Annotated in this window: 55 protein-coding genes and 2 pseudogenes (1 of these 57 only partly in view); 38 read left to right on the forward strand and 19 right to left on the reverse strand. The window is 71.1% G+C overall.

Going from position 1 to position 55,962, the window contains the following annotated elements; translation table 11 throughout:
• Together CFP66_RS49655 and CFP66_RS42090 are read left to right on the forward strand one after the other, a co-directional pair.
• Positions 1-362 (forward strand): annotated as a pseudogene (locus CFP66_RS49655) (hypothetical protein); the annotation flags it as partial.
• Between the two features lie 60 nt (positions 363-422).
• Positions 423-1,169, forward strand: coding sequence for an SDR family NAD(P)-dependent oxidoreductase (locus CFP66_RS42090; RefSeq protein WP_094930976.1), 747 nt, complete (start codon positions 423-425; stop codon positions 1,167-1,169).
• Here the strand turns inward: CFP66_RS42090 and CFP66_RS42095 are convergent.
• Complete coding sequence (locus CFP66_RS42095) at positions 1,124-1,774, reverse strand: helix-turn-helix transcriptional regulator (protein ID WP_094930977.1); 651 nt, start codon at positions 1,772-1,774, stop codon at positions 1,124-1,126. The two genes, CFP66_RS42090 and CFP66_RS42095, sit on opposite strands and share 46 nt — an antisense overlap.
• A 365-nt stretch (positions 1,775-2,139) precedes the next feature.
• Between CFP66_RS42095 and CFP66_RS42100 the strand changes: the two genes are divergently transcribed.
• Complete coding sequence (locus CFP66_RS42100; protein WP_094930978.1) at positions 2,140-2,664, forward strand: VOC family protein; 525 nt, start codon at positions 2,140-2,142, stop codon at positions 2,662-2,664.
• A 99-nt stretch (positions 2,665-2,763) separates the two neighbouring features.
• Here the strand turns inward: CFP66_RS42100 and CFP66_RS42105 are convergent, their stop codons facing one another.
• Positions 2,764-3,438, reverse strand: a complete 675-nt coding sequence (locus CFP66_RS42105; protein WP_233160167.1) for a TetR/AcrR family transcriptional regulator — start codon at positions 3,436-3,438, stop codon at positions 2,764-2,766.
• A gap of 42 nt (positions 3,439-3,480) precedes the next feature.
• Here CFP66_RS42105 and CFP66_RS42110 point away from each other — a divergent pair, with 42 nt between their 5' ends.
• Positions 3,481-4,413 carry an alpha/beta fold hydrolase gene (locus CFP66_RS42110; protein WP_198962043.1) on the forward strand — a complete coding sequence of 311 codons (933 nt, stop codon included), beginning with the start codon at positions 3,481-3,483 and terminating at the stop codon, positions 4,411-4,413.
• Positions 4,410-5,672, forward strand: a complete 1,263-nt coding sequence (locus CFP66_RS42115; RefSeq protein ID WP_094930980.1) for an MFS transporter — start codon at positions 4,410-4,412, stop codon at positions 5,670-5,672. Before CFP66_RS42110 ends, CFP66_RS42115 begins: the two co-directional genes overlap by 4 nt.
• Here CFP66_RS42115 and CFP66_RS42120 read toward each other — a convergent pair.
• A complete protein-coding gene (locus tag CFP66_RS42120) occupies positions 5,655-6,443 on the reverse strand; it encodes an IclR family transcriptional regulator (RefSeq protein WP_094930981.1) in 789 nt (262 codons plus the stop codon). The genes CFP66_RS42115 and CFP66_RS42120 overlap by 18 nt on opposite strands.
• 109 nt (positions 6,444-6,552) lie before the next feature.
• Here CFP66_RS42120 and CFP66_RS42125 point away from each other — a divergent pair, with 109 nt between their 5' ends.
• Positions 6,553-7,476, forward strand: a complete 924-nt coding sequence (locus tag CFP66_RS42125; RefSeq protein WP_094930982.1) for an alpha/beta fold hydrolase — start codon at positions 6,553-6,555, stop codon at positions 7,474-7,476.
• Positions 7,477-7,572: 96 nt separating this feature from the next.
• On the opposite strand, the gene CFP66_RS42130 is transcribed toward CFP66_RS42125, so the two are convergent.
• The 5 genes from CFP66_RS42130 to CFP66_RS42150 all read right to left on the reverse strand — a co-directional run bounded on the left by CFP66_RS42130 (position 7,573) and on the right by CFP66_RS42150 (position 12,304).
• Positions 7,573-8,850, reverse strand: a complete 1,278-nt coding sequence (locus CFP66_RS42130) for an acyl-CoA dehydrogenase family protein (protein WP_198962044.1) — start codon at positions 8,848-8,850, stop codon at positions 7,573-7,575.
• A gap of 117 nt (positions 8,851-8,967) precedes the next feature.
• Positions 8,968-9,744 (reverse strand): iron-containing alcohol dehydrogenase, encoded by a 777-nt coding sequence (locus tag CFP66_RS42135; protein WP_233160168.1) that lies wholly within the window; start codon positions 9,742-9,744, stop codon positions 8,968-8,970.
• Entirely contained in the window at positions 9,741-10,598 is an 858-nt protein-coding gene (locus CFP66_RS42140) for a dioxygenase (protein ID WP_094930984.1), read from the reverse strand. The genes CFP66_RS42135 and CFP66_RS42140 overlap by 4 nt, the downstream gene beginning before the upstream one ends.
• A gap of 11 nt (positions 10,599-10,609) precedes the next feature.
• Positions 10,610-10,909 carry an antibiotic biosynthesis monooxygenase gene (locus CFP66_RS42145; protein ID WP_094930985.1) on the reverse strand — a complete coding sequence of 100 codons (300 nt, stop codon included), beginning with the start codon at positions 10,907-10,909 and terminating at the stop codon, positions 10,610-10,612.
• 126 nt (positions 10,910-11,035) lie between these two features.
• A complete protein-coding gene (locus CFP66_RS42150) occupies positions 11,036-12,304 on the reverse strand; it encodes a cytochrome P450 (RefSeq protein WP_233160169.1) in 1,269 nt (422 codons plus the stop codon).
• A 345-nt stretch (positions 12,305-12,649) separates the two neighbouring features.
• Here CFP66_RS42150 and CFP66_RS42155 point away from each other — a divergent pair, with 345 nt between their 5' ends.
• From CFP66_RS42155 to CFP66_RS49660, 4 genes are all read left to right on the forward strand, one after another.
• Positions 12,650-13,711, forward strand: coding sequence for an AraC family transcriptional regulator (locus tag CFP66_RS42155; RefSeq protein WP_094930987.1), 1,062 nt, complete (start codon positions 12,650-12,652; stop codon positions 13,709-13,711).
• A 164-nt stretch (positions 13,712-13,875) separates the two neighbouring features.
• Positions 13,876-14,883 (forward strand): AraC family transcriptional regulator, encoded by a 1,008-nt coding sequence (locus tag CFP66_RS42160; protein WP_158228432.1) that lies wholly within the window; start codon positions 13,876-13,878, stop codon positions 14,881-14,883.
• 134 nt (positions 14,884-15,017) lie between these two features.
• Positions 15,018-15,524, forward strand: a complete 507-nt coding sequence (locus tag CFP66_RS42165; protein WP_094930989.1) for a flavin reductase family protein — start codon at positions 15,018-15,020, stop codon at positions 15,522-15,524.
• Positions 15,525-15,548: 24 nt separating this feature from the next.
• On the forward strand, positions 15,549-15,821 hold the full coding sequence (locus CFP66_RS49660; RefSeq protein WP_143517582.1) for a hypothetical protein: 273 nt from the start codon (positions 15,549-15,551) through the stop codon (positions 15,819-15,821).
• A 37-nt stretch (positions 15,822-15,858) separates the two neighbouring features.
• Here the strand turns inward: CFP66_RS49660 and CFP66_RS48825 are convergent, their stop codons facing one another.
• Entirely contained in the window at positions 15,859-16,338 is a 480-nt protein-coding gene (locus tag CFP66_RS48825; protein WP_198962045.1) for a hypothetical protein, read from the reverse strand.
• 114 nt (positions 16,339-16,452) lie between these two features.
• On the opposite strand from CFP66_RS48825, the gene CFP66_RS42175 reads away from it, so the two are divergent.
• The 3 genes and pseudogenes from CFP66_RS42175 to CFP66_RS42185 all read left to right on the forward strand — a co-directional run bounded on the left by CFP66_RS42175 (position 16,453) and on the right by CFP66_RS42185 (position 18,749).
• Positions 16,453-17,928, forward strand: a complete 1,476-nt coding sequence (locus tag CFP66_RS42175) for a hypothetical protein (RefSeq protein WP_143517583.1) — start codon at positions 16,453-16,455, stop codon at positions 17,926-17,928.
• Between the two features lie 36 nt (positions 17,929-17,964).
• Positions 17,965-18,234: pseudogene (locus CFP66_RS50550) on the forward strand (GrpB family protein); the annotation flags it as partial.
• Complete coding sequence (locus CFP66_RS42185; RefSeq protein WP_233160182.1) at positions 18,153-18,749, forward strand: LysE family translocator; 597 nt, start codon at positions 18,153-18,155, stop codon at positions 18,747-18,749. The pseudogene CFP66_RS50550 and the gene CFP66_RS42185, both read left to right, overlap by 82 nt.
• Before the next feature lie 310 nt (positions 18,750-19,059).
• Here CFP66_RS42185 and CFP66_RS42190 read toward each other — a convergent pair whose 3' ends face one another.
• On the reverse strand, positions 19,060-20,202 hold the full coding sequence (locus tag CFP66_RS42190; RefSeq protein ID WP_094930992.1) for an FAD-dependent monooxygenase: 1,143 nt from the start codon (positions 20,200-20,202) through the stop codon (positions 19,060-19,062).
• A gap of 168 nt (positions 20,203-20,370) precedes the next feature.
• On the opposite strand from CFP66_RS42190, the gene CFP66_RS42195 reads away from it, so the two are divergent.
• From CFP66_RS42195 to CFP66_RS42215, 5 genes are all read left to right on the forward strand, one after another.
• Positions 20,371-20,715 carry a helix-turn-helix transcriptional regulator gene (locus CFP66_RS42195; RefSeq protein WP_094930993.1) on the forward strand — a complete coding sequence of 115 codons (345 nt, stop codon included), beginning with the start codon at positions 20,371-20,373 and terminating at the stop codon, positions 20,713-20,715.
• Between the two features lie 124 nt (positions 20,716-20,839).
• Positions 20,840-21,229, forward strand: coding sequence for a Scr1 family TA system antitoxin-like transcriptional regulator (locus CFP66_RS42200; protein ID WP_143517584.1), 390 nt, complete (start codon positions 20,840-20,842; stop codon positions 21,227-21,229).
• 336 nt (positions 21,230-21,565) lie between these two features.
• Entirely contained in the window at positions 21,566-22,138 is a 573-nt protein-coding gene (locus tag CFP66_RS42205; protein ID WP_094930995.1) for an NADPH-dependent FMN reductase, read from the forward strand.
• A gap of 12 nt (positions 22,139-22,150) precedes the next feature.
• Entirely contained in the window at positions 22,151-22,483 is a 333-nt protein-coding gene (locus CFP66_RS42210; RefSeq protein ID WP_094930996.1) for a helix-turn-helix domain-containing protein, read from the forward strand.
• Positions 22,484-22,738: 255 nt separating this feature from the next.
• Complete coding sequence (locus CFP66_RS42215) at positions 22,739-23,602, forward strand: aminoglycoside phosphotransferase family protein (protein WP_158228433.1); 864 nt, start codon at positions 22,739-22,741, stop codon at positions 23,600-23,602.
• Between the two features lie 18 nt (positions 23,603-23,620).
• Here CFP66_RS42215 and CFP66_RS42220 read toward each other — a convergent pair whose 3' ends face one another.
• Positions 23,621-24,478: an SDR family NAD(P)-dependent oxidoreductase gene (locus CFP66_RS42220; protein ID WP_198962046.1), complete on the reverse strand. Its 858-nt coding sequence runs from the start codon at positions 24,476-24,478 to the stop codon at positions 23,621-23,623.
• Between the two features lie 168 nt (positions 24,479-24,646).
• Between CFP66_RS42220 and CFP66_RS42225 the strand changes: the two genes are divergently transcribed.
• From CFP66_RS42225 to katG, 5 genes are all read left to right on the forward strand, one after another.
• The gene (locus tag CFP66_RS42225) at positions 24,647-25,090 is read left to right on the forward strand and encodes a MarR family winged helix-turn-helix transcriptional regulator (protein WP_094931047.1); all 444 of its coding nucleotides are present in this window, start codon (positions 24,647-24,649) and stop codon (positions 25,088-25,090) included.
• Between the two features lie 196 nt (positions 25,091-25,286).
• On the forward strand, positions 25,287-26,156 hold the full coding sequence (locus CFP66_RS42230) for an SDR family oxidoreductase (RefSeq protein ID WP_094930998.1): 870 nt from the start codon (positions 25,287-25,289) through the stop codon (positions 26,154-26,156).
• Positions 26,153-26,803 carry a hemerythrin domain-containing protein gene (locus tag CFP66_RS42235; protein ID WP_198962047.1) on the forward strand — a complete coding sequence of 217 codons (651 nt, stop codon included), beginning with the start codon at positions 26,153-26,155 and terminating at the stop codon, positions 26,801-26,803. Before CFP66_RS42230 ends, CFP66_RS42235 begins: the two co-directional genes overlap by 4 nt.
• Positions 26,804-26,910: 107 nt before the next feature.
• Positions 26,911-27,354, forward strand: coding sequence for a Fur family transcriptional regulator (locus CFP66_RS42240; RefSeq protein WP_094930999.1), 444 nt, complete (start codon positions 26,911-26,913; stop codon positions 27,352-27,354).
• A gap of 54 nt (positions 27,355-27,408) precedes the next feature.
• Positions 27,409-29,613 carry a catalase/peroxidase HPI gene (katG, locus tag CFP66_RS42245; protein ID WP_094931000.1) on the forward strand — a complete coding sequence of 735 codons (2,205 nt, stop codon included), beginning with the start codon at positions 27,409-27,411 and terminating at the stop codon, positions 29,611-29,613.
• 137 nt (positions 29,614-29,750) lie between these two features.
• Here the strand turns inward: katG and CFP66_RS42250 are convergent, their stop codons facing one another.
• Positions 29,751-30,782, reverse strand: a complete 1,032-nt coding sequence (locus tag CFP66_RS42250) for a LacI family DNA-binding transcriptional regulator (protein WP_094931001.1) — start codon at positions 30,780-30,782, stop codon at positions 29,751-29,753.
• Between the two features lie 158 nt (positions 30,783-30,940).
• Between CFP66_RS42250 and CFP66_RS42255 the strand changes: the two genes are divergently transcribed.
• Positions 30,941-32,041: a mandelate racemase/muconate lactonizing enzyme family protein gene (locus tag CFP66_RS42255; RefSeq protein WP_198962048.1), complete on the forward strand. Its 1,101-nt coding sequence runs from the start codon at positions 30,941-30,943 to the stop codon at positions 32,039-32,041.
• Positions 32,038-33,354, forward strand: a complete 1,317-nt coding sequence (locus CFP66_RS42260) for an MFS transporter (protein WP_094931003.1) — start codon at positions 32,038-32,040, stop codon at positions 33,352-33,354. The genes CFP66_RS42255 and CFP66_RS42260 overlap by 4 nt, the downstream gene beginning before the upstream one ends.
• A 13-nt stretch (positions 33,355-33,367) precedes the next feature.
• Here the strand turns inward: CFP66_RS42260 and CFP66_RS42265 are convergent, their stop codons facing one another.
• From CFP66_RS42265 to CFP66_RS42275, 3 genes are read right to left on the reverse strand one after another with little or no spacing between them, the layout of a single operon-like run.
• Positions 33,368-33,778, reverse strand: a complete 411-nt coding sequence (locus tag CFP66_RS42265) for an SRPBCC domain-containing protein (protein WP_094931004.1) — start codon at positions 33,776-33,778, stop codon at positions 33,368-33,370.
• Positions 33,775-34,092, reverse strand: a complete 318-nt coding sequence (locus tag CFP66_RS42270; RefSeq protein ID WP_094931005.1) for a helix-turn-helix transcriptional regulator — start codon at positions 34,090-34,092, stop codon at positions 33,775-33,777. The genes CFP66_RS42265 and CFP66_RS42270 overlap by 4 nt, the downstream gene beginning before the upstream one ends.
• A gap of 32 nt (positions 34,093-34,124) precedes the next feature.
• Entirely contained in the window at positions 34,125-35,486 is a 1,362-nt protein-coding gene (locus CFP66_RS42275; protein ID WP_094931006.1) for an MFS transporter, read from the reverse strand.
• Positions 35,487-35,645: 159 nt separating this feature from the next.
• Between CFP66_RS42275 and CFP66_RS42280 the strand changes: the two genes are divergently transcribed.
• The 4 genes from CFP66_RS42280 (at position 35,646) to CFP66_RS42295 (ending at position 41,047) form a co-directional block, all read left to right on the forward strand.
• Complete coding sequence (locus tag CFP66_RS42280) at positions 35,646-37,580, forward strand: GAF domain-containing protein (RefSeq protein WP_094931007.1); 1,935 nt, start codon at positions 35,646-35,648, stop codon at positions 37,578-37,580.
• Between the two features lie 131 nt (positions 37,581-37,711).
• Entirely contained in the window at positions 37,712-38,992 is a 1,281-nt protein-coding gene (locus CFP66_RS42285; protein ID WP_094931008.1) for a hydroxymethylglutaryl-CoA reductase, degradative, read from the forward strand.
• The gene (locus tag CFP66_RS42290) at positions 38,989-40,227 is read left to right on the forward strand and encodes a CaiB/BaiF CoA-transferase family protein (RefSeq protein WP_094931009.1); all 1,239 of its coding nucleotides are present in this window, start codon (positions 38,989-38,991) and stop codon (positions 40,225-40,227) included. The genes CFP66_RS42285 and CFP66_RS42290 overlap by 4 nt, the downstream gene beginning before the upstream one ends.
• Position 40,228: 1 nt before the next feature.
• The gene (locus CFP66_RS42295; protein ID WP_094931010.1) at positions 40,229-41,047 is read left to right on the forward strand and encodes a MaoC family dehydratase N-terminal domain-containing protein; all 819 of its coding nucleotides are present in this window, start codon (positions 40,229-40,231) and stop codon (positions 41,045-41,047) included.
• Here the strand turns inward: CFP66_RS42295 and CFP66_RS42300 are convergent.
• Complete coding sequence (locus CFP66_RS42300) at positions 41,044-41,859, reverse strand: IclR family transcriptional regulator C-terminal domain-containing protein (protein ID WP_094931011.1); 816 nt, start codon at positions 41,857-41,859, stop codon at positions 41,044-41,046. The two genes, CFP66_RS42295 and CFP66_RS42300, sit on opposite strands and share 4 nt — an antisense overlap.
• A 71-nt stretch (positions 41,860-41,930) precedes the next feature.
• Between CFP66_RS42300 and CFP66_RS42305 the strand changes: the two genes are divergently transcribed.
• Complete coding sequence (locus CFP66_RS42305; protein WP_094931012.1) at positions 41,931-43,241, forward strand: aromatic ring-hydroxylating dioxygenase subunit alpha; 1,311 nt, start codon at positions 41,931-41,933, stop codon at positions 43,239-43,241.
• A complete protein-coding gene (locus CFP66_RS42310) occupies positions 43,238-44,722 on the forward strand; it encodes a glutamine synthetase family protein (protein ID WP_094931049.1) in 1,485 nt (494 codons plus the stop codon). The genes CFP66_RS42305 and CFP66_RS42310 overlap by 4 nt, the downstream gene beginning before the upstream one ends.
• A gap of 344 nt (positions 44,723-45,066) precedes the next feature.
• Here the strand turns inward: CFP66_RS42310 and CFP66_RS42320 are convergent, their stop codons facing one another.
• On the reverse strand, positions 45,067-47,109 hold the full coding sequence (locus CFP66_RS42320) for an HNH endonuclease signature motif containing protein (RefSeq protein ID WP_094931014.1): 2,043 nt from the start codon (positions 47,107-47,109) through the stop codon (positions 45,067-45,069).
• A gap of 195 nt (positions 47,110-47,304) precedes the next feature.
• Here CFP66_RS42320 and CFP66_RS42325 point away from each other — a divergent pair, with 195 nt between their 5' ends.
• Positions 47,305-47,664: a hypothetical protein gene (locus CFP66_RS42325; RefSeq protein ID WP_198962049.1), complete on the forward strand. Its 360-nt coding sequence runs from the start codon at positions 47,305-47,307 to the stop codon at positions 47,662-47,664.
• Here CFP66_RS42325 and CFP66_RS42330 read toward each other — a convergent pair.
• Positions 47,661-48,239, reverse strand: coding sequence for an Lrp/AsnC family transcriptional regulator (locus CFP66_RS42330; RefSeq protein ID WP_094931015.1), 579 nt, complete (start codon positions 48,237-48,239; stop codon positions 47,661-47,663). The genes CFP66_RS42325 and CFP66_RS42330 overlap by 4 nt on opposite strands.
• 160 nt (positions 48,240-48,399) lie before the next feature.
• Between CFP66_RS42330 and CFP66_RS42335 the strand changes: the two genes are divergently transcribed.
• From CFP66_RS42335 to CFP66_RS49675, 5 genes are read left to right on the forward strand one after another with little or no spacing between them, the layout of a single operon-like run.
• Positions 48,400-50,013 (forward strand): ABC transporter substrate-binding protein, encoded by a 1,614-nt coding sequence (locus CFP66_RS42335; RefSeq protein ID WP_094931016.1) that lies wholly within the window; start codon positions 48,400-48,402, stop codon positions 50,011-50,013.
• Positions 49,985-51,034, forward strand: coding sequence for an ABC transporter permease (locus tag CFP66_RS42340; protein ID WP_094931017.1), 1,050 nt, complete (start codon positions 49,985-49,987; stop codon positions 51,032-51,034). The genes CFP66_RS42335 and CFP66_RS42340 overlap by 29 nt, the downstream gene beginning before the upstream one ends.
• Positions 51,031-51,906, forward strand: coding sequence for an ABC transporter permease (locus CFP66_RS42345; RefSeq protein ID WP_094931018.1), 876 nt, complete (start codon positions 51,031-51,033; stop codon positions 51,904-51,906). The genes CFP66_RS42340 and CFP66_RS42345 overlap by 4 nt, the downstream gene beginning before the upstream one ends.
• Positions 51,903-52,718: an ABC transporter ATP-binding protein gene (locus CFP66_RS49670; protein WP_094931019.1), complete on the forward strand. Its 816-nt coding sequence runs from the start codon at positions 51,903-51,905 to the stop codon at positions 52,716-52,718. Before CFP66_RS42345 ends, CFP66_RS49670 begins: the two co-directional genes overlap by 4 nt.
• Positions 52,718-53,533 carry an ABC transporter ATP-binding protein gene (locus CFP66_RS49675; protein ID WP_094931051.1) on the forward strand — a complete coding sequence of 272 codons (816 nt, stop codon included), beginning with the start codon at positions 52,718-52,720 and terminating at the stop codon, positions 53,531-53,533. The genes CFP66_RS49670 and CFP66_RS49675 overlap by 1 nt, the downstream gene beginning before the upstream one ends.
• 40 nt (positions 53,534-53,573) lie before the next feature.
• Here CFP66_RS49675 and CFP66_RS42360 read toward each other — a convergent pair whose 3' ends face one another.
• Positions 53,574-55,613, reverse strand: a complete 2,040-nt coding sequence (locus tag CFP66_RS42360; protein WP_143517586.1) for a serine hydrolase — start codon at positions 55,611-55,613, stop codon at positions 53,574-53,576.
• Between the two features lie 115 nt (positions 55,614-55,728).
• Between CFP66_RS42360 and CFP66_RS42365 the strand changes: the two genes are divergently transcribed.
• A protein-coding gene (locus CFP66_RS42365; RefSeq protein ID WP_233160170.1) for a hypothetical protein crosses the window boundary here: on the forward strand, positions 55,729-55,962 show its start. Its footprint extends 987 nt past the window's final position; 234 of the gene's 1,221 nt are visible here — the first part of the coding sequence; its start codon is at positions 55,729-55,731; its stop codon lies beyond the right edge, outside the window.

The following is a 55,962-nucleotide window of genomic DNA, read 5'->3' on the forward strand; positions in this document are numbered from 1 at the left end:
GTGCGCCGACTCATCCGCACGTCGTTGCCGTGACGGTGCGCGGCGCGCAGGGGCACGCTCGACCGGCCGAGCTGACGCTGCCCGACGGTTACGACGACTACCCCCGTTTGGCCGGGACGCCGATCCAGGCTCTGGCGCACGCGTATTCGGCGATTCGGGACGACCTCGTCCTCGGCACCGCTGTCGCTCCGGACTTCGTTCACGCCGTCACGCGCCATCGGCTCTTGGATGCGATCGAGCGGTCCGCTGTCACGGGGAGACGAGTGACCGTCGATCCCGCGAGCGTCCGCGCGGCGGTGCAGCCGTCTGTCGGTGACCGACGCCACCGCCGTTCTCGGCCGGTGGGCGGGAGCACGTGCTAGAAATGATCCGTACCGATCGATACGTAAGTCGGTCGGCCGGAGATCCGAGGGGTTCTTGGTATGGGCATGCTCGAGGGCAGGACGGCCGTGGTGACCGGTGCGAGCAGCGGGATCGGGCTGGCCGCCGCGCAGCGGTTGGCGGCCGAGGGGGCGCACGTGTTCCTGACCGGTCGGCGGAAGGCCGAGCTCGACACGGCTGTGGACGACATCGGGTCGGCGGCCACCGCCGTCGTGGGCGACATCGCGGAAGCCGCCGATCTGGATCGGCTGTACGACGCGGTCCGCGCGCGCGGGCGCGGGCTCGACGTCCTGTTCGCCAACGCGGGTGGGGCGTGGCTCGCGCCGCTGGAGAAGGCGACCGACGAGGACTACGAGCAGAACTTCGGTACCAACGTGCGGGGAACGTGGCTCTCGATCCAGAAGGCCGTGCCGCTGTTCAACGAAGGCGCGTCGGTCATCGTCAACTCCTCCATCCGGGCCGCTGACGGCTGGGAGAACTTCGGCCTGTACTCGGCCTCGAAGGCCGCGGTCCGGTCACTCGCTCGAACCTGGGCGAACGAGTTGAAGGGTCGCGGCATCCGGGTGAACTCGATCTCGCCCGGCGCCATCGACACCCCGGCGCCCGACCGGGTCGTCGGCAAGGAGCAGGCGGACGCCTTCCGGGTGCAGCTCGCCGAGGGGGTTCCGATCGGACGGCTCGGGCGCCCGGAAGAGGTGGCCGCCGGGGTGGCCTTCCTCGCTTCTGCCGACAGCAGCTTCGTCTACGGCGCGAACCTGGACGTCGACGGCGGTGAGCACCAGTTCTGACCCGCAGCTGACCTGCGATGCCGGCGGGGTGGTGGGTCGGCGGTCAGGTCGTCCCGGTGTCCTCGGCGGGCTTCGCGGTCGAACAGGCCCAGGATCTCGCAGGGCCCACCCTCGGCGCCGATGGCGTGCGGCAGCATGGTGGGGAACTCGGCGGCCTGGTTGGTCTCCACACGGATGCGGTCGGAGCCCAGGAGCAGGACCGCGGCGCCGGAGAGGACGACGAACCATTCGCGGCCCGGGTGGGCGCGCAGTCGGGCGGGGCTCTCCGGGGGTGGTTCGGTGATGCGTCGGCGCACGACGGTCATGCCGGGTTCGGCCTTGATCGACCAGCGCCGCACCTCGTGGGAGCCGTAGGTCGTCGGGTTGGACACGACGCTGTCGGTGCCGGTCTCCACCAGCTGGTCCAGTGAGGTGTCCAGCGCCCTGGCCAGGATGACGAGCTGGTCCAGGGCCAGTCTGCGCTGGCCGTTCTCGATCCGGCTCAGGGAGGACTGGCTGATCTTCGCCCGCGTCGCCAGCTCCTCCAACGACCAGCCCTGGGCGACCCGCAGGGCGCGGAGGCGGTTGCGCACGAGGCCGTCCACATCGTCACCTTGTTGCGACATGAGCAAGACTCTATGCCTTCGACGCAATTGCCACGGCATGTGGTATCGGCGTCCTTGCGGTCATCGCCTGCGGGATCCAGCACGACCAGGTGGGCTGGGCTCGACGCGCCGGCGATCAGGGGCGGTTACGTCGACAAGGGCCCTCGCTCGGCGGTCGGACCGCCGGGCTGGTGGCGCAGCAGCCGGCTATGGACCACGGCTGGGCGCCGCGTGGACCCGCAGCTTGCGCCGGCGCCCGGGTGCCGGGGCGGCGGCGCGGTCAGGGTCAGCGGTGTGCTCCACGTACCTCAATGTGCCTTTTGTGACGTTCTCAATACACCCCTATGGTGTGGCTACGTACTAATCGTAACCAATCGAGGAGTGGCATGTCAGTCGAGCGTCTCAACCACGCCGTGCTCTACGTCCGCGATGTCGAACGGAGCATCGCCTTCTACACCGACCTGCTGAACTTCCGCATCGACCACCGCCTCCACGCGGACGGCGGCAAGGTGCCCGAGTCTGCGTTCCTGCGGGCCGAGGGGTCGACCAACGACCACGACCTGGCCTTCATGCAGATCGAGGGCCCGGCTTCCCCGCAGGGGTCGGGCCGGCGTCCCGGGCTCGCGCACCTTGCGTGGGAGGTGGACACCCTGGCCGAGCTCCAGCGGATCCGCGGCAAGATGCTGCAGGCGGGTGAGCTGACCCACGAGATCGACCACGGCACCACCAAGTCGCTCTACGCCAGCGACCCGGACGGCCTGCAGTTCGAAGTGTGCTGGCTGGTGCCGGCCGACAGGGTCGACGAGGTGGGTCGGGAGGCCTTCGCGCCGCTCGACCTGGACGCGGTCATCGCACAGTTCGGCGCCGATCTCCCAGGTGGGACCGGCATCTCCGCTCCGGCTCACCACTGAACCGGCGACGCCGTCCTTCCCCGGCGGGTCGTCACGTCGGCCCGCCGGGGTGCCTCTCCAGGGGCTCCTCGGGTGCATCCGGTCGGCCGACGTCGCAGGTCAGCCCACCCGGTCGAGGGACGTGGCCACGGTGTCGGCCGCCAGCCTGACGATGGCGCGCAGTTCTGCCTCGGGCGCGCCGACGCGACTCATCACCGCCAGGCTCTGGTTGGTCGCGACGACGAACGAGGTGAGATCGTCGAGCTCCTCGTCCGACGCACCGGGCGGTGCGCCGAGCGCTGTGCGGATCCGGCCGCGCTGGCGATCGACCAGCTCGCGGACGCGGGTGGCACTTGCGGCGCTGAGCGTGTCGGACTCGATCGCCGACTGCGCGATGAGGCAACCGTTCGGCACCGTCGGGTCGCTGATCCGCTCGACCGTGACGTCGAGGAAGGCCGTGACCGCAGCGGCCGGGTTGCCGGTGTGCGTGTCGAGCGCGGTGTCGTAGCGGTCGCCGTACCTGGCGCCGTAGCGGTCCAGGGCGTCGCGGAACAACTCGTCCTTGCCCCGGAACGTGGCGTACAACGATCCGCGGCCGAGCCCGGTGGCGGTGCACAGGGCGTCGAGCGAGCTCTCCGCGAATCCCCGCTGCCAGAACAGCGTCATCGCGCGGTCGAGCGCGTCGTCCACGTCGAACTGCTTGCGTCCTGCCACCCGGTGCTCCTGTTCGCCCGTCTCGCGATCGTGGATCGGACGGTACAGGTTGGTCGGCCATCTTGGAATGATCGGTATCACATCATCTTGTACTGATCGATCCAAGATGGTTAGCGTCGGCTCGTGAACACCACGACGAATGTTGCGATCGAACGCCTTGGCCCTCCCCGGGAACCGGGCCTCCCGTCCGGCTTCGCGGACGTCTTCGAGAGCCTGCTGGTCAGCACTCCTCGCCTGCGCCACCATGCGGTCGTCGGCGGCCGTGGACCGGCGCTGCTGTTGATCAACGGGTGGCCCCAGACGTGGTACGCGTGGCGGCACGTCCTGCCCGTGCTGGCGGAGCACGCCACGGTCGTCGCCGTCGAACCGCGGGGGTCGGGACGCTCGGACAAGCCCGGCGACGGCTACGACACGGGATCCCTCGCCGCGGACCTGGCCGCGGTGATGGAGGAGCTCGGGCACGAGGAGTACGCGGTGCTCGGACACGACGTCGGGATGTGGATCGGATTCGCACTGGCCGCCGACCACCCCGAGCGGGTCACCCGGCTGGCCGTCACCGAGGCGGCCATCCCCGGCGTCTCGGCCGACCCTGCGTTCTTCGGGTCCGACGCAGCGAACGATCGGCTGTTCCATTTCGGCTTCAACCGGCTCGGCAGGCTCAACGAGGAGCTGGTCCGGGGCCGGGAGGCGCTGTACTTCGGTTACCAGTTCGCGACGAAGACAGCTCCTGGGCGGCAGTTGGATCCGCACGCGGTGGAGGTCTACGTCGCCGCGCTGACCGAGGATCCGGAGGCATTGCGGGCGTCCTTCGAGCCGTACCGGGCGACCGAGGAGACGGTCCGGCAGAACGCGCGGCGGCGCGGCACCCGGCTGTCGCTGCCGGTGCTGGCGGTGGGCGGGAGCGCCTCGGTCGGTGCGGCGGTCGGTGCGACCATGTCGGCCGTCGCCGATGACGTCACCGCGCGGGTGCTCGAGGGCTGCGGGCACTTCCCGGCGGAGGAGCAGCCGGAGGAGTTCCTCGCCGAGTTGCTCCCGTTCCTGCGGGGCCGGCGGTGAGTGCGATCCGGCTGCCAGGGCGAGCGGCGTTCGCGACGGTCGCGCTGGTGTACGCGGTGGTGATGCTGGGCGGCACCATCCCGATCCCGATGTGGGGGATCTGGGCGGAGGCGCTGCGCTTCGGCCCGTTCGTGATCACGCTGGCCTTCGGCCTGTATGCCGCGGGCACGATGGTGAGCCTGACGCTCCTGTCGTCGTGGTCGGACCACGCAGGCAGGCGGGTTGTCCTGTTCGCCGGGCTGGGCCTGTCGGCGGTGAGTGCGGGGCTGTTGCTGGCCGCGCCGAACGTGCTGGTGGTGCTGGCTGCGCGAGTCCTCGGTGGCCTGGGGGCAGGGCTGACGGCCACGACGGCGTCGGCGGCGCTGGCCGAGTTGGGGCCGGCCAGGCGTGCGGCCACGGTCGCCACCGTCAGCAACGTCGGAGGCCTCGGGACGGGCGTGGCGGTCGCCGCGGTTGCGTTGCAGATCGGCGGCGAGAGCATCGACACCGTCGCCGTGCTCTACGCCTGGTACCTCGGTGCCGTCGTGCTCTGCGCGCTGGCCGTGACGGGCGTGCCGGAAACCGTCGCCGGGAGACGCAGCGGTGGGCTGGCATTCCGGCGCCCGCTGCTGCCCGCCGCGCGCGACCGGCGGCTGGGTTTCGCGTGGGCCGCGATGGGTGTGTTCGTGGCCTTCACGGTGACGGGCCTGTTCTCCTCGCTCGTCCCGTCGTTCCTGCGGGACGAGTTGGGGGTGCGGGAGCCGATCGTGCCCGGCTTGATCGTGGCGTTGCTCTTCGGCGCGGCGCTGGTCGGGCAGACGTTGGCGCCGCCGGCGCTCGTGGACCGGGTGTGGCCGGGGGCGGCCGCGATGGCGGCCGGCACCGCGGTGTACGAGCTGGGGCTGCTGGCCGGCGCGCTGGGGCTGTTCGTGGCGGGCACGGTGATCGCCGGTGTCGGGTTCGGGCTCGCCTTCCGTCGCGGGTTGGACGTCGCGCAGCGCGTGGCGGACCCGCGCCGGCGCGCGGATCAGCTCGCGACGTACTTCCTGAGCGCCTACGCCGGCAACGTGCTGCCCACCCTGGGTCTCGGCGCCCTCAGCCAGGTGCTCGACGCCCGGTCGGCCTCGCTGGCCATCGCTGCCGTGATCGTGCTGGGGGCACTGCTCGCCGGAGCGGGAGCGGTCGGGCCCACCCGGGGCGAACGTTGCCGGCTTCGCCGGATATCCGGGGGTCCACGTCGGGTGCCGGCGGAGCGCCGGGCCTCATCGGTGCCCGGCTGATCGGGAGATCGCGAGGCTCGCTGTGCGGAGGGCGACCCTGGCCGCTACCTGGGATCGGCCATCGTCGGGCGCCAGCAGCGACAGCGCGCCCAACGCCCCGCCGTCGCGGTCCAGGATGGGGGCGGCGACCGATGTCATCCTGGCGGGCTCCGCGTGGACCGGGTCGGTCCCCGGGTGGAGCGGGTTCGGCCCGGTCGTGGTGTGGACGCCTTCCCGCAGGACGGCGGCGATCAGGCGACGGACCCGGCCTGCGTCGGTCGCGCTCGCCAGGGCTTCGTCGCGTATCTCCTGCGGTGCATGGGCCAGGAGGGCGATGCCGACGCCGGTCTCGGTGAGCGGCAGGCGTCCGCCGACCCGGTACTTGACCGCGACGGCGCCCCGCGCGGAGAGGCGCTCGACGAGTACGGCCTCGTGACCGTCGCGGACGGCCAGCAGGATGTGCTGCCGGGTGACCCGGTGCAGGTCCTGCATGTACGGCAGTGCCGCCGCGCGCAGCCCGTGGCCGCGGGGGGCGAGCGAGGCGATCTCGAGCAGCTGCAGGCCGACGACGAACTCGCCGTTCCCGCGGCGTTCGAGCGCACCGACGTCGGTCAGCTGAGCCGCGATCCGCGACGCTGTGCTCCTGGGCAGCCCCGCCCGGGAGGCGAGCACGTGGAGGGGAAGGCTCCCGCCGGACTCGGCGAAGGCTCCCAGGATCCGGAATGCACGCTCCAGGATCGGCTCGCCGCGCGCCGGTCGCCCCGAACGGCTCGGGGGCGCCGTTCCACTCATCGGGATCGCCGCTGCGGTCGGGTCCTCACGCCGGAGACCCTAGTGTGGTGATCGACAGCGACTACGACTTCGCATCCGCGGCTGCGCGACCCGTCCGGGGGCAGAAGTGATGAGTACCGACCCCGCCGGGCGCGACGTGTTCGTCGCGCACGCCTTCCCCGAGCAGCAGGCCGACATCGGCGAGATCACCATGAACTACGCGGAGGTGGGTGACCCCGCGCGGCCCGCGGTCCTCCTGATCCCCGAGCAGACCGGATCGTGGTGGAGCTACGAGGAGTCGATGGCGCTGCTGGCCGAGGACTTCCACGTCTACGCGGTCGATCTGCGGGGGCAGGGCCGCAGCACGTGGACCCCGAAGCGCTACAGCTTGGACAACTTCGGCAACGACCTGGTGCGTTTCCTGTCGCTGGTGGTGCGTCGGCCGGTCGTCGTCGCGGGGAACTCCTCCGGTGGTGTTCTGGCCGCGTGGCTGTCGGCTTACGCGATGCCCGGGCAGATCCGGGGTGTCTTGTGTGAGGATCCGCCGCTGTTCGCCTCCGAACTCGTCCCGGAGTGCGGTCCGTCGATCCGTCAGGCGGTGGGGCCCCTCTTCGCGCTCTTCCGCGACCACTTGGGTGACCAGTGGAGCGTCGGTGACTGGGCCGGTTACCGCAAGGCGGCCGGGGCGGCCGTGGCCGGCGTGGCGTTCCCCACCGACGGCGAGGTTCCGCAGAATCTGAAGGAGTACGACCCCGAGTGGGCGCGAGCCTTCGTCGAGGGGACCGTCGCTGCGAACTGTCCACACGGTCGCCTGCTGCGCCAGGTCAAGACGCCGGTGCTGCTCACCCACCACCGCAGGAGCGTCGATCCGGAGACGGGCAACCTGATGGGTGCCATCTCCGACCAGCAGGCCGCCCGGGCGAGGCAGCTGATGGAGGGCGCCGGGGTGCGGGTCGACTACGAGTCGATCCCCGATGCTGCGCACGTCATGCACCAGGCCGACCCGACCAAGTACACGGAGATCCTCAGGCGGTGGACGACGACCCTCCTGTGAGGAGTGACGGCTCCGCCGACGCATCAGGCCGCTACCCCGCGGGGGCGGCGGCCTGATGTGGCGCGGATGCCGTTCGACGGCAGACCGGTCGGTTGGTCAGATGTCGATGGTGAGCGGCTCGTCGGCGCCGAGCAGCAGCCGCCCGTAGGCCTCTTTGCCGAGTTCCGGCATCACCAGCGCGTGCCGACCCGCGATCTCCGAGTCGCGCCAGATCCTGCTGAGGACATTGCCGTCGGCGAACGACGACGCCCCGTTGGCCGTCATCAGCTTGTCGATCCCGTCCTTGACCAGCTCACCGATGATGCCCGTGTCCATGCGGACGCGCGCCCGGGTCAGCCTGTCCAACTGCACTCCGCCGGCAGCGGCCCCGTCCACGTCGGCACAGGCGCGCCGCATGAGCATCTCGGCCTGGTCGAACCGCGTTGCCGCCTCCGCGACGCCCAGCTGGTGGGTCGGTGAGTTCCGGGCATTCGTGTAGCAGGTGTAGGCGACGTTCTTCTTCGGCAGGTTCGCGAGCGTCCGCTCCAGGGCGTGTCGAGCGAGACCGATCTGCGCGCCGACCAGGACGATGGCCGCGACGGGGATGAACGCCATGTTGGCGTTCTGCTCGTCGCCCTTGTGCGAGGTGCGGAAATCGCCCTCGACCATGTCGGCGAACCGCTGGATCCGGTGCTCGGGAACGAAGTGGTCCTCGACCACGATCGTGTCGCTGCCCGAGCCCTTCATCCCCGCGACGAACCACGTCGGCTCGATCTTCCAGGCGCTCGAGGGAATCAGCGCGAGCGCACGGGGGTCGTCGCCCTCGACGCCGATGCCCAGCGACGCCCAGGTCGCGGCGAACGAACCCGACGAGTACGCCCAGCGACCGCTGACCAGGTAGCCGCCGTCGACCTTCTCCGATTTCAGCGGCGGTGAGAAGATCCCACACGCCTTCGCCTCCGGTGTGGAGAACACCTCGTCCTGCGCCTCGTCGGAGAACGTGGTCGAGAACCACGTGCACACGTTCAACAACGCGACCGCCCATGCCGTGGACCCGTCACCGCGGCCCACCTCGGCGACGCATTCCATCATCGTGCGCAGGTTCGTCTCCGACCCGCCGAGCCGGCGCGGAACCAGCAGCTTGAGCAGCCCCGCCTCCTCCAGCGCCGCCATGACCTCCGGGACCACGCGTCGCTCCTCGGAGGACTTCTCGGCGTGTTCCCGGATCAGCGGCACGAGCGCGGTGACACGGGCTACGACCTCGCGGTCGAGTTCGGTGCCGGCTCCAGTGGCTTGCGGCCGATCAAGAATCTCGGGCATTCCTGTCCTCCATTCGACACGCTGAATCTCAGTGGGAACGCTAACCGCGCTCCGGATGACGACCAGCCGCTTCACGACCGGAATGATCCGATTGGCGAAGCTGGTGGAGAAGTCGTGCTCATGCCCGGTCGGCCGGGGCCGCTGCGGCGCCGTGCCACGCCGTTTCGAGGATCGTCAGGACGGCCTCGCGCGTCACGGGCCGCGGATTGCGGTAGGGACGGGCAACGACAGCATCGGCTGCGGCGGCAAGGTCTTCGCGGTCCAGGCCGAGGGCCCGCAGGGACGGGACGGGGGGCCGAGCGTGACGTTCAGCCCGGCCAGCGCGGCGGCCGGGTCGTCCGTCCCGAGGGCCCGACCCAGTGCGGCAGCAGCGTGTGGTGCTGCCGGCAGGTTGAACGCGGCGACGTGGGGCAGCACCACTGCGTGGGTGGGGGCGTGCGGCAGGCCCAGGGTGAGATCCGGGTCGTAGATCACTGCGCGGGGCAGGACCGACAGGTCACGTCCGGTCAGCTTGTCGCCGTTCGCGGTGAGTCCCCAGACCGGCGTCATCTCCGAGCCGGAGTAGGTGGTCGGGATGCAGAGCAGGGGCAGCCCGGTCTCGAGCGCGATGGCCTTGCCCAGCCCGATCGCCGAGCCGCCACCGACCGCCACACACCCGTCGGCGTCACGGCTGCGCGCTTCGGACGTCCCGGCGGTCGCGACGCCGACCGGCACGTGCATGCGTGCGCCGTCGAACACCCCGACCGACGCCTGCCCGAGCACGTCGGCTACCTCGCGGCCGAGGCCGCGCTGTTCGGGGCTGCACAGCACGAGAACCCTGCTCAGCCCGAGCCCGGCGACCTCGTCGACGATGCGGGCGACGCACCCGGATCCGAAGACGACCCGCATCGGTAGCGACTCGTAGGCGAATGCCGACAGGCCGTCGAGCTCCCCGGTCGGGGCGGTCACGCCGACCGCCGCAGGCGTCACGACCGTTCCTGCAGGACGATGTCGAACTCGGCGTGCACGAACGGCGCCTCCACGCCGTACTCCGCGGCGATGTCGGGATCGGTGGTCTCCACGAACTCCACCATCAGGTTCTTCTTGACCGCGAACACCGCGTCGGAGTCGATGTAGGCGCTCCCCGCGACGAACGCGTGCGTCGTGACCTCCTCGTGCCCCTGTGCCGAGGCGATGAAGTGCACGTGCGCCGGCCGGTACGGGTGCCGATCGGTGGCGGCGAGCAACCTCCCGACCGGTCCGTCGGTCGGGATCGGGTAGTGGGAGGGGACCACGGTGCGGAACCAGAACCGGCCCTCCGGATCCGTCCGGAACAACCCGCGCCCGTTGCCGGCCGGTTGGCGCTCCGGCTGCTGGACGTCGTAGAAGCCGTCCTCGGTGCACTGCCAGACATCGACGCTCGCACCCGCGAGCGGCTCGCCGCTGGTGCTGCGGACGGTCCCGCTGACCACGCAGACCCGAGTGCCACCGATCAGGTCGACCGAGTCCCCGAGCTCTCGCCGCGGGGACTCGGTCATGTGGAAGGGCCCGAGCACCGTGCTCTCGGTGCCACCCTCCTGGCCGTTGATCGTCTCGACGAGCATCGAGACGCCGAGCACGTCCGAGAGCAGGATGAATTCCTGGCGGGTGTCGGAGCACGACCGGCCGACCTCGGTGAGGAACTCGATCGCGGTGTTCCACTCCCCGATGGTCGGTGCGGCTTCGCGGACGAAGTCGTGCAGGTGCTGCGTGAGCATCTGCATGACCTCACGCAGCCGAGGATCGGGTGTCGCGTCGAAGCTCCCGGCAACGGCCGCGGTGGCGGACCCGACGGTGAAGTCCATGTGGCTCTCCCTCACGCGGTGGTGCGGTCGGCGGCGAAGTGCCGTACCTCGGGGGTGCCGTCGAAGAAGTGGGCGACCTGCGCGGCGAACGCCTGGCCGGCCGCGCTCGTGGGGAAGACTTCGAGGTGATCCTCGAGCCGGTCCCACGTCACACGCAGCAGGTACCCGCCAGGCCGTTCGACGTCGCGGAACAGTGCCGTCTCGCGGCACCCCGCCGCTCCGGCGAGCACCGGCTCCGCCGCGGCGAACGCCTCCTCGAAGTCGGTCTCCCTCCCTGCGATGACCGTGATGTAGGCATGCTCGACGACCATGTCGCCCTTCCTCTCGAGTGCCGGCAACGCTAGGGAGCACGGGCGGCGACCACGAGCCGCTTCGCGTACCGGGCATCCGATAAGCGAAGGCTCGGGCACGCAGGACGCCTCGACGGCAACCGGTGTTCAGCTCGGCCGGTCACCCTCGAGCGGGTTCCGGGTCGGGTCCCACTCGACGTGGACGTGCTCCGGCCCGCGGAACGAGGTGTTCGGTGAGTAGGTGAACTCCTGGCCGGCGGTCAGGCGCATGTGCGGCAGCCGCCGGGACAGCTCCTCGAGGAAGATCTGCATCTCGATGCGGGCGAGGGCGGCACCGACGCAGAGGTGGCGCCCGATCCCGAAGGCGAAGTGCCGCTTGGCGTTGGCGCGGGTGATGTCGAACCTCTCCGGTTCGGGGAACACCGACTCGTCGTGGTTGGCCGAGCCCGTCACCGCGAGCACCTTCGAGCCGGCGGGGAGCGTCACTCCGCCGACGACGACATCAGTGATGACCTCGCGGCGCCAGGCGATGACCGAGGAGCTGAACCGCAGGATCTCCTCGACGGCGTTGGCCGCCAGCGAGGGATCCGCGCACAGCGCGTCCCACTGGTCCCGGTTCTCCATCAGCGCCAGAAGTCCGTTGGCCGTGGCGTTCGTGGTCGTCTCGTGTCCGGCGAACAGGAAGTTCATCATTGTCGTCACGAGGTAGTTCTCGTCGAACAGCTCCTCGTTGCCGGGGACGCGCCACGCGCGGATCAGCTCGCTGATGTAGTCGTCCGTGGGCTCCTCCAGCCGGCGGTGGACGTGGGCCTTGGCGTAGGTCCAGTACTGGCCCATGCCGGCTGCGAGCGCGGTCTGCTCGTCCTCGCTCGGGTAGCCCCACGTGAACAGCGCGAGCCGGCCGGAGAACTCCTTGGCCTGCTCGACGTCCTCGTCCGGCACCCCCATCAGCGCGAACGCGACGAGAGCGGGGATCTCCCAGGCGAAGTCGGCGACCAGATCGGCGTGGCCGCGCGTTACGAACCCGTCGATGTAGCGGCTCGCGAACTCCCGGATCCGCGGCCGGACGGTCTCGATCCGCGCGGGGCTGACGAGAGCATCACGGATGTACTTGCGACGGTCGGTGTGCAGGGGCGGGTCCTCGTTCACCAGGCTCGGACCCATCACCATCCGGGCCTTGACCAGTTCGTCGATCGCCGCCGGGCACAGCTCCTTGAGCGGAGTGATCGAGATCGCCGCCGAGAACGCCGCGTCCATGAACACGTGCCGGACGTCCTCGTAGCGGCTGACGATCCAGTAGCCCAACGACGGGCTGTAGAAGACCGGCTCCTCGAGCCGTGCATCGACCCACAGGCTGTACGGATCCTGGAGGTAGGACTCGGCGAACGGATCGAACCTCTCACCGAGGCCACTCACCGGGCAGCGTCCTTCGGTCGCACTCGTGGCGGCCCCATCGCTCAGCGACGACGACATGCGTTCTCCCTCATCTGACGGACGGAGCTGACGGACGGCGACCCGGTCGCGCGACACGTCGCCGTGACCTGGGTCGTGCTCAGGGGGACAGTAGGAAGCCCCGCGCGGGCACGAGAGCCACTTCGCGTCGGAGATGGCCGGATCGCGCACTGCACCATCCGGATCGCGAAGGCGTTTTCCCGTGCCGTGGTCGAGGCCACTCGGCGCCTTTGACACCCGTCGACGAGCGGCCGGAGCATTGCCTGCGGAGACGGGCATCAGACGTACGCGCAAGGGAGCGCCTCAGCCATGGCAGAGGGGACCGGATCGCTGCCGCCCGGTGAGCTGCTGCCCGGCCTCGCCGGTGGAGGTTCGACCTCGACCGACCAGGTGCTCGCTCACCGCGAGATCTGCCGCTCGGGCCCACTCGAGCTCATCCGGGAGAACCTCGGCAGCTTCTTCTACCCCTCCCGGATCGAGACGCTGAGCCACCGCGCTGACCTGAGCGAATCGCTGCTGAGCGCTGTCCGGCTCGAGCACGTCACCCTCGGGTACCTGCGTTTCGGCTCGGAGGCGATGGTGGATCCCGGCGCCTTGGGCGCCTACCACGTGAACGTGCCGCTCTCCGGTCACGTCGTGTCCGAGTGCGGCAAGCGACAGACCACGGCGAGGGTCGGTCACGGTGCGGTCTTCACCCCGCGCGAGCACACGGTGCTGCCGCGGTGGAGCGCGGACTCGTCCCAGGTGTGCATCAAGATCGAGAAAGCTGCGGTCGAGGCCGAGCTCGAGGCGCTGATCGGGCAGCCCCTCGCCGCCGACATCCGGTTCGACCTCGCACTCGACCTGACCACGGCGGCGGCCGCGAGCTGGCTGGGGGTGGTCCGGCTGCTGATCGAGGAGGTGGACCGGCCGGGAGGGCTACTGGAACGCTCGGAGAACCATCGCGAGTACCTGGAGAAGCTGCTGATCAGCGGACTGCTCCACGTCCAGAACCACGACCACCTCGACGCACTGCTCAGCCCTGGGCCGCCGGCCAGACCCCGTACCGTCAAGCGGGTGCTCGACCTCATCGAGGCTCATCCCGAGGTCAACCACACGCTCTCCGACCTCGCTCGCCACGCCGGGGTCGGCGCACGGCGCTTGCAGATCGCCTTCCAGGACGTCCTGCACTGCACGCCGATCGGATACCTGCGCAAGGTCAAGCTCGACCGCGCCCGACAGGACCTGCTGACCGGCGAGGACACGGTGATGACCGTGGCCCACCGCTGGGGTTTCCACCACTCCGGCCGCTTCTCGACCGTCTACCGGCAGACGTACGGCGAGTCCCCGTCGGAGACGGCGCGCCACCGCCGCGAGCACGCCACGACGTGACCGCGCCGGCGGGCGAGCCGTCGACGACCGGGGCGTCGTTGACACCCCGGTGGACGACGCCTAGCTTCGATGCACTCCGCTGTGGAGCGGCGTGCGTGGTGCGCGGTGGCCCTGGTGCCACCTCGACGTTCGCCGGAGGAGCGTGACGGATGGATCGGTCGTCGATGATCGAGCCTGATGGGATCGGCGGGGGCCGGACCCCTGTGCTCGGCACCTACGAGCTCTGCCGCGCCACCCGGTTCGACGCGTTCCGGGAGAGCCTCAACAGCGTCTTCTACCCGGCCAAGGTGGAAACGACCGGGCACGGCGGGGTCCTCTCCCGGTCGCTGCTCACCGCCACTGATCTCACCCACCTCACACTCGGGTTCGTGCGCTTCGGCACCGAGACCCGTCTCGATCCGGGCGCCCTGGGTGCCTACCACGTCAACGTCGCGATCACCGGTTTCGTCGAGTCGCACTGCGGCACGCAGAGCATCGTCGCCCGCCCCGGGACGGCGGCTGTCTTCACCCCGCAGGAGCACACCTACCTCCCCCGGTGGGGCGCCGATGCCGGCCAGCTCTGCATCAAGATCAACCGGCGGTCCCTGGAGAGCGAGCTGGAGGCGATGGTGGGCCGGCCGGTCTCGTCGTGGGTCCGCTTTCCGATCGGGTTCGACCTGACCACCCCCGCCGGCCGGAGCTGGTCGTCGACGGTCGAACTCCTGCTGACCGAGCTGGACAGCGAGAACAGCCTCGCTCGCAGGTCGGTCGGGTACCGCGAGCAGCTCGAGCGCCTGGTGATCAGCTCGCTGCTGCGGGCGCAGCCTCACGACTTCTACGACGCGATCTACGCGGAACACGCGCCGGCCCGTTCGAGGACGGTGAAGCGGGTCGTCGACGCGCTGGAGGCAGCACCCGAGAAACCGTGGCCGCTGTCGGACATGGCCGAACTCGCCGGCGTGAGCGGGCGACGACTTCAGCAGGGGTTCCGCGAGCAGATGGGCATGACCCCGACGGTCTACCTCCGGCTGGTCCGGCTCGATCGCGCCCACCGCGATCTCACCACCGGCGCGGGGTCGGTCACCGACATCGCGCTGCGATGGGGGTTCAACCACCTCGGTCGCTTCGCTGACGCCTACCGGGAACGTTTCGGATGCACCCCGTCGGAGTCGTTGCGGGCAGGGCGGGCCTGAGCCATCCGGATCCGCGCGCCGGCGCGGATCCCGCGACGAGGTTCGCGCAGCGGCTGGATCGCCACGCATTCCGGCTGGCCGCAGCGGGACGAGCGCCTAGCGTCGGGTGGACGCACCCCGACGAGGAGACCGAGATGAGCGCACCACCCACGCTGAGGCCGCCCCACGGTGACGCCGCCCTGCTGCGGCAGGTGTTCGGATGCTTCCCCAGCGGAGTGACCGCGGTGTGCGCGATGGTCGACGGTCAGCCGGTCGGCATGGCCGCGAGTTCCTTCACCTCCGTGTCGATCGATCCACCGCTCGTGTCGGTGTGCGTGCAGAACAACTCCCAGACGTGGCCGAAGCTGCGTTCGGTGTCCCGGATCGGGCTCAGCGTGCTCGCCGCCGATCAAGAAGCCGCATGCCGTGCGCTCTCGAACAAGCACGGTGACCGCTTCGAGGGAGTCGGCTGGTCGCTGCTCGACGAGGGCGCGATCATCATCGACGGCGCTGCCGCGATCCTCGACTGCACACTCCACACCGAGATGCCGGCCGGCGACCACGCGATCGGTCTCCTCGAGATCCACCACGTGCACGCCGACCTCGGCACCACCCCGCTGGTGTTCCACGGCAGCCGCTTCCGGCGGCTCGCCGAGATCTGACTCCCACGTCCCACACGCGGTGGCGTGCCTGCTCCGGCGGAACCCGCGTCTGAGAACTGTCATGGCAGCGGTGGATCTAGCGCGCGGACTACGGTCGGGCCGCACCCGGCGCCCAGGTTTCTGGGACGGAACCGCAACGGCCGGGTCACGGAGACCAACTGGATCAAGGCGCCGTTGTGGTTCGCGCCGATCGGTGCCCTCGTCACCGGTGCAGCCTGGCGTCCGGCCGCCAACCGCGCGCACATCACGACCACGCTGGAGCGGATCCGTGCGGTGTTCGAACAGCCCGACGACTGACAGGTCGCGCGGACCGGTCTTCGGAGCGCGTGTCCTGCTATCGCCCCAGGACGCGGATGATCGCGGCGTCGCCCCGGATCACCGCGACGCCCACGGAGACCCTGGGCAGGGTCAGTGTCCCGCCAGGCTCGCATTCCGCAGTGACCGATGCCGGCGTACTCGCGGTGGCATCTGCCGTCCGCTGGGTACAGCTCGCAGTTGCCACCTCGCCCCCGCCTGCGAGCTCGGCCCGGATGGCGACCCGTTCCGGGGCGATCGACTCGACCCGGAGGCCGCGAACATCAAAACGGGGATCGAGCGGGACCTCCGCCGGCAGGCTGATCTGGATCTCGCAGGAACCGTCGGCGCAGGCCGACACGTTGTTCCCGTCCTCGGCGGGGGGTAGCGGCGCGGGCGGCGGGGTGAACACCGGACCCGGAACCGGCATTGGCTCCGGCGCCGGGGGCGGGGGCGGGACCGGCTCCGCGCAGGCGGTAGTGGCCACCAGCAACAAGCCGCACGCCAGCAGCGTCGACACAGAGCTTCGCCGCATCTGCTCCCGCATCCCCCGACCGAGCCGAGCCCGCACCGTACGCCATGATCGATGGGATTGGGGGGTGCGGCCAGGGCCGAAAGCCGAGATCATCGCCCGATGACATGGCCGGGACAGACGACCCTGCTGCCCGATGTGCTGGCGCGCGAACCGGTGCCGATCGCCACCCTGGCGCAGTGGGGCGCTGAACTGGCGCGCATCCTCGCGGCCGCGCACGCCGGCGGAGCCGTTCACGGCGACGTCCGTGCCGAATCGGTCGCCATCGCTGCCGGGGGCGTTGCACACCTCGACGGGTTCGGCGAACGGCCGGCGACCGGCCCGAAGCACCCGGCGCCCGAGTTCGACCAGGGTGCAGAGCCGTCACCCGCATCGGACATCTACGCACTGGGCACCGTGCTGCGCCAGGCCGGCGGGCACAGCGACCCCACACTGCTCCAGCTGTGCGCGTGGATGCGCCACGACGACCCCGGCCGGCGGCCCGGTGCCGCTGAGGTCGCCGACCGCCTGGTCCAGTTCGCTCAGGAGCCCCGCCCAGCGACGTGGGCGCCCGGCATCGTTGCGCCCGGTCCCGGGGGCCCCGTTCGCCGGCGCCGCGGAAGCCGCACGATCATCGCGGTAGCGGTGGTCGCCGTGACGCTGCTTGCCGCCGCGGGTGGGTGGTGGCTGCTGAGCCCGTCCCCGCCCGTTCCCCCCGTGGCCGCGTTGGACCCGATCGGCGATCCGCGCACCGCTGATCCGTGCGCACTGCTGGACACGTCCGCGCTGGAACGTTTCGGACCGACCGAGCTCTACCCGGACCTGGGCTCGGTCGCCGGCTGCACAGTCGCCATCCGGCCTGCGGCGGGCGAGATCGTGTCCGTGCACGCGGCGCTCGAGGGCATCCGCAGCCGAGGAGACCGCGACCTCGCGCCGCTGCCGCAGCAGCGGGCCGGGGAGATCACGATCTACCATCCGTCGCTCGGTCCGGGCAGCTGCGCGCGGACGGTGCTGCTGCCCAACCGGTCGCGTGTCACGTTCAGCGCCGCGAGCAACCGCGACGGGGGCGGGTTGGATCCGTGCACGGTGGCAGACACCGCTGTGCTGCAGGTACTGCCCCGGATCACCTCGGGGAGCTTGCCCCGGCGCACCCTGGCGGGGCCGCCGAACTCGCTGGCGTGGGTCGATCACTGCACCCTGTTGGACGACGTCACCTTGCGGTCGATCCCCGGACTGCGCGTCGACGCCCGGGACAGTCTCAACGGCGGCACGGTGTGCGAGTGGGGCGACGACGACCCCGGCATCGCCGACCCACCATTGGTCTCGGTATACGCCTCACGGACGGGCTCGGTCTCCGGCACAACCATCTCGATCAACTCGCGGGAGGGGGCCATCCGGCCCACGATCGCGAAGGGCCCCAGGGTCTACTGCCGCGTGTCGTTGATCCAGCGGTCCTTCCCGGGGGCTTCCGGCGAGCCCCTGTACGAGCTGCTCAACGTGCAGGTCCACCTCTCCGTCGCCACCGCGGCTGACGCGCAGTGCGCGGCAGCAACCGAAATCGCTGAGATCGCCACCGCGAAGCTTCCACCGCCGGGATGAGCCGGGCTCCCGGCCGAGGCCGGCGAGTGGGAGCGACGACACCTGCTCTTCCGCGACTGGCTCCGGAACGATGAGCATGATCGAGATGCGTACGCAACGCTCAAGCAGGACCTCGCCATGCGCGAGTGGCCGGCGGTACAGGTGAACGAGGCACCCGGCACCACCGCGTCTCACCTGGGCGGATGCCGACAGCCAGCGCGACTGTCACGTTCCTGCTCGGATCGCTGGTCTTCGTCGTCGTTCCAGGGCCGAGCGTCTTCTTCATTCTCGGCCGGGCCATCTCGCTCGGCCGACGGGTTGCGCTAGTAACCGCAGCTGGCAACCTTGCGGGAGTCTTTGTGTTCGTCGCCGCGGTCTCCTTCGGCGTCGGCGCACTGATCGAGCGTGTCGCCGTCGCGCTGACCGTCTTGCAGTACCTGGGCGCGGCCTACCTCGTATGGCTGGGCATTCAGGCCTTCCGTCATCGCCACCAGCTCGTCGAGGCGCTCAGCGATCCCGGGAAGCGTCCCAGCACCCGGCGCGGGTTCTGGGAAGGGGTGTTGGTCGGGCTCACTAACCCTAAAGCGATTGTCTTCTTCGCCGCGATACTGCCTCAATTCGTCGATCCGGCCGCTGGCAGCCCCGCAACCCAGATGCTCGTCCTGGGCCTGCTGTTCTGCCTCCTCGCGTCGACTATGGACGTGGTGTGGGCCGGCGCGGCGGGTACCGCCCGCGACTGGTTTGCCACATCCCCGACACGCCTTCGACGACTGGGCGGCGCGGGGGGACTCATCATGATCGGTATGGGCGTCGAGGTGGCAGCAACAGGGCGCCAGAGCTGACAACGTCATCGCTCGCTTGATCAGCCGCAGGCTCGATGATGGCCGAGCTGATGTAGGAGATCGAGAGGGATCGAGGCCATCACTGTTCTGGCTGAGTCTCATGGCCTACAACGGCAGATCAGCGTGGCAGGCGGCCGCCACGAGCTCGGCGAAGGCGCGGGTGGCGATCATGCGGAAGGTACGTCGATCCGATCGGGGACGCGTTTCCCGCGTTTGCGAGGGCGTCTTCGATCCTTGTGCGTGCGTGCAGCTCGCTGCGGTGGACCGCGGACAGGACCGCGCTGCGCTGACCCGCTCGTGCGGAACCGGCCTACCGGTTCGCGGCTTCGCGGACGGCGATCCGGCTCGTGCGACCGACCGCGCGGGCTACGGTGTTGCGCACCGCGAGGCCCGGCCGGGTGCGGGGCACCATGAGCCTGGAGAGCAGGCCGACGCGGCGCTGCCGCGGGCCCACTTCACGGCGCAGCCGCGCCTCGTAGGCGGCGAAGGCGCGGGCGTGGCCACCGGGATGGGCGGCGAGCTCTTCTGCGAGGGCGTACGCACCCGCCATCGCCATGCTGGACCCGTCGCCCAGCAGGGCGGTTGCCGCTGCCGCGTCCCCGAGCAGCACGACCCGTCCGCGGGACCACGAGGGCATCCGGACGGTGGTCAGGGGGTCGAAGAACGGGGCCGGGTGGTCGAGGTAGGCCGCCACGAGTTCCGGCGCCCGCCACCCGACGCCGGCGTAGGCGTCGGCCACGGTCTGCTTGTGAAGAGCGATGTCCTTGCGGTCGTGGGGCGCCAGCTGGGTGACCCGGAAGGTGAAGACCGCGAGCGGAGTGGTCCGCGAGGGGTGGACGACCAGCATCCGGTTCGGCGCGGTCAGCATCGTCATCTCGGTCGGGTCCTCGACGGCGTCGGGTGCCAACGGAACGGTCGCGCCGTAGAGGCCCAGGTCGCGGACGAACTGCCGCTCGGGTCCGAACATCAGGCGCCGGACGGTGGAGTGCATACCGTCGGCACCGACCACGAGGTCGAACCGCCGTGGCGGAGACCGTCGAAAGGTGACCTCGACCCCGCCTCCGTCCTGGTCGAGCGCGGTGACCGTGTCATCGAACACGAACTCGGCCTCGGTCTGCGCCGACCGGTGCAGCACCTCGGACAGGTCGGCCCGGGTTACCTCGACCGTCGGCGCGTCGTCGGAGGTGAGCGGGAGTTGCAGGATTCGCCCGCCGTCGGCGTCGAGCAGGGTCAGTGACCGGTTGCGGGTGGCTCGCTCCCGCAGCTGCTGGAGGATGCCCATGCGCTCGGCGACCGGGATCGCGGGCCCCTTCACGACGATCGCGCTACCGCCGGAGCGCAGCTGCCGGGATTGTTCGACGACCGTCGGCCGGCATCCGTTCCGGGAGAGCCAGTACGCGAGCGCGGGCCCTGCGATTCCGGCACCGACGATCAGTACCTCGGGCTTCTTCATGACGATGACCTCTCGGAGAGTCGATGACCACGTCGCCGACGGGTGCCGGGTCGGGTCTCGGGGAGCGGCGGCACGGGCGACCACGACCGGCCAGGTACGATTATTTTCGTACCTGAGTAGAACATCTCGTTGAGGTACGATGCAAGTCATACCTGAAGGGGGTGCCGCGTGGCCGGAACGAACCAGGTCGGCCCGGAGGCTGGTGCGCTCGATCTGGGTGTGGTGTTCCGCGCCCTCGCCGACGAGCACCGCCGTTCGGTGATGAAGGAGCTGGCCGCCGACCTCAGCGACAGCGAGCGGGGCTGCAACTCGTTCGATCTCCCGATCTCGAAGCAGACCCAGACCCACCACTTCCGGGTCCTGCGCGAGGCCGGTCTGATCGACGAGATCGACTACGGCAACCGCAAGGGCATCCGGCTGCGACGCGCGGGCGTCGAGAAGAGGTTTCCCGGGCTGCTCGCACTCCTGGAGGCAGAGTCTCGGGGCGGTACCGCTCCTCATCGAGCGGGGTGAGCGGCGGGAGGTCCGAGCGGTCTTCGGAGCGGCCTCATCCGCGGCGACGGCGGCCTCCACGTCCTTGAACCGCCGTTCGGCAACGACGAAGGGCACCTGATAGGTGCGGGCCGAGCGATGGGAGGTGTCAACGCCGATCGCGCTCGGGCGGTCGGGCCACCGCTGGACCCAGATCGTCACCGCGGGTGCCCTGCTGTGGTGTGCGGGCTCGGCGGCGACGATGGCGGAGCAGATCGATCGCATCATCGAGATCAGCCGCCTCGACGGGGTCCGAATCGGCGTGATCCCGGCCCGCCGACCGATGACGGTCTTCCCGCTCCACGGATTCGACCTCTACGACGAGCGTGCGGTCATCGTCGGCACGCTCGCGACAACCGCCGTCGTCACCGAGCCGACCGACGTACGCCTGCACGTCACCATGTTCACGGCGCTGAGCGAGGCGGCCGAGTTCGGAGACGGGGCACGCGCAGCGCTGGCTGAGGTGCGCGACGAGTACGTCGCCGACAGCAAGTAGCCGCACCTGCCTGCGCGGGTACCGCACCACCCGGGGTGACTCCCGTGCTGGCCACGTGAGCCTTCAGCTCGCTGTGCTGCGCAGCGAGGCCCGCGGTCTCAACGCAGCCTGGCAGGAAGGGGCGGCAGGCTCTCCTGTGGCGCCGCGCCGTCCACGGATCGTGCCCGGCGCATCGACCTGGCGGGTGTGGGCTGGACCGGAAGTCGCCGCAGATGGGGGAGGGGGACGCGGTGGTCGAGCGGCAGGCGTGGAGGTGGTGGGGGTCACGCTCGCGCGTCAGGGATCCTGCTTCGTACTGCGTTATCCTTAGTTCCTAAGTTCTTCTTAGGAGGATTCGTGGCCAAGTTGATGACCGTCATCACGAGCACTCGTCCCGGGCGTGTCGGGCCGAAGGTTGCTGAGTGGATCGATGTCGCCGCGCGTGAGCACGGCGGGTTCGAGGAGGTCGAGCTGGTGGACCTGGCGGAGGTGAACCTGCCGATGATGGACGAGCCGTATCACCCGCGGCTGCGCAGGTACGTCCACCAGCACACCAAGGACTGGAGCGCCACGGTCGGCTCGGCCGACGCCTTCGTCTTCGTCACGCCCGAGTACAACTACGGCTTCACCGCGCCGTTGAAGAACGCCATCGACTACCTGCACGGCGAGTGGGCCTACAAGCCGGTCGGCATGGTGAGCTACGGCGGTGTCGCCGCCGGTACCCGGGCGGTCCAGATGATCAAGCAGGTCGTCACGACGCTCAAGATGACGCCGCTGTCCGAGGCCGTATCCATCCCGTTCGTGCACAGCATGATCGACGAGGACGATCAGCTCCATCCCAATGACGTCATGGCGGCAGCGGCGAAGGCGATGTTCGATGAGTTGTGCCGGGTGAGCGACGCGCTGCAGCCTCTTCGTCAGACGAGTTAGGGGCGTGTCGCCATGTCTGATGTCCACGAAGTCTGCGGTCGGTTCCACGCGGCCATCGAGCTGATCGGCACCCGTTGGACGGGGGCGATCCTGCAGGCGCTGTTGACCGGGCACCACCGCTATGGGGAGATCAAGGCTGTCATCCCGGGCGTGAGCGACACGATGCTGAGTGCGCGGCTGCGCACCCTGGAGTCCGAGGGACTCGTCGAGCGTCATGTCATCCCTACGTCGGCTGTGCAGGTTCAGTACCAGCTCACGGAGAAGGGGATGGACCTGGCGCCGGTTGTCGCGGCGGTGGTCACCTGGGCCCACAAGTGGATCCCGGTGCCGGTGCAGTCGCGCTGACGGCACGGCAACCAGCCACGGAACGAGCCGGTATCCATTGCGTGGTGCTCGAACAGGCATCCGGTGGGAACGGTGCCCGACCGAGGAAGTCGCAGCGCGAGGAGAATCGAACTCGGACGAGGAGGCGGTCGTCGTCATCTCCCGCACCACCCAGGAGGCGATCGTGGTGAACCTGCCCGGCTCGTGGCTACCCGGGAGACCGACGCGGCTCGGCATCGGCCGGCCCGAGGACCGGCTGTGGTGTCAGTAGCTACGGTGCGCGAGTTGCTGCATCAGCAGTTCCCGCGCTGGGCCGACCTACCGATCACCAATGGGCCTTCCGCCGGTGTCGGCAACGCGTTGTTCCGCCTGGGCGATGACTTGGTGGTGCGCCTTCCGCTTCATCCCGGGTCCGCGGCGGCAGTCGACGTTGAACTGACCTGGCTGCCGTGGCTGGCCCCGCAGCTACCGTTGGCCGTGCCGGTTCCGGTCGCCGCGGGCGCTCCGGCTGGAGTGTTTCCACGGCCGTGGGCTGTATTCCGGTGGATTCGTGGGGTGGGTGTGGACGCCTACCAGGACCTTGATCTCATGGATGTCGCGGTGCGCCTCGGTCGGTTCGTGGCTGCGCTCCGGGATATCGACACTGCGGGAGCGCCGGCTTCGTTGCGTCCGCACCCCCTGCGGGGCGACGACGGCGGAGTGCGCACAGACATTCGTGCGCTCGGCGCCGCCGGGGTGATCGACGAGGCACTGGCGACCGCCGTGTGGGACGGTGCGCAAGCAGCGCTCGCGGCTGCGTCGTACCACGTCCCCGTGTGGATCCATGGGGACGTGTTCCCGATGAATCTCCTGGTGGATCGGGGCGCATTGTCTGCGGTGATCGATTTCGACTTGATGGGTGCGGGCGACTCGGCTGTCGACATGGTGCCCGCGTGGACGTTGCTGACGGCGAAGACGCGCCCGTTGTTCCGAGAAGCATCCGGCGTCGACGACGACACCTGGGCCCGTGGCCGAGGATGGGCATTGAAGGCCGGACTCGGCGCGATCCGCAGATTCGGGGTGCACAGCCACCACCCTCGAGCGGTGACCGGGCGATACGCGCTGTCCCACACCATCGCCGACCATCGGCAGGCCACTTGACGTCGGAGAACGGTCGTGTCAGCTCCAGCCGCCGTCGGCTTCGACGGTTGTGCCGGTGATGAATGATGCTTCCGGGGAGAGCAGGAACGCGACCACAGCGGCGATTTCCTCTGGACGACCCAGCCGACCGAGTGCGCTCATCGAGCGGATGAGCGCGTCGAACGGCATGTGGGCGAGTGCAGCTGGGGTGTAGTCGGCGCTGTAGCGGGTTGCCATGCGGGTGGCGGTGGCGCCGGGGGCGATGGCGTTGATGGCGATGTCCCGCTCGGCCAGTTCGGGAGCCAGATTGCGCACCATGGCCGAGATGGCGGCCTTGCTCGCCGCGTACAGGGCGTGGTGGGAGATCGCCAGGCGGGCACTGACCGAGGAGCTGAGCACGATCCGGCCGCCGTCGGTCATCGCGGCCACCGCCGCCTGGGTGACGAACAGCTGGCCGGCCACGTTGGTCTGGAAGAGGAGATCGAAGTCGGCCTGGGTGATGGTCTCCAGCGCTCCGAAGTGCTCGACCCCCGCGTTGCTGACCAACAGGTCCAAGCCGCCGAACGCCGAGACCACCGCGCCGACCAACTCGTGGGTCTGCTCCGCGTCCCTGACGTCGCCGGGGAAGGCCGACGCGGCCCACCCCCGGTCGGTCAGTTCGCCGACGAGCGCATCGGCGGCAGCGCGATCGGATCGGTAGTTCACCGCGACGGTGACTCCCTGGGAGGCCAGGCGCCGCACGATCGCGGCGCCGATCCCGCTGCTGCCTCCGGTGACCAGGGCTCGCTTGCCCGCCAGGGTCGGTGTCGATGTCATGGTGCTCCCTCTGTTCTCGCTGTCCGTGTCGTCGCGCTGGATGTGCGCCAGCTGGTCAGACATATTGACTAATCTAGCCATCGAAGGGCTCCAGCGGCAACCGGTCCGGCATCACTGACGACGGCAGGTGGCAGGCGCAGCGCCGCGCAGACGGCCCGGCGGTCCTGTCGGCGGTGATCCGGTGCGGCGGCGGTGGCGACGTAGGGTGTGTTCCTCATGGGGCGGGTGGGCGATGGAGTCGAGAACGGGATGAACGAGGCGCAGCGGGTGGACCTGGGGGTGGCGTTGTTCATCCCGTACCGGTACATGGAGGACCGGGTTTTCCGGGTCCTCCAAGAGGCCGGGTTCGATGACTGGACCCTGGCCCAGTGCCGGGTGTTCCAACGCATCGCCCCGGACGGCATGCGCCTCACGGACCTCGCTGACCAGGCACAATTGACCAAGCAGAGCGCCGGCGTGCTGGTCGATCAACTGGAGCGCTTGGGCTACGTCCGCCGGGTCCCCGACCCGACCGACGGGCGCGCCCGGTTGATCGTGATCGAGCAGCGTGGCCGCCGGGCCGCCGAGTTGGCCATCGCGACCTCGGCGGAGATCCTCTCGGAGTGGAAGGCCTACCTGGGCACCCGCAACTTCACGTTGTTGCACCAGATCCTCGATCAACTCCGCGAGATCACCGACCCCTACGCGCGGTAGACCCCGGCCGCGCCGGGTCGTCCGCCGAGCCTCCGTGGTCCGCGGGTGACCGCAGGCTCCCGCTCGGCCTTGACATCGTCAGAGTCATTGACTAATTTAGTCAGAGACTCTGACGACTGTGTCGGCCTCCGAGGTCCTCGCCGCACGCACCGGGGGTCTTCGCCCGCATCGCACTCCTTGATCGAGAGGCAACACCGTGTCCACTGTCATCACCGGCGCATCAGGCCAGCTGGGCCGGCTCGTCGTGCAAGAACTCCTCGCCACCGGAACGCCGGTGGCTCAGGTCGTGGCCACCGGCCGAGACATCGACAAGCTCGCCGACCTCGCACGCGAAGGGGTCACGGTGCGGCGCGCGGACTTCGCCGACCCGGTCACCCTCGACGACGCTTTCGCGGGCGCCGACGCGCTGCTGCTGGTCTCGACGACGACGGTGGGGGAGCGGTTCGACAACCACCGCAACGCCATCGACGCGGCGGCCCGCGCGGGTGTGTCCCGGATCGTGTACACCAGCATCGTCAACGCCTCGACCGCGCGGATGACGCTCGCCGACGAACATCGCCGCACCGAGGACTACCTGCGTGACAGCGGTGCGGCGTTCGTCATCCTGCGCAACGGGTGGTACCTGGAGAACTACACCGACCAGCTCCCGATGATCATCCGGTACGGCGCGTTGCTGGGCAGTGCGCACGACGGTCTCGTCAGCGCGGCGGGCCGACGCGACTACGCGGCAGCCGCCGCCGCGGTGCTGACGCAGGACGGGCACCTGGGAGCGACCTACGAGCTCGGGGGAACGCCGTTCACCCTCACCGAACTCGCCGCCACGATCAGCGACGTGCTCGGCACCCCCATCGCCTACCAGGACATGTCGGTCGCCGACTACGCCGGCGCCCTGACCGCTGCGGGGCTGCCCCCGGAGATGGCCGCCTCCGTCGCCGACGCCGACGCCGGCCTGGCTCGCGGAGAGTTGTTCACCGGCGGCGACGACCTGGTGAAGCTCATCGGCCGGCCGGCGACCACGGCGCACGAGGCCTTCCGGCACGCCGTGACCATCGGGGAGTCACGGTGAGCACCGCCGGCCCGGGCGTCGACACCCACGAGATGGTCCTTATCCACCGCGTCATCCGGCGCGAGTTCGGTCAGCTCCCCCGCCTGCTCCGCTCCGCGGCCGACGACCGGGCGCGGTCCAAGGCCGTCGGCGCGCACGCCCGGGAGATGTTGGACTTCCTCCACACGCACCACACCGGCGAGGACGAACTGCTCTTTCCCCTGCTGCGCGAGCGAGCCGCGCTCGACCCGCAGCTGATGGACCGGATGGATGTACAGCACACGCAGATCAACGACGCCGTCGCTGCCGTCGGGGCGCAGTTGCCGGCGTGGACGGCGAGCGCGGACGCTGCCGCCGGTGAGCAGATGGCGGCCCTCATCGACGCCACGATGCCGACCCTGGTCGATCACCTCGCCGAGGAGGAGCAGGAACTGCTCCCGATCGTCTCGGTCACACTGACGCAGAGCGAGTGGGACGCGCTCGGCAAGCACGGCATGAGCGCGATTCCCGTCACGCGGCGGCTGGTCATCCTCGGCCACATCACCGAGGAAGCCGATGACGCGGAACGGCAGAGGTTCATGCAGGTCGTGCCGGCCCCAGCTCGTCTGGTCTACAAGCTGATCGGCCACCGCCAGTTCACCCGCGAAACCGCCGCGATCCGCGGTTGACCCGTGCGCCGGGTGAACCCGAACCGCGGGTAGCGCTCGGGGTGGCACCCGGCCGATCGCCGGCAACCTGTGTTCTGGACTTGATCCAGTCCGTTCTGCGTGCTGAGATGCGTGTCGTGCAGAACCCGCCGCAGGCCGAACGTCTCCTGCGTGACGCCACGCTGCGCGTCACCGCGCCGCGCAAGGCCGTGCTCTCGGCGGTGCACGAGCACCCGCACGCCGACACCGAGACCCTGCTCGCGGCGACGCGGGCGCGGCTCGGATCGGTGTCGCACCAGGCCGTCTACGACGTCCTGCGGGCCCTCACCGACGCCGGCCTGGTCCGCCGCATCCAGCCGGCGGGCTCGGTCGCCCGTTACGAGGCGCGGGTGGGCGACAACCACCACCACCTCGTGTGCCGCTCCTGCGGAGCGGTGAGCGACGTCGACTGCGCCAGCGGCGAGGCCCCGTGCCTGGCGCCGTCCGACGACGGTGGCTTCGAGGTCGACGAGGCCGAGATCGTCTATTGGGGTCTCTGCCCCGCCTGCCAGTCCCCGCCCGCGGGGCGCTGAGCGCGCGCCCGCACGACGAGACGAACCACCACAGGCTCCTGAGGAAGGACTGACGTGCCCCCCGAGAACGACACCACCGCCAGCCGGAGCGAGAGCGAGAACCCGGCTCTCGCCAGCCCCACCCCCCAGACCGCGCACCGCCCGCGGAGCAACCGCGACTGGTGGCCGAACCAGGTCGACCTGTCCGTCCTGACCAAGACCTCGCGAGACTCCGACCCGCTGGGCGACGACGGCTTCGACTACAAGAAGGCCGTCGCCCAGCTGGACTTCGACGCGCTCAAGGCCGACCTCGTCCAGGTCATGCGCACCTCGCAGGACTGGTGGCCGGCCGACTGGGGTCACTACGGCCCGCTGTTCATCCGCATGTCGTGGCACGCAGCCGGCACCTACCGCCAGCTCGACGGCCGCGGCGGCGGCGGTGGCGGTGCTCAGCGCTTCGCCCCGCTCAACAGCTGGCCCGACAACGGCAACCTCGACAAGGCCCGCCGCCTGCTGCTGCCGATCAAGCAGAAGTACGGCCGCAGCCTCTCCTGGGCCGACCTGCTGGTGCTCGCCGGCAACGTCGCCCACGAGGACATGGGCCTCGAGACCTTCGGGTTCGCCTTCGGCCGCGAGGACACCTGGCAGCCCGAGGAGGTCTTCTGGGGCCCCGAGGACACCTGGCTCGGCGACGAGCGCTACGCCTCGGACGACACCCCGCTCGAGCTCGAGGGCGCCCTCGGTGCGGTCACCATGGGTCTGATCTACGTGAACCCGGAGGGCCCGAAGGGCTCGGCGGACGCGCTCGCCTCGGCCCACGACATCCGGGTGACGTTCGCCCGCATGGCGATGAGCGAGGAGGAGACCGTCGCCCTCGTCGCCGGTGGCCACACGTTCGGCAAGGCGCACGGCGCGGGTGACCCCGAGCTCGTGGGCGACGGGCCGGAGGGCTGCCCGGTGCACTCCGGCGGGCTGGGCTGGAAGAACCAGAACGGCACCGGCAAGGGCGCCGACACCGTCACCAGCGGTCTCGAGGGCGCCTGGACCCCGAACCCCACGCAGTGGGACAACGGCTACTTCGAGACGCTGTTCGGCTGGGAGTGGGAGCTCACCACGAGCCCCGCGGGCGCCAAGCAGTGGAAGCCCAAGCAGGCCGAGGGCCAGGAGCTCGTGCCCGACGCGCACATCGCGGGCAAGAAGAACCCGCCCATGATGACCACGGCCGACATGGCGCTGGTCGTCGATCCGGGGCTGCGCGCGATCGCCGAGCGCTTCCGGGACGACCCCGAGCTGTTCGCCGACGCCTACCGCCGCGCCTGGTTCAAGCTGCTGCACCGCGACATGGGCCCGGTCTCGCGCTACGTGGGCCCGTGGGCGCCGCAGGAGGTCCAGCTCTGGCAGGACCCGGTGCCCGCAGCCGAGCACGCGCCGCTGAGTGACGCCGACGCCGCCGAGCTGAAGAAGCAGGTCCTCGCCTCGGGCCTGACCGTCTCGCAGCTCGTGCACACCGCCTGGTCGTCCGCCGCCTCCTACCGCGGCACCGACAAGCGCGGTGGTGCGAACGGCGCCCGCCTGCGCCTGGAGCCGCAGGCGAGCTGGCCGGTCAACGCCGGTACGCAGGAGGTCATCGCCAAGCTGGACGAGGTCCGCCAGGCGTTCGGCAAGCCCGTCTCGCTCGCCGACACGATCGTGCTGGCCGGCGGCGCCGCCGTGGAGAAGGCCGCCGCCGACGCGGGCGTCGACGTCACCGTGCCGTTCGCGGGCGGTCGCACCGACGCCACGCAGGAGCAGACCGACGTCGACACGTTCCAGTACCTGGAGCCCCGTGCCGACGGCTTCCGCAACTGGATCGCGGATGACGTGAAGCTGGACCCGGAGACGCTGCTCGTCGACCGCGCCTACATGCTCGAGCTCACGGCCAAGGAGCTGACCGTCCTGGTCGGCGGCCTGCGCATGCTGAACGCGAACACCGGCGGCGTGCGCCACGGCGTCTTCACCGACCGGCCGGGAGTCCTGTCGCAGGACTTCTTCCGCAACCTGCTCGACCTCGGGGTCGAGTGGAGCACGTCGGCCGACGAGGCGGGCGTCTACGAGGCCCGCGACGCCCAGGGCAACGTGGTGCGCACCGCCACCGCCGCCGACCTGGTCTTCGGCTCGAACTCGATCCTGCGGGGCATCGTCGAGGTGTACTCCGCCGACGACGCCGAGGAGAAGTTCGTCCGGGACTTCGTCAAGGCCTGGGACAAGGTCATGAACCTGGACCGGTTCGACCTGCGGTAACAGCCCGCTCTGACGACGCCCCGGTTCGCCGCACCAGCGGCGGGCCGGGGCGTCGTCGATCCGGCCGGTGATGCATGAGGGCGGACGACCAGGTGTGCTGCGCGTGTTCACCACTTCTGGCGATCACGACGCGAGAATCAGCCCGGTGCGGCCTCCACCACCAGCCGTCGGGTGGACGCACGCTCGATGATCGTGGGCCGGACGGGGACGGCGACGTCGGCCGGCGCGCCGCCGGACAGCTGGGCGAGCACGGCGTCCACCGCGGCGGCGCCGAGCTCGACCAGCGGCATCGCGACGGTGGTGAGCGGCGGGTCGAGGTAGTCCGCCAGCGGGAGGTCGTCGTAGGAGACGACGGAGACGTCCTCGGGGATGTGCAGGCCGCAGGTCCGGATGCCGTGCAGAGCGCCGACGGCCTGGCCGAGCGTGCTGCAGTAGATCGCGGTGGGCCGCGACTCCCGGCTCAGTAGCTGGGCCGCGGCCGTGGCGCCGCCCTCCTCGCTGAAGGGCCCGTGCGCGACGTGTCCGGGCTCCAGGCCGAGCTCCGTCAGCTGTTCGACGAAGCCCTGCTCCCGCGCGCGGGCGGGCTGCAGGTCCGGCGGGCCCGACACCAGCCCGATGCGGCGGTGGCCGAGGTCGTGCAGGTGCCGCACCGCTACGGCGCTCGCCGCGGCCAGGTCCATCCCGACGTTGCGGCCCGAGCCGGGGACCTCGCGGTTGACGAACACGTGGGGGATTCCGGCCAGCCGCGACGAGGAGAGCAGGCGGTGGTCCGGGCGGGCCGAGGCGATGAGCAGGCCGTCGACCCGGCCGGTGTCCACCAGGTCGGTGAACGCCTCGTCGGCCTCGTCGTCGGCGGTGTCCTCGGCGAGAAGCACCACGTAGCCCTGCTGGCGGGCACGGCGGTAGGCGCCTCGGATGATGCGCGAGTACACGGGGTTGCTCAGGTCCGGGATCAGCAGCGCGAGTGCGCGCGCCTCGGCGCCGGCCAGTGCCCGGGCGCCGGCGTGTGCGCGATAGCCGAGCTCGGCGGCGGCGGCGAGTACGCGTTGGCGCGTCTCCGGCCGGACGTTCAGGGTGGGGTCCGCGTTCAGCACGCGCGAGGCGACCGACTTGGTGACGCCGCCGCGCGCAGCCACGTCGACCAGACGTACGCGTTCCCCGTCAGCCATCGATCCTCCCGGCGCGGAGGCTAGCGTGGAAAACCGGTTGTTTCCAGCAGGTTCTGCCGCCCGGGGGTTGACGGATGCCCGGTCGACGAGTCATCGTCGGACTCAGGAAACCGGTTTTCCGGATCGCCTCTCTGCCGATGACCAGTCCGGGAGGGCTCGTGTCCACTGTCGTCTCCGTCCGCACAGACTTCTTCCAGGTGCCGCTCCCCGTGGTCCTGACCGACTCGACCCACGGCGTCATCCCCCACTTCGAGCTCGTCACCGTCCGGGTCGAGGACTCCGACGGGGCCACCGGGCTCGGCTACACCTACGCGGTCAACTCCGGCGCCGAGGCGTTCGCGGTGCTGATCGACCGGTACCTCACCCCGGTGCTCACCGGGGAGGACGTCGACCGCACCGAGCACCTGTGGCAGCGGATGTGGTGGGTGCTGCACTACGGCGGCCGCGGCGGCCACGCGACGTCGGCGATCTCCGCGGTCGACATCGCCCTGTGGGACCTGCGGGCGCGCCGGGCCGGGCAGCCGCTGTGGCGCTTCTTCGGCGGCTACGACCCGCGCGTGCCCGTCTACGCGGGGGGCATCGACCTCGACTTCCCGGTCGGGCAGTTGCTCGAGCAGGCCGACCGGTTCCAGGCGGATGGCTTCCGGGCGATCAAGATGAAGGTCGGGCGGCCCGACTGGCGCGAGGACGTCGAGCGGGTGCGCCGGATGCGCGAGCACCTCGGCGACGGCTTCCCGCTGATGGTCGACGCCAACATGAAGTGGAGCGCCGACCAGGCGATCCGGACGGCGCGGGCGCTCGCGGAGTTCGACCTGGTATGGCTCGAGGAGCCGACCATCCCCGACGACGTCGCGGGCCACGTGCGGGTGCTGCGCGACGGCGGGCTGCCCGTCGCGACCGGGGAGAACCTGCACACCCTGTACGAGTTCCAGAACATGATCTCGGCCGGTGCGGTGACCTTCCCCGAGCCGGACGTCTGCAACGTGGGCGGGATGACCGTGTTCCGCAAGGTCGCGGCGCTGGCCGAGGCGCACAACCTGCCCGTGACCTCGCACGGCGCCCACGACCTCACCGTGCACCTGATGGCCGCCGCCCCCAACCGCACCTACATGGAGGCCCACGGCTTCGGGCTGGAGCGCTACCTCGCCGAGCCGCTGGAGATCGTCGACGGCATGGCGATCGCCCCCGAACGGCCCGGGCACGGCCTCACCTTCGACTTCGACGGGCTCGAGGCGCACCGGGTGGGGGGCGCGTCATGACGAAGAACGTCGCCGCGCCGGCCGCTCGCCGCACGATCACGGGCTTCCGCTGGGCCGTGCTGGGCACCAACGCCTCGGTCCTCGTGCTCAACTACGGCGACCGCGCCGCCATCGGCGTCGCGGCCCCGCTGATCATCGCCGAGTTCGGCTTCAGCAAGGGCACGATGGGGCTGATCCTCGGCGCCTTCGCGCTCACCTACGCCCCGGCGTGCTTCCTCGGCGGCTGGGCGTCGGACAGGTACGGGCCGCGGAAGACCATGACGGTGGCGGTCGCGTGGTGGTCGCTGTTCACCGCGGCCACCGCGCTGTGCTTCAACACCGCCACGTTCCTGCTCCAGCGGCTGATGTTCGGTCTCGGCGAGGGTCCGCAGGGCGCCACCACGGCCCGCACGATGCGCAACTGGTTCCCGCAGCGGGAGTACGCGACCGCGGTCGGGTTCTCCTTCGCGTTCAACCCGCTCGGCGCGGCGATCGGGATCCCGGTGGTGAGCTGGTTGCTGCTGCTGTTCGACAACGAGTGGCGGTGGCCGTTCGTCGTCCTCGGTGTCGTGGGCCTGCTGGTCGCGCTGCTCTGGTACGGCGTCGTGCGCGACCGGCCCGAGCAGCACCCGCTGGTCACCGACGCGGAGCTCCGCCACATCACCTCCGACGCCATGGCGCCGGAACTGGAGACGGACGCGGACGAGGCCGTGCCGTCGCTGCGCTCCTACCTGCGCCACCGCTCGGTCTGGAGCAACGCGCTGGCGTTCTTCGGGTTCAGCTGGATCCTGTTCATGTTCCTGTCCTGGTACCCGGTCTTCCTGGTCGAGCAGCACGGTGTCGACCTCGCCGACCTGGCGTGGGCGGGGTCGCTGCCCTGGATCGCCGGCGCCGTCGGCACCGCACTCGGCGGTGTCCTGTCCGACCGCCTCGTGCGCCGCACCGGTGCGGTGTTCGCGACGCGCAAGTGGATCGCCGTGGTCTGCCTCGGCGGCGCCGCGCTGCTCGTGGTGCCCATCGCCGTGGTCGGCTCCACCGCCGGGGCGGTCGCGCTGCTCACCGTCGCGCTGCTGCTGCTGTACCTGAGCAACGTCCAGTTCTTCGCCCTCGTCGCGGCCTCCGTCCACACCGCCCGGCTCGGGAGCGTCACGGGTTTCGTGCACTTCTGCGCGAACTGCGCCGCGATCGTCGCGCCCGTCCTGACCGGGTTCCTCGTGCAGGACCTCGGGTCCTGGGTGCTGGCGTTCGGGGTGGCCGCCGGGCTCGCGCTGCTCGGGGCAGTGGCGCTCGCCTTCGCGCAGCCGCGCCCCGCGGTCACCTCCGCATCCGCATGACCCGGCGCGTTGCTCAGGCCGGTCCGGCGACGACGCGGGCGAGGCGGGGCAGGACGTCGTCGCGCCAGCCTGGCCCCATGCGGTCGAAGGCGTCGCGGCTGCGCTTGTCGTCGAGGTCGAAGCCGGAGTGCTCCAGCAGCAGCCGGGTGCCGGTGCCCTCCGCGACCAGGGTCCAGGTCAGCGTCCAGTTGCCGTTGAAGGTGTAGACGAACCGCTCGTGCGGCTGGACGTCGATCACCTCGCACGCCACGGCACCCCAGCCGGGCATCTGCAGGTGGAAGGTGTGCCCGGGCACGGCGGCGACGTCGCCGGGGGCCCACCAGCGGGCGAGCAGTTCCGGTTCGGTCAGGCCGCGCCACACCTTCGCGGGTGGTGCGGCGATGAACTGGTCGACGGTGATGGTGGTGGTGCGGGTGTCGGTCATGGGGATTCCTCGCCCTCGATCGTGTCGGCGAGTGCCCGCAGGCGTTCGCGCCAGAACCGTTCGAACGGGTGCAGCCAGTCGCTGAGCTGTTCCAGCGGCGCCGCCGTGAGGTGGTAGCGCCGTTGGCGTCCGACGGGTTCGTCGGCGACGAGTTCGGCTCGCCGCAGCACTTGCAGGTGTTCGGCGACGGCGGGACGGCTCAGGTCGAACTGGCCTGCCAGGTCGCCTGCGGTGCGGGGCCCCTCGGAGAGCAGCTCCAGCAGCCGTCGGCGCACCGGGTTGGCCAGCGCGAGGAACACGGCGTCATCGGACACGCCGTCACGTTATGTCGGGAGTCTCCGACATGTCAATGATTTCCGACGCGTTCTGCGACTGCGCCGGCCACGACCTCCGGTGCCGTGGCCGCATCGCGGTCGAGTGTCTCGGGCAGGTACGCGGTGCCGACGAGCCCGATGATGCTGAGCGCGACGAGGTACCCGACCACGAGCCACGGCGTGCCGCCCGCGATCGACACGAGCCAGGTCGCGACGAGCGGCGCGGTGCCGCCGACGAGGGCGGCCGGGATCTCGCGCGAGATCGCGATGCCGCTCCAGCGCAGGCTGGTGGGGAAGATCTCGGCGAGCATGGCGGCGGAGACGCCGATCGTGGCGCCCTGGATCACCGCGAGGCCGAGCACCAGCCCCAGGCCGACGAGGACCGGGGCCTCGGTCAGGTAGAGCAGGAACATCGGGAAGGCGAACAGGATCCCGAAGACGGCCGCGCCGAGCAGCACCGGCTTGCGCCCGATCCGGTCCGCGAGCCTGCCGAACAGCAGGGTGGCGGGGATCGTCAGCAGCTCGGCGACGATGAGGCCGACGAGCATCGCGGTGGGGTCCAACGCGAGGGTCCCGGTCGTGTACGAGATCGAGAACGTCTGCACGACGTAGACCCACGGCAGCACGAACGTGAACAGCGCCATCGCAGGCAGCAGCACCCGCCAGTGCGAGCGCACGACCTCGACGAGCGGGGCCCGCTGCACGTCGCCGGACTGCGCAGCGGCCTCGAAGGCCGCGGTCTCCTTGACCCGCAGCCGGAAGTACATCGCGAGCGCGACGATCGCGATGCTCGCGATGAACGGGATGCGCCATCCCCACGCGAGGAACACCTCGCGCGGCAGCAGGCCGCTGAGCAGCGCGAACGTGGCCGTGGCGAGCGCCATCCCGACGTAGACGGCCGCACCGGGGAAGCCGGCGGTGAAGGCGCGGTGCTGCGTGCGGGCCGACTCGCCCGCCATGGTCATGGCGCCCGCGAACTCGGCACCGGCACCGGCCCCCTGGAACAGGCGCAGGAGGATCAGCAGCACCGGCGCCCACACGCCGGCGACCTCGGCGGTGGGCAGCAGGCCGATGAGCGTGGTGGCGAGGCCCATCGTGAGCAGGGTGACCAGCAGCGTGCCCTTGCGGCCCAACCGGTCGCCGAAGTGGGCGAAGACGAGACCGCCGACGGGGCGGGCCACGAAGCCGACCGCGAACGTGGCGAAGGCGCCCAGCATGCCGGCCAGGCCCCCGCTGCCGAAGAACAGCGGGGCGAAGACGAGAGCCGAGGCGAGGCCGTAGAGGGTGAAGTCGTACCACTCGATCACGGTTCCGGCCGAGCTGGCGATGATCGCGTGCCGTCGCTGTCGGGGTGAGTCGAGACCGGCTCGGTCGATGTCGTGCTGGGCTGCCATGACACTCCTTTGTGCGGCCGGACGAAGCCCGGGGCCGGACGAGCGCGCTCAGGCTAGCCAGCGGAATCGGCAACCTACATGTGCCAACATCACATGGATTTGCCGTCTTGATGAGTGATGTGCACATACGTGATCCTGGTCCGGACAAGGGGAGGCCGAATGCCCGACGACGTGCGTGTCGCCGCGACCGCGACGCTGGTGGACGCGACGCTCGGCGACAGCAGCGTGAGCCCGCGCGAGCTGGCCGCCGCGCTCGAGGAGCTCGGGGTGGGCGGGGCGGACGGCGTGCGCCTCGCCGAGCAGGTGCAGCGCGCGCACCGTGAGCACGGGCGGATGCGCCGCCGCGAGCACGAGCTGGCCGCGCTGTTCTCGAGCGCCCGCGAGCTCGCGGAGGTGCGCGACAGCGTCGCCCTGCTCGACCGGCTCGTGAAGCGCGCCCACGAGATGATGGGCAGCGACGTCACCTACCTCTCGGAGTTCGACCCGCAGACCCGCGAGCTGCAGGTCACCACCACGAGCGGCTCGGTCAGCCCCGCCTTCCAGCGCCTCCGGGTGCCGGCCGGGCGGGGTCTCGCGAGCGTCATCGTCGAGACCCGCAGCGCCCGGTGGGCCGCCCGGTACGGGGACTACCGGCAGGACCGCCACGAGCCGGGCATCGACGACGCGGTCGCGGCGGAGGGCATCGTCTCGTTGCTCGGCGTGCCGATGCTCTCCGGCGACGCGGTGCTGGGCGTGCTCTTCGTCGCCACGCGGGAGGAGCACGCCTTCACCCCGGAGCAGATCGCCCTGCTCTCGGCACTGGCCGACCACGCGTCGGTGGTGCTGCAGACGGCGCGCACGCTGCGCAGCCTGCAGCGTTCCGAGGACGAGGCACGGCGGGCGCTCGAACGCCTCACCGATCACCTCGCCGAGCGGGACCGCGCCAACACCGTGCACCAGGAGCTCGTCCACGCCGTGCTCGCGGGCGGCGGGTTCGCCCCCGTCGCCCAGACGCTCGCCTCCGCGCTGGGGCGCCCGGTCGCGGTCGTCGACGAGCACGAGCGGATGATCGCCGCGGCCGGCCTGCCGCTGCCGGGGTCGATGCTCGATCTCGACGCCGCGGCCGGCGCCGCGCTGGAGGAGAGCCGCGGCTCGGGCCACTGCGTGCGGGTGGAGGGTGTCGCCGGACTCCACGCGGTCGCCGCGCTGGCCGCGGGATCGCAGCACTTCGGGGCGGTGCTCCTCGGCGAGGGCGAGTTCGCGCTGGGGCCGGTCGACCGCCGCACGGTGGAGCGCGCGGCGCAGGTCGGAGCGCTCCTCGCGCTGCAACAGCAGGCTGTCGCGGAGGCCGAGCGCCGGGTGCAGAGCGAGCTGGTCGGCGACCTGCTCGACGCCGTGCCCGAGCGCATGGGCGACGTCGAGCGCCGCGCCCGGCGGCTCGGGGTACGGCTCGACGAGCTCGACACGCTGGTGCTCTTCGCGGTGCCGGGGGAGCAGCGTTCGGCCGCCGCGCGCGTCCTCACCCCGCTGATCGACGAGGGCGCGCTCGTGGGCGAGTACCAGGGATTCGTCGTGGCGGCGCTCGCGGCCGACCGCGTGCGGGCCGACGCGGGTGATCTCCGCGACCGCATCTCGCGGACGATCGCCGCCCCGGTGCTGGCGGTGTCGGCGCCGCGCTCCCCGAACGCGCTTCCCGCCGCGTTCCGCACCGCGATGCGCACCGCACGGCTGCTGGCCGCGCTGGAGGTCGACGACGCCACCGTGGCCACCGACGACTACCTGCCGTACTCGGCGGTGTTCGACACGGACGCGCGCACGCTGCGCTCCTTCCTCGACCGCACGATCGGCGCGGTGCGCCGCTACGACGCCGATCGCGGCGCCGAGCTGGCGGGCACGCTGCGCGCCTTCGTGCACGCCAACGCGAGCCCGACCCGCACGGCGCGGGCGCTGAACTTCCACACCAACACGATCCTGCAGCGGCTCGACCGGCTCGGCCGCATCCTGGGTGAGGACTGGCGGGACGACGAGAAGCTGTTCCGCATCTCGCTCGCGGTCCGGCTCGACGAGCTGCTGGAGCGCCTCCAGCGCGCCGACTCCGCGCGTTTCGATGGGTGATTCGCCCACGAGATGAGCCAAAGCGTGGGGGAGTAGCCCATGCTGTGGCGATGCCGTGCTGGATACGTTGCGTCCGCGGGTGCGCGGAGATGCCGGTGCCGAGGCCGGCCCGCATCCGCGGAGGAGGATCAGTGGCGATCAACAGCCGCCTGTCCGGCCTGCGGGACTCCAGTCCCCGGGAACGTCGCGCGATCGTGGTGCGCAACGCCGGCATCGACGCGTCGGCCCTCGACGTGCTCGAGCCCGGAGCCGGACTCGGCGTCGAGCAGGCCGACCACATGATCGAGAACGTGCTGGGCGTGATCGGGATCCCCGTCGGCGTCGCCACGAACCTCACGGTGAACGGCCGCGACTACCTCGTACCCATGGCCACCGAGGAGCCGAGCGTCGTCGCCGCCGCCTCCAACGCCGCACGGATGGCCCGCGGGCTCGGCGGCTTCACGACCTCGGACACGGGCAACATCATGATCGCCCAGATCCAACTGGTCGACGTCGTCGATCCCGAGGGCGCCCGGATGCGGGTGCTGGAGGCGCGCGCGGAGCTGCTCGCGCTCGCCGACGCGCAGGACCCGGTGCTGGCGGGCCTCGGCGGCGGGGCCCGCGACCTGGTCGTACGCCTGGTGCCGACCCGCCTCGGGGTGCACGTGGTGGTGCACCTGCACGTCGACGTGCGTGACGCCATGGGCGCCAACGCCGTCAACACCATGGCCGAGGCCCTCGCGCCGCGCCTGGGAGAGCTGGCCGGCGCCCGGTCGCTGCTGCGCATCCTGAGCAACAAGGCCGACCAGCGGCTCACCCGTGCGCGGGCCGTGTTCGACCGGGAGCTGCTCGGCGGACAGCAGGTGGTCGACGACATCGTGCTGGCGAGCGCCTTCGCGGAGGCCGATCCCTACCGGGCCGCCACCCACAACAAGGGGATCATGAACGGCATCACGGCCGTCGTGCTCGCCACCGGCAACGACAGCCGTGCCGTCGAGGCGGGATGCCACTCCCACGCCGCGCGCGCCGGCAGCTACACGGCGCTCTCGCGGTTCGAGCGCGCCGCCGACGGCAACCTGGTGGGCACGCTGGAGGTCCCGCTGGCGGTGGGTCTCGTGGGCGGCGCGACCCGGGCCCACCCCGCGGCGCAGGCGGCCGTCGCGCTGCTCGGCGTGCAGAGCGCCACCGAGCTCGCCGCGGTCGTCGCGTCGATCGGGCTCGCCCAGAACCTCGCCGCCTGCCGCGCTCTCGCGGCCGAAGGCATCCAGCGCGGGCACATGACACTGCACGCCCGCACCATCGCCGCGTCGGCGGGCGCCACGACCGACGAGATCGGCCGGGTCGCCCAGCGCATCGTCGACGACCGGCGCATCCGCCTGGAGCACGCGCAAGAGGTGCTCGCCGAGTTGCGGGCGGGGAGGATCTCGCCATGACCGCCCCCGACCCCGACCTGCTCGCCCCGACCGCAGGCGCCCTCGCCGGCGTGCTGGTCCTCGACCTCTCCCGGGTGCTCGCGGGACCGTATGCCGCGCAGACCCTCGCCGATCTCGGCGCGACCGTCATCAAGATCGAGAATCCGGCCGACCCGGACGTCGCGCGCAGCTTCCCGCCGTACCTTCGCGCAGGCGACGAGGAGTTCAGCGGCTACTACGGCCAGTACAACCGCGGCAAGCTCGGACTCGCCCTCGACCTCGCGAGCGAGGAGGGCAAGCAGGTGCTCAAGGAGCTCGTGGCGAAGGCCGACGTGCTGGTCGAGAACTTCCGGCCCGGCACGATGCAGAAGCTCGGAGTGGGCTACGAGGTCCTCGCCGCGATCAACCCGCGGCTGGTCTACGCGGCCATCTCGGGGTTCGGGCAGACGGGTTCGCGCAGCAGGCGCCCGGCCTTCGACAGCACCGCGCAGGCCGCGGGCGGGCTGTGGTCGATGAACGGGTACGCCGGGCAGGGGCCGGTGCGGGTGGGCGTGACCATCGGGGACCTCTCGGCCACCCTCTTCGGGGTGATCGGCACCCTCGCGGCGCTACGGCACGCCGAGCGCACCGGGCAGGGCCAGCTGGTGGACGTCGCGCAGACCGACAGCGTGCTCGCCATGACCGAGACGGCGGTCGTCGACTACACGGTGGAGGGCAAGGTCGCCGCCCCCGCGGGCAACGAGCACGCCTGGGTGCGGCCCTACGAGCTCTTCCCCTGCGCGGACGGCCAGGTCTTCTTCGCGGGGTACACCGACAAGCTGTGGCGGGCCAGCTGCGAGCTGTTCGGCACCCCCGAGGCCGCGACCGACCCCGAGATCGACACGATGCGCAAGCGGTTCGACAAGCAGGTGTACGAGCGGCGGGTCAAGCCGCTCATCATCAGCTGGTTCGCCGGGCGCACGCGCGCCGACCTCGAGGAATCGGCAGGCGACGTCATCCCGCTCACCGCGGTGAAGGACGTCGGCGAGGTCGTCGACTTCCCCGGCACGGCCGAGCGGGAGATGGTGGTCGAGGCCGACTACGGCGAGCTGGGTGCGCTGCGGATGTTCGGCCAGCCGATCAAGCTGACGGCCACGCCCGCCGATCCCGCGCGGGTCGCCAACCGCATGGGGGAGCACACGGACGTCGTGCTCGGCGGGCTGCTCGGCTACGAGCGGGAGCGGATCGACGGCCTGCGCGCCCGCGGGGTGGTCTGACATGGCGATCACGCGCACCGACGTGCTGGCGACCCGACCCGCCGCCACGTACCGCGACACCTTCGCGCCGACGGTGCCGGAGCCGGGCCCGGGGGAGCAGCTGCCCCCGGGATGGGAGGGCCTGTACTTCCCCTTCGACACGCCGTTCGCGGCGCTGCGGCCCGACGGCTCGCCCGCCGTCGACGGCGTCCTGCCCGAGTTCGGGCTGCCGCGGCGGATGTACGCGGGTGAGGACACCGTGTTCCACCGCCCGCTGCGCTTCGGTGACGAGGTCGGTCGGACCACGCGCCTCGGCGAGGTGGCGAAGAAGGAGGGACGGCGCGGGCGGCTCGTCTTCGCCGATGTGGTGCGCGAGTACCGGGTCGGCGGGGAGCTCGCGATCGAGAGCACCTGGCACGACGTCTTCCTCGAGAAGTCCACCGGCGACGAACCGCCGCGCGCCGCTGCCGCCCCGGACGTGGAGCCGGACTGGCGGGAGCCCGTCCAGCTCGACTCGCGCCACCTCTTCCGCTTCTCGGCACTCACCTTCAACACCCACCGCATCCACTACGACCGGGACTGGGCGCGCGAGGTCGAGGGCCTCGACGACCTGCTCGTCCACGGTCCCCTCACCCGGATGCTGCTGCTCGACGCGGCAGTGCGCCACGCCCCGGGCGCGCGGCCGGCCGCCTACACGTTCCGCGCGCTGGCACCCGTGCTCGTCGACACGCCGTTCACCATCGCCGGCCACGACGAGGACGGCGTCACCGAGGTGTTCGCGCTCGACCGGGAGGGTGCGCTGCTGGCCAGAGGGCGGGTGACCTGGCAGGACCCCGGCTAGAGGAGCTGCCCGCGCAGATCCTCGACCGCGTCGCGCAGCGCGGTGAGCATCGGGCCGAGCATCGTGGCCCGGTCGACGCGGTCGGTGCCGGCGCCGACGTTCAGCGCGGCGACGGTCACGCCGTCCCACCGGCGCAGCGGCACGGCGACGGACTGGAAGCCGCTCTCGGCCTCCCGGTCGACGTAGGCGAACCCGTCGTCGCGCACCTGGTGGACGATGCGGCGCAGGGCGTCCTTGTCCGTGACGGTGTGGAGTGTCGCCGCCGTGGGATGCGCGTCGGCCAGGAACGCGTCGAACGCGTCATCGTCGAGCGCGGCGAGCAGCACCCGGCCGAGCGCCGAGTGCAGGGCCGGCAGCCGGTAGCCGACGCCCACCCCGAGGTTGATCAGCTGGTTCGGTGCGGCCCGGGCGATCATCACCACCTCGTCGCCGTCCAGCACGGCGACGCTGACGCTCTCCTGCACCGCGGCGCAGAGCCGTTCGCACAGTGGCTGGAGCACGGCGCTGCCCGTGTTGGACGTGAGGTAGGCGGTGGCGAGCCGCAGGACGCGCGGGGTGAGCTCGTGCATGCGCCCGTCCTGGGTGAGGTAGCCGAGATGCACGAGTGTGGCGACGGTCCGGCGCACCGTGGCCCGCGGGAGGTCGACGGTGCGCGCGACGTCGGCGATGGTCATCCGGCGGTGGGCGTCGTCGAACGCCTGCAGCACGCGCAGGCCCCTGGCCAGTGCCTCGGAGAAGTCGCCGGGCTCGACGCCTGGCGGCAGCGTGCGGGCGGCGCGGGCCGCCGCGTCCTGCGCGTTCAACCGTCCCATCGAGGGCACCTCCCTGCTATCGTCCCGACAATAGCGAACTACTGGGCGATAACCGAACACCGGAGGCGACGATGCTGTCGCGCGAGGACAACGAGCTGCTGACCCGCACCGGGCGCGACACCGCGTGCGGCCGGCTGCTGCGGGCGTACTGGCAGCCCGCGGCGCTGGTGAGCGAGCTGCCCGCGGAGCGGCCCGTGAAGGCGGTCCGCCTGCTCGGGGAGGACCTCGTGCTGTTCCGCGGCGGCGGCGGCTACGGGCTGATCGGCCGGTTCTGCTCCCACCGGGGCGTCGACCTGTCCTTCGGCCGTCTCGAAGGGGATGGCCTGCGCTGCCTCTACCACGGCTGGCTCTACGACCGGCGCGGCCACTGCCTCGAACAGCCCGCCGAGCCGGAACACAGCCGCTTCCACACGAAGATCCAGCACGTCGGCTACCCGTGCCAGGAGCGCAACGGGATCGTGTTCGCCTACCTGGGCGGCGGCGACCCACCGCCGCTGCCCGGCTACGACTGCTTCCGCGCGCCCGACGAGTACAGCTTCGCGTTCAAGGGGCTGTGGGAGTGCAACTGGCTGCAGGGCGTGGAGGGCGGGATCGACCCGAGCCACGTCTCCTACCTGCACCGCTTCCTGCAGGACGACCCGCGCGAGGCCTACGGGCAGCAGTTCCGCGGCGAGGTGGAGGGCACCGGCAGGACGCTCTCCGCGCTGGTGGGGGAGAACGCCCGGCCCGACATCGAGGTGGAGCCCACCGAGCACGGGCTGCGGGTGTTCGCGGTACGTGCCCTCGACGGGGCGCAGCGCCACGTGCGGGTCACCAACCTGCTGTTCCCGAACGCGTTCGTGGTGCCGTTCGGTCCCACCCAGGTCTTCACGCAATGGCACGTTCCGGTCGACGACGAGAACCACTACTGGTACATGATCCTCTACGACTTCGCCGAGCCGACAGACAAGGAGCAGCTGCTCGCCCAGCGCCTCGGGTCGTGCACGCTGCCCGACTACCGGTCCACCCGCAACCGCGACAACGACTGGGGATTCGACGCCGCAGAGCAGGCGGCGTTGACCTACACCGGCATGGGACTGGACATCAACGTCCACGACCAGTGGGCGGTGGAGAGCATGGGCCGCATCCAGGACCGCACCGTGGAACGCCTGGGCGTCTCCGACCGCGCGGTCACCGCGAACCGGCGGTTGCTGCTGCGGGCGATCGCCGACCACCAGGCGGGCAAGACCACGGTCGGCATGGCAGGCAGCGAGGCCGACGCCCGCGCGCTCACCGGGCCGCAGGCCGTCGACATGATCGCCTCCGCAGGCGACTGGAAGCAGCGATGGCGCGAACACGACCTCGCCCGCAGGCAGCGCTCGCCCTGGGCGTCGCCGCGATGACAGTCGTCGACCTCCTCGGGACCGGGCCGGGCAGGGCCGGCTTCATCGAGCGTCACGGGCTGTGGGACGACGCCGAGTACGCGGCGGCGGCGCAGGCGCTGCGCGTCATCGACGAGCACGGCATCGAGTTGATCCGGGTGGTGTTCCCGGATCCGCACGGGCTCCCGCGGGGCAAGACGCTCACGCGGGAGGCGTTCGCCGCGGCCATGTGCGACGGCGTCGGCGCCCCGAGCACGCTGGTGCTCAAGGACACCTCGGGCCGCACCGCGTTCCCGGTCTTCGACCCGGCAGGCTCGCCGGTCGCCGGGATGGCAGGCGCCTCGGACCTGGTGCTCGTGCCGCTGCCGACGACCTTCCGCGTGCTTCCGTGGGCCGAGCGGACCGCGTGGGTGCTCTGCGACATCCACCGGCCCGACGGGGCCCCGCTGCCCTACTCCACTCGGCACGTCCTGCGCCGTCAGCTCGACGAGGTCGCGGCGCGCGGCCTCGAGCTGCGCGTCGGGTTGGAGGTGGAGTTCCACGCCTTCCGCCGCACCGGCGACCCGATCGGCGACGGCCAAGTGGGCCGGCCGGGGGAGCCGGGGCAGCCGCCCCAGGTCACTGCACTCAGCACCGGTGCGCAGCTGCTGTCGGAGGCGAGCATCGACGCCGTGGACGAGCTCGTCCAGCTGCTGCGCCACGGGCTCGTCGCGCTCGACCTGCCGCTGCGCACGATCGAGGTCGAGTTCGGACCCAGCCAGTTCGAGATCACCTTCGCGCCGCAGGACGCGCTGCGCGCCGCCGACGACCTCGTGCTGTGCCGCAGCGCGGTCAAGCAGCTCTGCGCCCGCCACGGCTACCACGCCACCTTCATGGCGCGCCCGCACCTGCCCGACGTCATGTCCAGCGGCTGGCACCTGCACCAGTGCCTGCTCGAGCGCGAGACCGGCGAGAACCGGTTCGCCGCCCGTCCGGGCGACGACGGCGCGCTGTCCGGCCTCGCCCGCGGCTACCTCGGCGGCCTGCTCGCCCACGCGCCCGCCGCCTCCGCGTTCACCACCCCGACCGTCAACGGCTACAAGCGCTACCGGCCGCACTCGCTCGCCCCGGACCGCATCCTCTGGGGCGCCGACAACAGGGGCGCCATGATCCGTGCGGTCGGCGGACCGGGCGACCCCGCGACGCGTCTGGAGAACCGTTCGGGCGAGCCCGCCGCGAACCCGTACCTCTCCGTCGCGGCCCAGCTGGTCTCCGGCCTCGACGGGATCGACCGCGACCTCGACCCGGGCGCCCCGACACTGCGCCCCTACCACGACGGCGCGTCGCGGCTGCCCGCGAGCCTGATGGACGCCGTCACCGCACTGCGCGCGGACCCGCTCTTCACACGGCGGTTCGGCGCGGAGTTCGTCGACTACTGGATCACCCTCAAGCAGGCCGAGATCGACCGCTACCAGGCCGCGGTCACCGACTGGGAACACCGGGAGTACTTCACCCTGTACTAGACGAGTAAGTCCGAACTCGATCAGTGGTCGTAGGCGGTCAGGGCGAGCAGGCGGAGGGATCGAAGATCGATTCGACGAGTTGACGGACGGGTTTGAGCGGGTGCTCAGCCGGGTGCGGGGCGCGGTTGCGGTAGGAGGGGCTGCCCTTGTCGGCGATGATCGTGAGCCCGGGCCTGTGTGCGGAGAGGTGGCGGTGTGTGCGGCGGGCAGTGATCGCCGAATCGGCGCGTTTCCCGTCGGATCCGGTCGGCTTTCGCACCGATCTGACGATCGTGGATGGTGCAGCGTGTGCGGCAGCACGGTGGCGCTGAGGAGGACTACGCACGCAGGCGCTGCGGTCGGGCTCAGAACGGCGGCTCGTCGTTCTGCGGGGGTAGCGGGTTCGGTATCGGTGGTGGTGGCCGGGGTGGGTCGGTGGCGGGTCGGTCCAGAATCCGCGGGTCATACCGGCGTAGCCGCTGGTCGTGATCGGCGTCGTCGCGGTCCTGATCTTCGGGGTGCCGGTCGGGGTCGGGGTCGGGGTCGGGTAGGTCGAGCCGGATCGGCTCCCCGCGCGTCCAGTAGACGCGCCCGAGCGGGCTGAGCCACCGGAACAGCCCGGGTGAGGGTTGGGTGAGGCTCCAGCCGCGGTCCTTGTCCGGATGGTGCCGTTTGCAGGCCGGGCCGATGTTTCCCTCGACGGTTTTGCCGCCGCGGCCGTGATCGTTGGTGTGGTCCAGATCTGAGCTGCTGGCGGTGCGGGTGCAGCCGGGCCCGCAGCAGCTGCGGTCACGGGCACGGACATGATCGGCGAGCGGGCCGCGGGCGAACCGGGCGCGCGGATGCGCGGCCAGACGGGCACGCAGGTTGTCACGATCAGCCCAGCGGGCGGCGATCTCGGCCAGCAGCGGATGCCAATCGGCGAGCGCGGGGTCGGCGGCATAGCGCTCGAGTTCCTCGACGGAGATGTGCAACTCGACCACTCCGCCCCGGACTCGACCGGCACGTGCCCCGGAACCGGGGTCGGGGCGGGGGTTCTGGTCGGGGTGGTTGCGGGGTCGGCGGCGGATGGTCCCGGCGAGGAGGAGGTGGCCGCGGGTGTCGACGATGGCGAACTTCCAGGATGCTCCGCGTCGCTGTGCGGCGACGGCGTTGCGAGCGAGGGTGGCGCCGATGGGGCCGAGGCCGGGGATCTCGCCGGGGCGGTCGTCGAGTCCGGCGAGGGTGGCGAGTCCGAGGCGGATCTCGATGCCTTCCCGGGTGGCCATCCGGTCGCCGGCCGCGTGGTCGGGCGTGGGTTGCTCGGTGTTCTCGCCGGTGGTCGGGTCGGGTGCGTCGCCGGTTTCGATGTCCGCTTCGGGGCCGTCCGCCGTATCTTCGGCGAGCGTGGTCTCGTCGGCGGGCTCGGCGTCGTCGGCGTCATCGGCTGCCGTGTCGTCGGCGGTGGCGTCAGGGGGTGGGTTGTCTTCGGGGCGGGGTGCGGCCAGGAGCGCTGCGATGATCTGCGCCTCGGTGAGCCGGTGGAAGGCGCCGTTCAACATCCCGAGGTAGAGGTCGGCGCTGATCTGCGGCCGTCGCCCGAGGTGTCCGGCTCGCTTGGCTGCTTCGACCAGCCGGTCGATGCGTCCGGCCGCGGCGGCGGCCTCGTCCGGGGGCAACCCGTCACCGACGAGGGTGGCGGTGCCCTTGCTGTCGAGATAGAGGGCCACGCTGCGTTCCCGGATGGCACGTTGGTAGCGGCGCCGCCGAAACTCCGGGTCGATCGCGTGCATCGCCCGGTACAGCCGATCCGACAACTGTTTGGTGGTCAGTCCGGGGGCCTGCGGCAGGAACCGCTCCCGCAACAGGCGGCTCTGCTGCTCGGTGACATCGCCGTTCGCGGGGTCGAGGTGGTCGACGAACACCCGCGCCTTGCTGCGGTCGATTCGGCCTTGCTGCAGCGCGGTGAACACAGTGGGCAGGCGCTCGATCAGCGCGGTGGCGAATGTGAGTTCGCGATCGGCGGCGGTGGGGGTCCAGGTGAGTCCGGCGGCGATTTCGTGCGCGGCCCATTCGAACCGCTTCCCGGCCCGCGCCACGGTTTCGGCCTCGGCCGCCGGCCGCTCACCGGCCTCCGCGCCGGCCCAGCCACCGACCGGGTCGTCGGCCTGGCCGCCTGCCCCGCCGCTGGTCTCCGTGCCGCGCGGCTTGCCGGGCAGGTCGGCCACCGCGACGGCGTGGGTGATCTCCACCAGTCCGGCGAACAACTCCGCCTGATCATGCGCCAACTGCCGCGACCGGGCCTGCACCACCTCGACCAGCCGGGCGTTCGGGATCTTCTCCCATGGCAACCCGCCGAGCACGGCGGACAGCTCCGGACCGGGCGGGAGTGCCACCGCCTGGTCCACGAGGTCCACCACTTCGGCCATAACTCGAACTTACGTTCGACCACCGACAGAACCGGGCAAATGCGGGCCGGTCAGAAGGAGAAATGTAGGTTCCCCCGAAAAGCTCAAGTCTCGATGACGGAACGTGAGATTCCCCGGCAATCGAGGAAGCGCCCTGCCCTCGCAGTCCCGGGTGGCACGTCCACGTCCGCCGTCCGGGGCGGGCATGATCTCCGTATGACCACCATCGGATCCACCTCCGACCTCGCCCTCGACGGGCGTCGATTCGCGATGGTGTCGTCGACGGCGAGCGAGGTGGACGCGTCGTCGCCCACCGTCTTCGACTACCACGAGCGCGACGGCATGGTCTGGGGGGAGTACGAGGGCGACACGGTACGCATCGGCCGCTTCGTCGGCACGCGTGAGGAGCGGCGGATCTCGATCCGCTTCACGCACGTCGTGGCGGCTACCGGTGAGGTCGTCAGCGGTGCGGCGGAGAGCCGCGTCGAGTCGCATGCCGACGGCCTGCGGTTGGTGGAGGACTTCCGCACGGCGGACGGCGACCAGGTCAGCGTCTGCGCGGAAGTCCTGCGCTAGTCGGGCCCGGTGTGGTCCCCGCTCGACCGGATGAACCTCGTCATGCCCACCTGCTGAGCCGGGGGTGGGGCGGCCGGGATGTCGCCCGGCAGCAGGTAGGGCCTGCGGAGCACCTCGTCCATCACGAGCACCGACTCGACCGCGCGGATCTCGGGCAGCAGTGACAGCACGTCGGTGACGAAGTGGTGCACCTCGGCCACGTCGCGGGCGCGGACGAGCAGCATGGCGTCGTGCTCGCCGGTGGTGACGGCGCAGTACTCGACCTGGCTCATCTCCAGGACCCGGCGCCGGAACGAGGCCCACGTCTGCGGGCTCACCGTGACGAACACCAGGGTGCAGATGCCGAATCCCACCTTGAGCGGGTCGACCTGGGCGCTGAAACCCGTGATCACGCCGGAGGCGACCAGGTTCTCCACGCGGGTGTAGACCGTTGCCCGGGATACTCCCACCTGGTCGGCGAGCGCCGACATCGAGATGCGGCCGTCGGTCCGCAGCCCGGCGAGGATCCGCTGGTCGACGTCGTCGAGCGGAGATCGTCCAGTCGGGGGCCCGCTGGAATCCTTGCTCCTGGACATTCTTGCCCTCTCTGGCCACCGCGGATGACGTTCGTCCGACGTGATCGGCGTCTACTGGACGGGCTGAGAATCAGTGGAGCATGATGCTGCGAAATCGTCCAGGGAACGCTGGCTGCGGGCGCAATCCGTCGAGCCGCGACAAGCGTGCGCGGAGGTACACATGATCGGTCGGATTTCCATCCGCGCCCGGGGTCGCTCGGCGGCCCTGGCTGCTGCCGCCACGCTGGTGGCCGTGACCGTGGCCGCCTGCGGGGGCGGCTCGTCCGAGGGCGGCGGTGGTTCGGGCGGCGGCGCGCTCGTCGTCGACTCGAGCTTCGACCTCAAGACGATCGACCCGGGCCGCGAGTACGAGCTCACCGGGCAGCTGCTCACCAAGGGCATGTACGAGACGCTGCTGACCTTCGAGGGCAACGACCTCACCACGCCGGTCGGAGCGCTCGCGACCTCCTACGAGCTCTCGCCGGACGCGACGACGCTGACCCTGCCGCTGGCACAGGGGCGCGTCTTCTCCGACGGCACCCCGGTCACCGCCGACGACGTGGTGTTCTCCCTGCAGCGTCTCGCCGGGATGAAGGGCAACCCGTCGTTCCTGCTCGACGGCGTCACCGTGGCCAAGAAGGACGACGCCACGGTGGTGCTCACCAGTGCCGAGCCGAACCCGGCCCTGCCGTTCATCCTGCCCAACCCGGCGCTGTCGATCGTCAACGCCGAGGTCGTGCAGGCCAACGGCGGCACCACCGACGAGAGCGACGCCGCCGAGAAGTTCCTCAACAGCGCGTCGGCGGGTTCGGGCCCGTACGTCCTCGAGTCGCTCGACGTGGCCAGCCAGGCCGTGCTGACCCGCAACGAGGCCTACAACGGCCCGGACCGGCCGGCCTACGACACGGTCGTGGTCCGCAACGTCAAGGCGGCGACCCAGGCGCTGAACGTCCAGAAGGGCGACAGCCAGGTCGCGCTCGACCTCTCCGGCGACCAGGTGCAGGGCCTGGACGCGGGCAGGGTCACCGTCACCAGCGGCCCGTCGGCGTACATGATCTTCCTGATGCTCAACCAGAGCGCCGAGATCTCGCCCGCCACCAGCAACCCGCAGTACGTCTCGGCCGTGAAGAAGGCCATCGACTACCCCGGGCTGCTGGGCGTGGCGGGCGCGGGCGCCGTGCAGCCAGGCGGCATCATCCCGTCGCTGATCACGGGGGCGCTGCCCGCCGCGGGGGCTCTGACCCACGACCCCGCGGGCGCCGCGGCCGATCTCGCCGCCAGCGGGATGGCGGGCGAGCGGCCCACGCTCGCCTACCCGAGCGACCTCACGCTCAACGGCCTGAGCTTCCAGACGATCGCAGAGCGGCTGCAGTCCCAGCTCGCCGCCGCCGGCATCGCCGTCGACCTGGCGCCGGCCCCCGTGGCCACCGAGCTGGACAACTACCGCAACGGCAAGGAGCAGATGGGGCTCTGGTACTGGGCCCCGGACTTCCCGGACCCCTCCAACTACCTGGCCTTCGCCCCCGACGGGCTGATCGGCGAGCGCGCGAACTGGACCGCCACGGCGGCGCCGGACATCGCCGCGGCGGCCACCGCAGCGGACGCGACCGTCGACCCCGCGCAGCGCGAGGCGGCCTACCACCGGTTCCAGGAGAGCCTCAACGCCGGCGGCCCGTTCATCCCGCTCGTGCAGCCGCCGTCCAACATCGTCACGGCGAACTCGGTGACGGGAGCGGTGTACAACCCGATCTGGACGGTCGACCTCGGTGACATCGGTGTCGACGCAGCGCAGTAGCCACCCGCTGGTCCGGTACGTGCTGCGCCGCCTCGGGGTGTCCGCGCTGCTGGTCCTCGGCGTCACCCTGGTGACGTTCGTGCTGACGAACCTCGTGCCCGGCGACACGGTGGCGGCCAACCTCGGGCAGCAGGCGGCGGAGGACCCGGCGATCGTGGCGGCCTACCGCGCCCACTACGGGCTCGACCGGCCGTTGCCCGAGCAGTACGTGACCTACCTCGGGAACCTGGTGCAGGGCGACCTCGGGGAGTCGCAGCAGACCCACCGGTCGGTCGTGGCCGACCTGTCGGCGGCGGTGCCCGCCACGCTGGAGATCGCGGTCGGCGCGATCGTGCTGTCGATCCTGATCGGCGTCGGCCTCGGAGTGGTGGCCGCGGTGCGGCGCGGGCACCTCACCGACAGCGCGCTGCGGCTCGTGTCGCTGGTGGGCATCTCGGTGCCGACGTTCTGGCTGGCGATGGTGTCGTTCTACGTCTTCTCCTACCAGCTCGACATCGCCCCCGGTTCGGGCCGGCTCTCCCCGGCCACCACCGCGCCGCCGGACGTCACCGGTCTGTACACGGTGGACTCCCTGCTCGCCGGGGAGTGGGAGACGTTCGCCGACGCCGTCGCGCACCTGATGCTGCCCACGCTGGTGCTGACGCTCTACACGGTCGGGCTGCTCACCCGGTTCACCCGCTCCGCCGTGCTGGAGGTCCTCGACCAGGACTACGTGCGCTCGGCGCGGGCGAAAGGGCTGCCGGGGCGCACCGTGCTCGTGCGCTACGTGCTGCGCGCCGCGCTGGTGCCGATCCTGACGGTGGTGGGCCTGGCGTTCGGCGCGCTGCTCTCGGGCACCGTCCTGGTGGAGCAGATCTTCTCGTGGCCCGGCATGGGTTCCTACGCCTACCAGGCCGCATCACACCTCGACCTGCCCGGCGTGATGGGCGTCGGGCTCGTCGTCGGCGTCATCTACGTCGTGATCAACCTGGTCGTGGACCTGCTCTACGGCGTGATCGACCCCCGGGTTCGGGTCTCATGAGCGAGAACGGCCTGCGAGCGCGGTTCACGAAGCGGGTTCCCGAGGCCTGGCGCACACCGCTGGGCATCACGGGTGCGGTGGTGGCGGCGATGTGGATCCTCGCCGCCGTCCTCGGGCCGGTGCTGTGGCCCTACGGCCCGCTCGTGCAGGACTTCGCACGACTCGAGGCACCCAGCGCCGCGCACTGGTTCGGCACCGACGAGCTCGGCCGCGACGTCCTCACCCGCGTGCTCGCGGGCGCGCAGGTGACGGTGCCGCTCGCGCTCCTGCTCGTCGGGCTGTCGGTGGTGGTCGGTGGCCTCCTCGGGCTGGCTGCCGGGTTCTTCGGGCGCTGGGTCGACGAGACCGTGATGCGGGTGACCGACCTGGTGATGGCGTTCCCCATCGTCATCCTCGCCATGGTGGTGGCCGCGGCGCTCGGGGCGAGCCTCGTCAACGCGGTGCTGGCCGCGCTGGTGGTGTCCTGGCCCGCGTACGCCCGCGTGACGCGCGGGCTCGTGATGGGCGTCCGGAACGCCGACTACGTGCTGGCCGACCGGCTGCTCGGCTTCTCCGCAATGCGGTCCCTGCGCACCGACATCGTCCCGATGGTGGTGGGGCCGGTGCTGATCCTGGCGAGCCTGGACATCGGCACCGCGACCCTGCTGTTGTCGGGCCTGTCGTTCCTCGGTCTCGGGGCGAAGCCGCCGACCGCCGAGTGGGGATCGATGGTGGCCACCGCGGTGCAGCACTTCGACTCCTGGTGGATGGGCGTGTTCCCCGGCCTGGCCATCCTGACCGTCGTGATGGCGTTCAACTTCCTCGGCGACGCGCTGCGCGACGCGCTCGACCCCCGCACCGCGGGCGTCCTCGGGAAGGCGGAGACGCGATGACGGTGCTGGACGTCTCCGGCCTCACGCTCGGCATCGGCGGGACCGAGATCCTGCGTGGCGTGGACCTGACCCTGGAGGCGGGCCGGATCCAGGGGCTGGCCGGGGAGTCCGGGTCGGGCAAGACGATGACGGGTCTCGCGGTGATGGGGTTGCTGCCGCCCGGGTCGCAGGTGACCGGGAGCGTCACCTACGGCGGCCAGGAGCTCCTCGCGCTCCCCCCGGCCCGGCGCAACGCCCTGCGCGGCACCGAGATCGCCATGGTGTTCCAGGACCCGTCGACGAGCCTGCACCCGATGCTCAGCGTGGGCGCGCAGCTCACCGACCACCTGCGCCACCACCTCGGATCGAGCCGCGGCGCCGCGCGCGAGCGGGCCGTCGAGCTGCTGGGCAGGGTGCGCATCCCCGATCCGGCCGGCGCGCTGCGCCGCTACCCGCACCAGTTCTCCGGCGGGCAGCGGCAGCGGATCGCGATCGCCATCGCGCTGGCGTGCTCGCCGAAGGTCCTCATCGCCGACGAGCCCACCACCGCGCTCGACGTCACCGTGCAGGCCGGGGTGCTGCACCTGCTGCGCGACCTGGCCTCGGAGATGGGCCTGGCCGTGCTGCTGGTGACCCACGACCTCGGCGTCATGAGCGCGGTGGCCGACCGGGTCGCGGTGATGCGGCACGGCACGGTCGTGGAGAACGGCGAGCGCCACCAGGTGTTCACCGCGCCCGCGCACCCCTACACCGCATCGCTGCTGGCGAGCCTGCCCGGCACCGCAGGCGGCGTGCAGACCCTCGACGACGTGCGCCGGTTGGAGGCAACGTGATGCTCGACGTGACCGGGCTGCGCGTGACCTACCGGGGTCGCCCGCCGGTGCGTGCCGTCGACGGCGTCGACCTCACCGTGGACGCCGGGCAGGTCGTGGGCCTGGTGGGGGAGTCGGGGTGCGGCAAGTCCACCATCGCGCGCGCGATCTGCGGCCTGGTGAAGCCTGCGGCGGGCACCGTGGCGTTCGAGGGCACGCCCGTCACACCGCTCGGGCTGCGCCGCCGTCCGGCCGCGCTCACCCGCGTCCAGATGGTGTTCCAGGACCCCTACGCCTCGCTGCACCCCCGGCGCCCGATCGGCGTGCAGATCGGCGACGGGGTGCGCGCCGCCGTGGCGCGCGGTGCCGCGTCCTCCGAACCCGGAGCGTGGCTGCGGCGGGTAGGGCTGGACCCGGACGCCGCCCGGCGTCATCCGCACGAGTTCTCGGGCGGCCAGCGCCAGCGCATCGCGATCGCCCGGGCCCTCGCGGCGCGCCCGGACCTGCTCATCGGCGACGAGCCGATCTCCGCGCTGGACGCGTCGACGCAGGCGATCGTGGCGGCGTTGATGCGCGACCTCGCGGTGGACAGTGGGGCAGGCCTGCTGTTCATCTCCCACGACCTGTCGGTGGTGCGGCTGATCGCCGACCGGCTCGTCGTCATGTACCGGGGGAGGATCGTCGAGTCGGGCCCCGCGCAGGAGATCTGGCGCGACCCGCAGCACCCCTACACGCAGGCGTTGCTGGCGGCGGTGCCGGTGCCGGACGGCTCCGGACGCATGCCCGCACCGCCCGTCGACGACGCCGGGTACCCGCTCGAGGCGGTCCTGCGCTGACGGGATCGGAGATGCGCCCGACGGAGGAGGCCGGGGGACGTCACCGCGTCAGGCCGACGAGGTCGTAGCGCAGGACGAACACCAGCACGACAGCGAGTGCCGTGGCGAGGATCGCGAAGTGGGCGCGTCCGCTCCGGCTCCACCAGCGGCGCCGCCATGCGAGTGCCGCGCACACGACGGTCCCTGCGGTCGCTGCGATCACGAGGGATGTCGCCGTGTGCAGCGCGAGAACGGCGCCTGCGTCGGCGCCGAGGACGAAGGCGTACTGACCGGCGGCGGCCACTCCGATCAGCACGACGAACGTGCCGGCCGCGAGCAGGCGGGCCGCCCGCGCGGCACGCGGACCACGGCGCCGCGAGGACCTGCGCAGCAGCCACGCGGCGGGCCACGCCAGCATCGTCGAGAGCGAGAGCAGCGCCGCCGAGAAGGCGGCGAGGTGCAGGTCCAGCTCGTCGTACCACGGCACCCGGTCCAGGACGAAGGAGTAGTTGTTGTACGACGTGGCGGCGCGCCACGGTGTCCCGTCGCGCACGACGCTGAAGGTGAGCGCACTACCGTCGTCCGAGCGGTAGACGCCCTCGCGCTCCGCGGTCCATGCGCGCTCGCTGCGCCCTGCTCCCGCGGAGAAGCCTCGCGTGACGATGCCGCCGGCAACCACGTCCACCGCCAGATCGGGGACCGCGAGCAGGGTGAACAGCTGGGCGGGGTCGCGGTGGGTGAACTTGACCCACCGGTACGTCCCGGAGACCGGCCCGGGCGGCGTCACCGGCCCGGCCGAACTCGGCCGTGGGAGACCGGCCACCGCGTCGACGACGGCGTTGCGCAGTTCCTCACGAGCACGGTAGGTGCCGTCGAAGGGTGGTTGTCCGCCCAGACCGTCGCCGTTGTACGCGACGAAAAGGCCGATCCCACGCTGCGGCCACAGGGTGAGCATGCTGTGGCTGCCGGGACCTTCGCCGCTGTGGCCGAGCAGGCGGGAATCGCCGCGGAAGGATTCGAACAGCGGGATGGTCACTCCCGGCTGGCCCTGCGCACGCCCGAAATGCTCGCGGTGCATCAGATCCACCACCGGCGGCGCCAGGAGCCGGACCCCATCGACGGGATGCCCCAACTGCGCGAGCAGGAACCGGCTCATGTCCGCTGCGGTCGTGACGATCCCGACGCTCGGCGCCCGGCCGTCGAACCCGCGCTCGGCCTCGACCAGCCGGTCGCCGTCGTGGGTGTAGGAGAGGGCGTGCTCGGGGCTCAGCGGATCCGTCGGCCGCACGGCGAACCGGGTCTCGGCCATGCCCAGGGGCGTCAGGATCTGTTCTGACACGTACTGCTCGTACGGCCGGCCGCTCACGATCTCGACGAGGTGTCCGGCGAGGTCGTAGTTGTAGTCGGCGTAGGAGTGCACCTCGCCGGGCGGGCGGACCCGTGGGGGCTGGTGCCGGGCCACGTGCTCGGCCAACGTCGGCGATCGGGGTGTGGCCGGGTCGACGAGTGGATCTTCGAACCCGCTCGTGTGCGTCAGGAGGTCCTGGAGACGAACGGGACGGCCGGGGTAGGTGTCGACGATGTCGAATGCAGTCAGGTAGGTGTTGACGTCGGCGTCGAGGGCCATTCGCCCCTGCTCCACGAGTTGCATCACGGCAGTGGCGGTGAACACCTTGGTGACGGAATTGATGTGGAAGGTGGTCCGCTCCGCCGAGACGGGACGGGCATCTCCGACGTCGGCCAGACCGTAGCCCTTCTCGAGGATGCGGCGCCCGCCCCCGACGATGCTGACCGTCGCACCCGGTATCCCGAGATCACGCAGCTGGGAATGCAACATCCCGTCGACGGTGGCCGTGAGATCCGTCGGGTCCTGCGTCGTCGTATTGACGCCCGTGCTCGCCCGCGATTGCGCGAGAGATTCGACCGGGTGCGCGACCGGGGCCAGGGCGGAGGCGAGTACGAGGAGGGTCGGTGCGATTCGACTCAGCAGGATGTGCACGTCACACCGTTCATGATCGAGACCGTAGATAAGGGCGATCACGAGCGCGATGGGGCTACCGGGACATCTGTACGGTGGCTCTCCCCCGAGCAGCCGGGGCACGTCCTCACAGATCGTCGTAGCGGACCGGGTCGATCTCGCGACATACTGTGCGCCGACACGGCGCTGACATCACATGTGCCGCAGCGGAGCCGACGTCCCGGGGGGAACGAGCAGGTTGTCCGCATCTGCGCCCGCGCCTGGCGAGCCGCTGCTCGCCGTCCGGCCCCGGCCGGCGCCGTTCTACCGCAGTCGTCGGTTCCTGTGGCGGTTCGTGCCGGTTGCGGCGCTCGCTCTCGCCGGCGTCGTCGCACTGCTGTTGTCGGGCACGGTCGCATTGCCGTTCCAGCCGATGGTCACGCTGGTGGGTGTCGGCGGCTCGAAGCTCGAGTACCTCGACGATCCTCAGGTG

The sequence above is a fragment of the Pseudonocardia sp. MH-G8 genome, from assembly GCF_002262885.1.
Classification (GTDB): Bacteria; Actinomycetota; Actinomycetes; order Mycobacteriales; family Pseudonocardiaceae; genus Pseudonocardia.

Bases quoted from the DNA above. Each gene is read 5' to 3' on its own strand.
- CFP66_RS42090 (WP_094930976.1), top strand. From the start codon at position 423: ATGGGCATGCTCGAGGGCAGGACGGCCGTGGTGACCGGTGCGAGCAGC.
- CFP66_RS42095 (WP_094930977.1), bottom strand. From the start codon at position 1,774: ATGTCGCAACAAGGTGACGATGTGGACGGCCTCGTGCGCAACCGCCTC.
- CFP66_RS42100 (WP_094930978.1), top strand. From the start codon at position 2,140: ATGTCAGTCGAGCGTCTCAACCACGCCGTGCTCTACGTCCGCGATGTC.
- CFP66_RS42120 (WP_094930981.1), bottom strand. From the start codon at position 6,443: ATGAGTGGAACGGCGCCCCCGAGCCGTTCGGGGCGACCGGCGCGCGGC.
- CFP66_RS42125 (WP_094930982.1), top strand. From the start codon at position 6,553: ATGAGTACCGACCCCGCCGGGCGCGACGTGTTCGTCGCGCACGCCTTC.
- CFP66_RS42140 (WP_094930984.1), bottom strand. From the start codon at position 10,598: ATGGACTTCACCGTCGGGTCCGCCACCGCGGCCGTTGCCGGGAGCTTC.
- CFP66_RS42145 (WP_094930985.1), bottom strand. From the start codon at position 10,909: ATGGTCGTCGAGCATGCCTACATCACGGTCATCGCAGGGAGGGAGACC.
- CFP66_RS42155 (WP_094930987.1), top strand. From the start codon at position 12,650: ATGGCAGAGGGGACCGGATCGCTGCCGCCCGGTGAGCTGCTGCCCGGC.
- CFP66_RS42160 (WP_158228432.1), top strand. From the start codon at position 13,876: ATGATCGAGCCTGATGGGATCGGCGGGGGCCGGACCCCTGTGCTCGGC.
- CFP66_RS42165 (WP_094930989.1), top strand. From the start codon at position 15,018: ATGAGCGCACCACCCACGCTGAGGCCGCCCCACGGTGACGCCGCCCTG.
- CFP66_RS42175 (WP_143517583.1), top strand. From the start codon at position 16,453: ATGACATGGCCGGGACAGACGACCCTGCTGCCCGATGTGCTGGCGCGC.
- CFP66_RS42190 (WP_094930992.1), bottom strand. From the start codon at position 20,202: ATGAAGAAGCCCGAGGTACTGATCGTCGGTGCCGGAATCGCAGGGCCC.
- CFP66_RS42210 (WP_094930996.1), top strand. From the start codon at position 22,151: ATGTCTGATGTCCACGAAGTCTGCGGTCGGTTCCACGCGGCCATCGAG.
- CFP66_RS42220 (WP_198962046.1), bottom strand. From the start codon at position 24,478: ATGGCTAGATTAGTCAATATGTCTGACCAGCTGGCGCACATCCAGCGC.
- CFP66_RS42225 (WP_094931047.1), top strand. From the start codon at position 24,647: ATGAACGAGGCGCAGCGGGTGGACCTGGGGGTGGCGTTGTTCATCCCG.
- CFP66_RS42240 (WP_094930999.1), top strand. From the start codon at position 26,911: ATGCGTGTCGTGCAGAACCCGCCGCAGGCCGAACGTCTCCTGCGTGAC.
- CFP66_RS42250 (WP_094931001.1), bottom strand. From the start codon at position 30,782: ATGGCTGACGGGGAACGCGTACGTCTGGTCGACGTGGCTGCGCGCGGC.
- CFP66_RS42260 (WP_094931003.1), top strand. From the start codon at position 32,038: ATGACGAAGAACGTCGCCGCGCCGGCCGCTCGCCGCACGATCACGGGC.
- CFP66_RS42265 (WP_094931004.1), bottom strand. From the start codon at position 33,778: ATGACCGACACCCGCACCACCACCATCACCGTCGACCAGTTCATCGCC.
- CFP66_RS42275 (WP_094931006.1), bottom strand. From the start codon at position 35,486: ATGGCAGCCCAGCACGACATCGACCGAGCCGGTCTCGACTCACCCCGA.
- CFP66_RS42280 (WP_094931007.1), top strand. From the start codon at position 35,646: ATGCCCGACGACGTGCGTGTCGCCGCGACCGCGACGCTGGTGGACGCG.
- CFP66_RS42290 (WP_094931009.1), top strand. From the start codon at position 38,989: ATGACCGCCCCCGACCCCGACCTGCTCGCCCCGACCGCAGGCGCCCTC.
- CFP66_RS42295 (WP_094931010.1), top strand. From the start codon at position 40,229: ATGGCGATCACGCGCACCGACGTGCTGGCGACCCGACCCGCCGCCACG.
- CFP66_RS42300 (WP_094931011.1), bottom strand. From the start codon at position 41,859: ATGGGACGGTTGAACGCGCAGGACGCGGCGGCCCGCGCCGCCCGCACG.
- CFP66_RS42305 (WP_094931012.1), top strand. From the start codon at position 41,931: ATGCTGTCGCGCGAGGACAACGAGCTGCTGACCCGCACCGGGCGCGAC.
- CFP66_RS42310 (WP_094931049.1), top strand. From the start codon at position 43,238: ATGACAGTCGTCGACCTCCTCGGGACCGGGCCGGGCAGGGCCGGCTTC.
- CFP66_RS42320 (WP_094931014.1), bottom strand. From the start codon at position 47,109: ATGGCCGAAGTGGTGGACCTCGTGGACCAGGCGGTGGCACTCCCGCCC.
- CFP66_RS42325 (WP_198962049.1), top strand. From the start codon at position 47,305: ATGACCACCATCGGATCCACCTCCGACCTCGCCCTCGACGGGCGTCGA.
- CFP66_RS42330 (WP_094931015.1), bottom strand. From the start codon at position 48,239: ATGTCCAGGAGCAAGGATTCCAGCGGGCCCCCGACTGGACGATCTCCG.
- CFP66_RS42335 (WP_094931016.1), top strand. From the start codon at position 48,400: ATGATCGGTCGGATTTCCATCCGCGCCCGGGGTCGCTCGGCGGCCCTG.
- CFP66_RS42345 (WP_094931018.1), top strand. From the start codon at position 51,031: ATGAGCGAGAACGGCCTGCGAGCGCGGTTCACGAAGCGGGTTCCCGAG.
- CFP66_RS49670 (WP_094931019.1), top strand. From the start codon at position 51,903: ATGACGGTGCTGGACGTCTCCGGCCTCACGCTCGGCATCGGCGGGACC.
- CFP66_RS49675 (WP_094931051.1), top strand. From the start codon at position 52,718: ATGCTCGACGTGACCGGGCTGCGCGTGACCTACCGGGGTCGCCCGCCG.